This window comes from Streptomyces sp. NPDC007164, assembly GCF_040634135.1.
In the GTDB taxonomy this organism is placed as follows: Bacteria; Actinomycetota; Actinomycetes; order Streptomycetales; family Streptomycetaceae; genus Streptomyces; species Streptomyces sanglieri.
Window position 1 is genome coordinate 56,561 of sequence record NZ_JBEYFB010000019.1, and the last position, 57,032, is coordinate 113,592.

47 protein-coding genes and 1 pseudogene (2 of these 48 running past the window's edge) are annotated in these 57,032 nt (G+C 72.6%); 26 read left to right on the forward strand and 22 right to left on the reverse strand.

What is annotated here, in order from left to right:
* Window positions 1–229, forward strand: partial view of a phosphoglucomutase (alpha-D-glucose-1,6-bisphosphate-dependent) gene (gene pgm, locus ABZ622_RS23350; RefSeq protein WP_360546093.1) — the 3' portion only. Its footprint begins 1,412 nt before the window's first position; the window shows 229 of its 1,641 coding nt (coding positions 1,413–1,641); its start codon lies off the left edge, out of view; its stop codon occupies window positions 227–229.
* 64 nt (window positions 230–293) lie between these two features.
* Here pgm and ABZ622_RS23355 read toward each other — a convergent pair whose 3' ends face one another.
* Both ABZ622_RS23355 and ABZ622_RS23360 read right to left on the reverse strand, forming a co-directional pair.
* Complete coding sequence (locus ABZ622_RS23355) at window positions 294–1,979, reverse strand: PHP domain-containing protein (protein ID WP_360546095.1); 1,686 nt, start codon at window positions 1,977–1,979, stop codon at window positions 294–296.
* Window positions 1,980–2,167: 188 nt separating this feature from the next.
* Window positions 2,168–4,069 carry an alkyl sulfatase dimerization domain-containing protein gene (locus ABZ622_RS23360; RefSeq protein WP_360546097.1) on the reverse strand — a complete coding sequence of 634 codons (1,902 nt, stop codon included), beginning with the start codon at window positions 4,067–4,069 and terminating at the stop codon, window positions 2,168–2,170.
* Window positions 4,070–4,364: 295 nt separating this feature from the next.
* Between ABZ622_RS23360 and ABZ622_RS23365 the strand changes: the two genes are divergently transcribed.
* Window positions 4,365–5,684 carry a DUF2254 family protein gene (locus tag ABZ622_RS23365; RefSeq protein ID WP_360546099.1) on the forward strand — a complete coding sequence of 440 codons (1,320 nt, stop codon included), beginning with the start codon at window positions 4,365–4,367 and terminating at the stop codon, window positions 5,682–5,684.
* 45 nt (window positions 5,685–5,729) lie between these two features.
* On the opposite strand, the gene ABZ622_RS23370 is transcribed toward ABZ622_RS23365, so the two are convergent.
* Both ABZ622_RS23370 and ABZ622_RS23375 read right to left on the reverse strand, forming a co-directional pair.
* Window positions 5,730–7,040: an MFS transporter gene (locus ABZ622_RS23370; protein ID WP_360546101.1), complete on the reverse strand. Its 1,311-nt coding sequence runs from the start codon at window positions 7,038–7,040 to the stop codon at window positions 5,730–5,732.
* A complete protein-coding gene (locus ABZ622_RS23375; RefSeq protein WP_360546103.1) occupies window positions 7,037–7,645 on the reverse strand; it encodes a helix-turn-helix domain-containing protein in 609 nt (202 codons plus the stop codon). Before ABZ622_RS23375 ends, ABZ622_RS23370 begins: the two co-directional genes overlap by 4 nt.
* Window positions 7,646–7,861: 216 nt before the next feature.
* Between ABZ622_RS23375 and ABZ622_RS23380 the strand changes: the two genes are divergently transcribed.
* From ABZ622_RS23380 to ABZ622_RS23395, 4 genes are all read left to right on the forward strand, one after another.
* Complete coding sequence (locus ABZ622_RS23380; RefSeq protein ID WP_360546229.1) at window positions 7,862–9,901, forward strand: SpoIIE family protein phosphatase; 2,040 nt, start codon at window positions 7,862–7,864, stop codon at window positions 9,899–9,901.
* Window positions 9,902–10,013: 112 nt separating this feature from the next.
* Window positions 10,014–10,625 (forward strand): TetR/AcrR family transcriptional regulator, encoded by a 612-nt coding sequence (locus ABZ622_RS23385; RefSeq protein ID WP_360546105.1) that lies wholly within the window; start codon window positions 10,014–10,016, stop codon window positions 10,623–10,625.
* A 101-nt stretch (window positions 10,626–10,726) separates the two neighbouring features.
* Complete coding sequence (locus ABZ622_RS23390; RefSeq protein ID WP_360546107.1) at window positions 10,727–12,430, forward strand: acyl-CoA dehydrogenase family protein; 1,704 nt, start codon at window positions 10,727–10,729, stop codon at window positions 12,428–12,430.
* Window positions 12,431–12,564: 134 nt separating this feature from the next.
* Window positions 12,565–13,416 (forward strand): hypothetical protein, encoded by an 852-nt coding sequence (locus ABZ622_RS23395; protein WP_360546109.1) that lies wholly within the window; start codon window positions 12,565–12,567, stop codon window positions 13,414–13,416.
* On the opposite strand, the pseudogene ABZ622_RS23400 reads toward ABZ622_RS23395, so the two are convergent.
* The 9 genes and pseudogenes from ABZ622_RS23400 to ABZ622_RS23440 all read right to left on the reverse strand — a co-directional run bounded on the left by ABZ622_RS23400 (window position 13,413) and on the right by ABZ622_RS23440 (window position 22,150).
* Window positions 13,413–14,036: pseudogene (locus ABZ622_RS23400) on the reverse strand (DUF6629 family protein). The gene ABZ622_RS23395 and the pseudogene ABZ622_RS23400 overlap by 4 nt on opposite strands.
* A gap of 94 nt (window positions 14,037–14,130) precedes the next feature.
* On the reverse strand, window positions 14,131–14,823 hold the full coding sequence (locus ABZ622_RS23405; RefSeq protein WP_360546110.1) for an SRPBCC family protein: 693 nt from the start codon (window positions 14,821–14,823) through the stop codon (window positions 14,131–14,133).
* A 19-nt stretch (window positions 14,824–14,842) separates the two neighbouring features.
* The gene (locus ABZ622_RS23410) at window positions 14,843–15,991 is read right to left on the reverse strand and encodes an XdhC/CoxI family protein (RefSeq protein WP_360546112.1); all 1,149 of its coding nucleotides are present in this window, start codon (window positions 15,989–15,991) and stop codon (window positions 14,843–14,845) included.
* On the reverse strand, window positions 15,984–17,132 hold the full coding sequence (locus tag ABZ622_RS23415; protein WP_360546114.1) for a VWA domain-containing protein: 1,149 nt from the start codon (window positions 17,130–17,132) through the stop codon (window positions 15,984–15,986). Before ABZ622_RS23415 ends, ABZ622_RS23410 begins: the two co-directional genes overlap by 8 nt.
* A gap of 3 nt (window positions 17,133–17,135) precedes the next feature.
* Complete coding sequence (locus ABZ622_RS23420) at window positions 17,136–18,053, reverse strand: MoxR family ATPase (protein WP_360546116.1); 918 nt, start codon at window positions 18,051–18,053, stop codon at window positions 17,136–17,138.
* Window positions 18,054–18,056: 3 nt separating this feature from the next.
* Window positions 18,057–18,920 carry a xanthine dehydrogenase family protein subunit M gene (locus ABZ622_RS23425; protein ID WP_360546118.1) on the reverse strand — a complete coding sequence of 288 codons (864 nt, stop codon included), beginning with the start codon at window positions 18,918–18,920 and terminating at the stop codon, window positions 18,057–18,059.
* On the reverse strand, window positions 18,917–21,304 hold the full coding sequence (locus ABZ622_RS23430) for a xanthine dehydrogenase family protein molybdopterin-binding subunit (protein WP_360546120.1): 2,388 nt from the start codon (window positions 21,302–21,304) through the stop codon (window positions 18,917–18,919). The genes ABZ622_RS23425 and ABZ622_RS23430 overlap by 4 nt, the downstream gene beginning before the upstream one ends.
* Entirely contained in the window at window positions 21,301–21,834 is a 534-nt protein-coding gene (locus ABZ622_RS23435) for a (2Fe-2S)-binding protein (RefSeq protein ID WP_360546122.1), read from the reverse strand. The genes ABZ622_RS23430 and ABZ622_RS23435 overlap by 4 nt, the downstream gene beginning before the upstream one ends.
* A gap of 16 nt (window positions 21,835–21,850) precedes the next feature.
* A complete protein-coding gene (locus ABZ622_RS23440) occupies window positions 21,851–22,150 on the reverse strand; it encodes a DUF1876 domain-containing protein (RefSeq protein WP_360546124.1) in 300 nt (99 codons plus the stop codon).
* Between the two features lie 297 nt (window positions 22,151–22,447).
* Between ABZ622_RS23440 and ABZ622_RS23445 the strand changes: the two genes are divergently transcribed.
* The 3 genes from ABZ622_RS23445 (at window position 22,448) to ABZ622_RS23455 (ending at window position 26,408) form a co-directional block, all read left to right on the forward strand.
* Window positions 22,448–23,278 carry a PP2C family protein-serine/threonine phosphatase gene (locus tag ABZ622_RS23445; RefSeq protein ID WP_360546126.1) on the forward strand — a complete coding sequence of 277 codons (831 nt, stop codon included), beginning with the start codon at window positions 22,448–22,450 and terminating at the stop codon, window positions 23,276–23,278.
* A 178-nt stretch (window positions 23,279–23,456) separates the two neighbouring features.
* On the forward strand, window positions 23,457–24,452 hold the full coding sequence (locus ABZ622_RS23450) for an MASE1 domain-containing protein (protein ID WP_360546128.1): 996 nt from the start codon (window positions 23,457–23,459) through the stop codon (window positions 24,450–24,452).
* 408 nt (window positions 24,453–24,860) lie between these two features.
* A complete protein-coding gene (locus ABZ622_RS23455) occupies window positions 24,861–26,408 on the forward strand; it encodes an exopolysaccharide biosynthesis polyprenyl glycosylphosphotransferase (protein WP_360546231.1) in 1,548 nt (515 codons plus the stop codon).
* A 36-nt stretch (window positions 26,409–26,444) separates the two neighbouring features.
* On the opposite strand, the gene ABZ622_RS23460 is transcribed toward ABZ622_RS23455, so the two are convergent.
* On the reverse strand, window positions 26,445–27,455 hold the full coding sequence (locus tag ABZ622_RS23460; RefSeq protein ID WP_360546130.1) for a GDP-L-fucose synthase: 1,011 nt from the start codon (window positions 27,453–27,455) through the stop codon (window positions 26,445–26,447).
* Window positions 27,456–27,583: 128 nt separating this feature from the next.
* Between ABZ622_RS23460 and gmd the strand changes: the two genes are divergently transcribed.
* From gmd to ABZ622_RS23480, 4 genes are all read left to right on the forward strand, one after another.
* Window positions 27,584–28,597 carry a GDP-mannose 4,6-dehydratase gene (gene gmd, locus ABZ622_RS23465; protein WP_360546132.1) on the forward strand — a complete coding sequence of 338 codons (1,014 nt, stop codon included), beginning with the start codon at window positions 27,584–27,586 and terminating at the stop codon, window positions 28,595–28,597.
* Between the two features lie 70 nt (window positions 28,598–28,667).
* A complete protein-coding gene (locus ABZ622_RS23470) occupies window positions 28,668–30,929 on the forward strand; it encodes a LamG domain-containing protein (protein WP_360546134.1) in 2,262 nt (753 codons plus the stop codon).
* Window positions 30,926–31,618, forward strand: coding sequence for a hypothetical protein (locus ABZ622_RS23475; protein WP_360546136.1), 693 nt, complete (start codon window positions 30,926–30,928; stop codon window positions 31,616–31,618). Before ABZ622_RS23470 ends, ABZ622_RS23475 begins: the two co-directional genes overlap by 4 nt.
* Window positions 31,615–32,442 carry a glycosyltransferase family 2 protein gene (locus ABZ622_RS23480; protein ID WP_360546138.1) on the forward strand — a complete coding sequence of 276 codons (828 nt, stop codon included), beginning with the start codon at window positions 31,615–31,617 and terminating at the stop codon, window positions 32,440–32,442. The genes ABZ622_RS23475 and ABZ622_RS23480 overlap by 4 nt, the downstream gene beginning before the upstream one ends.
* Here ABZ622_RS23480 and ABZ622_RS23485 read toward each other — a convergent pair.
* Complete coding sequence (locus ABZ622_RS23485; RefSeq protein WP_360546140.1) at window positions 32,414–33,604, reverse strand: glycosyltransferase; 1,191 nt, start codon at window positions 33,602–33,604, stop codon at window positions 32,414–32,416. The genes ABZ622_RS23480 and ABZ622_RS23485 overlap by 29 nt on opposite strands.
* 106 nt (window positions 33,605–33,710) lie before the next feature.
* On the opposite strand from ABZ622_RS23485, the gene ABZ622_RS23490 reads away from it, so the two are divergent.
* On the forward strand, window positions 33,711–35,222 hold the full coding sequence (locus tag ABZ622_RS23490; RefSeq protein ID WP_360546142.1) for a hypothetical protein: 1,512 nt from the start codon (window positions 33,711–33,713) through the stop codon (window positions 35,220–35,222).
* Here ABZ622_RS23490 and ABZ622_RS23495 read toward each other — a convergent pair.
* The 3 genes from ABZ622_RS23495 to ABZ622_RS23505 are packed head-to-tail and all read right to left on the reverse strand — an operon-like array spanning window position 35,185 to window position 39,367.
* On the reverse strand, window positions 35,185–36,435 hold the full coding sequence (locus ABZ622_RS23495; protein ID WP_360546144.1) for a hypothetical protein: 1,251 nt from the start codon (window positions 36,433–36,435) through the stop codon (window positions 35,185–35,187). The genes ABZ622_RS23490 and ABZ622_RS23495 overlap by 38 nt on opposite strands.
* Window positions 36,432–38,105, reverse strand: coding sequence for a lipopolysaccharide biosynthesis protein (locus ABZ622_RS23500; RefSeq protein ID WP_360546146.1), 1,674 nt, complete (start codon window positions 38,103–38,105; stop codon window positions 36,432–36,434). Before ABZ622_RS23500 ends, ABZ622_RS23495 begins: the two co-directional genes overlap by 4 nt.
* Complete coding sequence (locus ABZ622_RS23505; RefSeq protein WP_360546148.1) at window positions 38,102–39,367, reverse strand: glycosyltransferase; 1,266 nt, start codon at window positions 39,365–39,367, stop codon at window positions 38,102–38,104. Before ABZ622_RS23505 ends, ABZ622_RS23500 begins: the two co-directional genes overlap by 4 nt.
* A gap of 221 nt (window positions 39,368–39,588) precedes the next feature.
* Between ABZ622_RS23505 and ABZ622_RS23510 the strand changes: the two genes are divergently transcribed.
* Window positions 39,589–40,029, forward strand: a complete 441-nt coding sequence (locus ABZ622_RS23510; protein WP_266692647.1) for an adenylyltransferase/cytidyltransferase family protein — start codon at window positions 39,589–39,591, stop codon at window positions 40,027–40,029.
* On the opposite strand, the gene ABZ622_RS23515 is transcribed toward ABZ622_RS23510, so the two are convergent.
* Entirely contained in the window at window positions 40,004–40,735 is a 732-nt protein-coding gene (locus tag ABZ622_RS23515; protein WP_360546150.1) for a CDP-alcohol phosphatidyltransferase family protein, read from the reverse strand. The two genes, ABZ622_RS23510 and ABZ622_RS23515, sit on opposite strands and share 26 nt — an antisense overlap.
* Window positions 40,736–40,876: 141 nt before the next feature.
* Entirely contained in the window at window positions 40,877–41,572 is a 696-nt protein-coding gene (locus tag ABZ622_RS23520) for an RNase H family protein (protein WP_360546152.1), read from the reverse strand.
* 130 nt (window positions 41,573–41,702) lie between these two features.
* Here ABZ622_RS23520 and ABZ622_RS23525 point away from each other — a divergent pair, with 130 nt between their 5' ends.
* The 11 genes from ABZ622_RS23525 (at window position 41,703) to ABZ622_RS23575 (ending at window position 56,253) form a co-directional block, all read left to right on the forward strand.
* A complete protein-coding gene (locus ABZ622_RS23525; protein ID WP_266692642.1) occupies window positions 41,703–41,894 on the forward strand; it encodes a DUF6381 family protein in 192 nt (63 codons plus the stop codon).
* Window positions 41,895–42,061: 167 nt separating this feature from the next.
* Window positions 42,062–43,021, forward strand: a complete 960-nt coding sequence (locus ABZ622_RS23530) for a PmoA family protein (RefSeq protein WP_360546154.1) — start codon at window positions 42,062–42,064, stop codon at window positions 43,019–43,021.
* Window positions 43,018–43,980, forward strand: a complete 963-nt coding sequence (locus tag ABZ622_RS23535) for a D-2-hydroxyacid dehydrogenase (RefSeq protein ID WP_360546156.1) — start codon at window positions 43,018–43,020, stop codon at window positions 43,978–43,980. The genes ABZ622_RS23530 and ABZ622_RS23535 overlap by 4 nt, the downstream gene beginning before the upstream one ends.
* A gap of 11 nt (window positions 43,981–43,991) precedes the next feature.
* A complete protein-coding gene (locus ABZ622_RS23540) occupies window positions 43,992–45,233 on the forward strand; it encodes a mandelate racemase/muconate lactonizing enzyme family protein (RefSeq protein WP_360546158.1) in 1,242 nt (413 codons plus the stop codon).
* Between the two features lie 91 nt (window positions 45,234–45,324).
* Window positions 45,325–46,395: a LacI family DNA-binding transcriptional regulator gene (locus ABZ622_RS23545; RefSeq protein WP_360546160.1), complete on the forward strand. Its 1,071-nt coding sequence runs from the start codon at window positions 45,325–45,327 to the stop codon at window positions 46,393–46,395.
* A gap of 182 nt (window positions 46,396–46,577) precedes the next feature.
* Window positions 46,578–47,753 carry a GntR family transcriptional regulator gene (locus ABZ622_RS23550; RefSeq protein WP_360546162.1) on the forward strand — a complete coding sequence of 392 codons (1,176 nt, stop codon included), beginning with the start codon at window positions 46,578–46,580 and terminating at the stop codon, window positions 47,751–47,753.
* Window positions 47,754–47,767: 14 nt separating this feature from the next.
* The gene (locus ABZ622_RS23555; protein ID WP_360546164.1) at window positions 47,768–49,402 is read left to right on the forward strand and encodes an FAD-dependent oxidoreductase; all 1,635 of its coding nucleotides are present in this window, start codon (window positions 47,768–47,770) and stop codon (window positions 49,400–49,402) included.
* Window positions 49,403–49,505: 103 nt separating this feature from the next.
* Window positions 49,506–50,609: a Gfo/Idh/MocA family oxidoreductase gene (locus ABZ622_RS23560; RefSeq protein ID WP_360546166.1), complete on the forward strand. Its 1,104-nt coding sequence runs from the start codon at window positions 49,506–49,508 to the stop codon at window positions 50,607–50,609.
* Window positions 50,606–51,331: a polysaccharide deacetylase family protein gene (locus ABZ622_RS23565; RefSeq protein WP_360546168.1), complete on the forward strand. Its 726-nt coding sequence runs from the start codon at window positions 50,606–50,608 to the stop codon at window positions 51,329–51,331. Before ABZ622_RS23560 ends, ABZ622_RS23565 begins: the two co-directional genes overlap by 4 nt.
* Before the next feature lie 46 nt (window positions 51,332–51,377).
* Window positions 51,378–54,389 carry a glycoside hydrolase family 38 C-terminal domain-containing protein gene (locus ABZ622_RS23570; protein ID WP_360546170.1) on the forward strand — a complete coding sequence of 1,004 codons (3,012 nt, stop codon included), beginning with the start codon at window positions 51,378–51,380 and terminating at the stop codon, window positions 54,387–54,389.
* 106 nt (window positions 54,390–54,495) lie between these two features.
* Entirely contained in the window at window positions 54,496–56,253 is a 1,758-nt protein-coding gene (locus ABZ622_RS23575; RefSeq protein ID WP_360546172.1) for a serine/threonine-protein kinase, read from the forward strand.
* A gap of 12 nt (window positions 56,254–56,265) precedes the next feature.
* Here the strand turns inward: ABZ622_RS23575 and ABZ622_RS23580 are convergent, their stop codons facing one another.
* Window positions 56,266–56,892 carry a hypothetical protein gene (locus ABZ622_RS23580; protein WP_360546174.1) on the reverse strand — a complete coding sequence of 209 codons (627 nt, stop codon included), beginning with the start codon at window positions 56,890–56,892 and terminating at the stop codon, window positions 56,266–56,268.
* Window positions 56,889–57,032, reverse strand: partial view of a hypothetical protein gene (locus ABZ622_RS23585; RefSeq protein ID WP_360546176.1) — the 3' end only. The gene runs 540 nt beyond the window's last position; 144 of the gene's 684 nt are visible here — the last part of the coding sequence; its start codon lies off the right edge, out of view; the stop codon is at window positions 56,889–56,891. The genes ABZ622_RS23580 and ABZ622_RS23585 overlap by 4 nt, the downstream gene beginning before the upstream one ends.

The window sequence follows — 57,032 nt, forward strand, 5'->3', positions numbered from 1 at the left end:
CGACACGCTGGCCGGTGAGCCGGTCACGGCCGTGCTGACCCGGGCGCCCGGCAACGGCGCGCCGATCGGCGGCATCAAGGTGACCACCGAGAACGCCTGGTTCGCGGCGCGCCCCTCGGGCACCGAGGACGTGTACAAGATCTACGCGGAGTCGTTCCTGGGCGCCGGCCATCTCGGCCGGGTGCAGGAGGAGGCCGAGGCCGTGGTCTCCGCGGCCCTGAAGGCCTGAGCACGGCCGCAGCCGCCCGGGGCCGGCCGTACGACCGGCCCCGGGCAGCTGTGCGCGGGCGGCTTCAGCGGACGACGTCCACGAAGACCGGGTTGGTGTAGAACCAGGTGTCGAGCCACGGGTTGCCCTGCCCCGGCTCGTGCGGCAGCGGTCCGTGCGGGTCGATCGCCGAGCCGAGGAAGCCCGCCCCGTGGCGCTTGCCGTCGCTGCCGCGCAGCCGCAGGTAGAACGGCTCGTCCGCGCGCCCGACCGGAATGCGCAGGGTGTACGTGCCCCGGCGGCCCGAGACGTCGGCGGTGTGGGCGAGCCGGGTGTCGGGGGCGTGCCAGTCGTCGCGGTCGGCGGCCGGACCGCGGACCGCGCCGCGGATGACGTCGACGTGCTCCAGGCGCGGCAGCACACCGTACGGGTTGCGGCGGGAGGCGGCGGTCACCGTGACGGTGAGGGTGAGCCGCTCGCCGCGCCTGGCGCGCAGCCGGCCGCCGAGCGTGGCGCTGTTGCCGTGCTCGCCGCGCACCTTGACGTCGATGCCGTCGATGAGATGACCGTGGTCGACCCAGACCCGGCCGGCCCGCAGCCCCTCCATCACGTTGCGGTAGCCGTACCGGGTGACGCCGACGTGGGTACGGCTGAACTGGCCGGGCCAGAAGTCGCCGCCGGGCTGCGGTTCGGTGGTGTTGTACGGGTCGGGGAGGTGACCGGTGTTGTCGAAGTCCCGGCCGGGCGGCCACTCGCCGTTGACCCAGGTGTCCTGGGCGACGCGGTGCACGTCGGAGTTGGAGGTGATCGTGAAGAGTTTGCCCTCGGCGAGCATCGCGTCCCACAGGCCGCCGACGGTCGCGGTCGCCCAGTCGAAGCCGCCGTAGGTGACGTACGCCTCGCGCGGGTAGCCGGGCCAGGAGTCGGCGGAGGGTGAATTCGTGTACTCGCCGCGGACGTTGGTGTCCGGGTGCCAGCCCGGGATCGCACCGGCCTGGGCACCGGGGGCGCCCTCCATGCCGATCATGATCCCGGGGGCGGCGTCGCGCCAGCCGCGCATCTCGTGCGGGGAGTCGATGCCCAGGCGCAGGGGGTGGTTGGCGAGGACGAGTACGTCGTCGACGTACCGGGTGCGGCGCTGTTCGGCCAGCCACTTGAGGGCCTTGACCGCGTGCGCCTCGTTGCGCGGGGTGTCGGGGTGCGTCGGGCCGCCGGCGGTGTAGCCGAGCAGCTTGCCGTCGAAGGCCTCCTCGAAGCGGGTGAGAAGGTCGACCTCGTGCCGTCCGGGCGGCGAGAAGACGGTGCAGTGCTCGGCGCCGGGGATGTACCACTCCAGCCCCTGGAAGATCAGCATGCGCTTGTTGTCGGCGCGGGCCTTGAGGATCTCCCGGTGCTCCTGCGCGGCACCGAACTCGGCGTGGCCGATGTTGCTGTGCTCGGTGAAGACCATCCAGTCCAGGCCGAACTTCTGTCCTGCCGAGGCGAGTTGGGAGAACGTGTACTTGGCGTCGTGGCTGTAGACCGAGTGATTGTGGTGGTCGCCGACCAGATAGACGAGATCGGGGGCGTGACCGTGCCCATGCCCGTGCCCGTGCCCGTGGGACCGTCCTCCCCGGCTGTCGGCCAGCGCGGGCAGCGGCAGCGAGGCGGCTGCGAAGGCCGCGCCGAACAGACCGGCGCGGCGCATCAGCCCCCGGCGGCTGAGGCCCTGGGGGTCGAGCGACTCCGCGGGAACCTGGGGGTCGGCCCATTCGGGCACGGGGTGGGACATGACGCGTCGTTCTCCTTCGTGCGGGCGGCGACGGTCCGGGGCCGGACCGTCGGGCCGCCGACTGAAGGATTTCCTGGTTCCGGAACCATTCGGTGAACCCGGGGCGAAGTGCGGGGGTCGCCGCTGTGGCACACCGGTGCCGTCCGCGCGAGATCTACGGGGTGACGGTGTTCACGGGGTGACGGTGTTCACGGGGTGACGATGGCGAAGCCGGGGTCGGGCTCGCCGAGGTGGCCGAGCAGTTCGTCCACCTTCGCGAGGTCGCCGTCGGCCTTCGCCCTCCCCTGCTCGACCAGACCGGAGACGGGCGTCTCGGCCAGGAGCAGGGCTCGCAGTGCGTCCTCGTCGAGCGTCACCTCGACGTCCGGCTCGCAGGCCGCGGGCCCGATGCCCGTCACATGGGTGAGCACACCGTTGCGCAGCCGCATGGTGACGGGTTCCCGGTCCCTCACGTTCCAGCGGACGCAGATGTCCGCGTCCCAGCTGCGGGGTCCGTCGACACGGATGGCGAGGGCGTCGAAGAGCTGGTCGAGCGTCAGGGCGCGCATGAGTTCGGGGGACGCGGTGGCGGTCGGGGTGCCGACCGGGCCGTGGCGCAGTTCCAGCGCCCCGGTGAGGTAGAAGTTGCGCCAGGTACCGTTCTCGCTGCCGTACCCGAGCTGCTCCAGGGCGTCGGCCTGGAGGTCGCGGGCCTCGGCGTTGTCCGGGTCGGCGAACACCACGTGGTTGACGACCTGGACCACCCAGCGGAAGTCGCCGGCGGCGAAGGACTCGCGCGCCCGGCGCAGCACCTCGTCGGCGCCGCCCATGAACTCGACGTACCTCGTGGCGCTCTCGACCGGCGGATGCTCCCACAGATGCGCGGGGTTCCCGTCGAACCAGCCCATGTACCGCTGGTAGACGGCCTTCGTGTTGTGGCTGACCGATCCGTAGTAGCCGTGGGTGTGCCAGGCCCGTTCCAGGGCGGGCGGCATCTCCATCGCCTCCGCGATCTCCAGCGGGGTGTCTCCCCGGTTGAGCATGCGCAGGGTCTGGTCGTGCAGATAGGCGTAGACGTCGCGCTGTTCGGTGAGGAACTCGACGGCGCGCTCGCGGCCCCACACGGGCCAGTGGTGCGAGGCGAAGGCGACGTCGGTGCTGTCGCCGAAGAGGCCGACGGCCTCCGTCAGGTACCGGGCCCACTCCCTCGGGTCGCGTACCTCTGCGCCGCGCAGCGTCAGGAGGTTGTGCAGGTTGTGGGTGGCGTTCTCCGCCATGCAGAGCGCCGAGTGGTCGGGGAAGTGGATGTTCAGCTCGGCGGGGGCCTCGGTTCCGGGTGTCATCTGGAAGACCATCCGGATGCCGTCCACCGTCTCCGTCTGCCCGGTGCGGGTGATGTCCAGCGTGGGCGGGATCAGTCCGACGGAGCCCGTGGAGGTCGTCTGTCCGAGTCCCGCGCCGATCTGGCCCCGTTCGACCTTCGGCAGCGCGGCACCGTACATGTAGGCGGCGCGGCGGGCCATCGCCGGGCCGGCGTAGACGTTCTCGCTGACGGCGTGCTCCAGGAACCCCCTGGGGGCGACGACCGGAACCCCGCCGCCGATGTCGGCGTCGGTCACCACGCCCCGTACGCCGCCGAAGTGGTCGACGTGGCTGTGGGTGTACAGGACGCCGGTCACCGGGCGGTCGCCCCGGTGCTCGCGGTACAGGGCGAGGGCGGCGGCAGCGGTCTCCGCCGAGATGAGGGGGTCGATCACCAGGACCTCCCGCTCCTCCTCCACCACCGTCATGTTGGACAGGTCGAAGCCGCGGATCTGGTAGATGCCCTCGACCACCTCGAACAGGCCGTGGCCGGCCGAGAGACGGCTCTGGCGCCACAGGCCGGGGTTGGCCGTGCCGGGGCAGTCCCCGGCGAGGAATCCGTAGGCTTCGAGGTCCCACACCGTGCGTCCCGCGGCGTCACGGACCACTGGCTCTCCGGCGGTCCCGATGAATCCCCGGCGGGCGTCGTCGAGGTCGCGGGTGTCGTCGAAGGGGAATCGCCGCAGGATCGCGGCGTTGCCCTCCGCTATTCGGCGGTGCGCGGGCTTGGAGTCTGTCTTCCGGGTCATCTTTTTCGGTCTCCCTCTCGCGCGGTCCCTCGGCCGAAGTGCGCGGACGCGTCCGGCCCACCCTCCAACGGCGGGCATCCGGGCACGATCGGGGCTGTTCCGAACGGGGGACGCGGGGGCGGCTCCGGGCCCGTTGCCGTACCGGGCCTCGTCGCCCGCGCGGAGCATCGCGGCTTGTGGGACCTGTGGCCGGGTTCCACGATGGCGGTCTCGGACGTGACGGCATCGGGGTCAGGAGAGGCATGAGCAGCGCCGCATCCCTGCCCGGCCCCTCGCACTCCCCGCACGTGCCACGATGACGCCGCCCGTCCGGGCCCGGGCACCCCGCCGCAGCAGGGGCTCCCACCGGGCCCGCAATCTGCGCAGTCGCGGCGCGGCCGTTCTGCTGGTCGTGCTCGGCGCCTTCCTCGGGTGGGCCGTACCCGGCTGGGAGCGGCATCTGCCGTCGACCGGGCTGGGGTTCGACGCGTCGACGGCACAGGCCACGCTCGCCGCCATCGCGGGCGGCATGATCACGCTCGCCGGTTTCATCGTCACGGCGATCACGATCGTGATCCAGACCGTCCAGTCGATGTCGCCCCGGCTGGTCTCGGCGCTGGGGCACTTCAGCCGGTACCTGGTGCTCTTCGGGCTGCTGATCGGCACCGCACTGTACGCGCTGGTGGCTCTCAGCCAGGTGCAGGACACCCTGGTCCCACGGGGAAGCGTCACCCTCGCCGTGGGGCTGGTGCTGGTCGATTCCGTAGTCGTACTCCGTCTCCTGGCCTCCCTGCGGCACGCGGTGACGGGCGGCGGCCTCTCGCGCGGGGTCGCCGAACGGCTGCACACCGTCATCGACCAGACGTATCCGCCGGGGCCCTCGGTGCCCGCGCCGCCCACCGTCGGCGATGCGCACCGCGGCGCTCTCGTACCCGTCGTCCACGCGGGCGGGCCGGCCGTCCTGCTCTGCGCCGACGAGCCGAAGCTCGTACGGCTCGCCGCCCGCCACGGCCTCCGGATCCGCTTCGTCCGTGCGATCGGGGACTTCGTGGGGGCCGGTGCCACGATCGCGCTCCTGGAGCCGGTGGGCGACCGGGGCGGCGTGGACGCCCGCCTGGCGACGCGCGTCGCCGCCTGTGTCCGGTACGGTCCCAGCCGCACCGTGGAGCAGGACGCCGCGTACGGGTTCCGGCTGCTGGCCGACATCGCGATCAGGGCTCTCTCGACGGCCGTGAACGACCCGACGACGGCGGTACAGGCCCTGGACCAGATCGAGGACGCACTGCTGCGGCTGTCGCGGCGCTCCTTGGGTGGTGCCTGGCTGCTCGACGACAGCGGCATTCCCCGGGTGGCGTACCCGGCGCCGGACTGGGCGGACTTCGTCTCCCTCGCCCTGGACGAGACGCTGCTGTACGGGTCGTCCAACCCGCAGGTCGTCCGGCGCCTGCGCTCGTTGCTGGACCGTGTGACCGCCGCCGCGCCGCAGTCGCGCAGGCCGGAACTCGCCCGGCGCACGGCGGCGTTGGAGCGTCTGTCCTCGACGGCACTCGCCGATCCGCTGCTGTCGGCGGTCGCGGACGTCGCCGACCATCAGGGGCTGGGCGGATCGGGCCCTCGGGGGGACTCCCCCGGCTGAGGCCGCAGCAGTGTCCGTGGTCCGCGCCGGGCCGCCGCGCACGTGTCATGGCGCCACCGGCCGGTTGCCGGCGTCCGCGACGTCGGCGTCGTCCGCGGCGTCGTCCGGGGCCAGGGAACGGATACGGGGTATCGGCGAGGGCAGCAGCCAGAGCAGCGACAGGGCCCCGCCGACGGCAGCGACGAGGAGCGTGGTCCGCAGGCCGACGAGAGTGGCGAGCAGTCCGCCGACGACGGCGCCGACGGGGCGTATGCCGTAGTTGATCGTGCTGTACGCACCGGCCACGCGGCTACGCATGCCGTCGGGAATCACCGCGGCCTGGAGCGAGTTGAGGTTGACGTCGAACAGCATGACGCCGAAACCCGAGAGGAACTGGGCCGCGGCCAGGGCTCCGGCGCGGAGCCAGAGCGGGCCGTCCGCGGCGGCGGCGATGGCGAGCGGCGCCGGGAACAGCACCGCGCCCAGGGAAATGCTGCGCCCCACGCCGAAGCGGAACGAGATCCTCGGGGCGAGCACGGCGCCGAGGAGGGCACCGGTCGCGCCGATCCCGAACGCGACGCCGATCACTCCGGCGGAGAGTCCGAGGCTCCGGCTGGCGTACAGCACGAACAGTCCGCTGCCCGCCACGAAGGTGAAGAAGTTGACGGTGGCCGCGCAGCCGAGCCCGGCCCGCAGCACCGGATGCCGGACGACGAAGGCCAGGCCGTCCCTGGCGCGCCGCAACAGCGAGGGCTCCGCGGTGGCGACGGCCGGCGGTTCGGCGACCGAGACCCTGCTGATCAGGACCGCCGACACCAGGAACGTCAGGGCGTCCACCACGATGGCCACGGGCGCGGTCAGCACCTGGACCAGTGGGCCGCCGATGGCCGGTCCCGCGACGAAGGACGCGGACCGGGCGGCGCTGAGCTTGCTGTTGGCATCGACGTAGGACGCGCGGGGCACCAGGCGCACGAAGAACGGTGGATAGGCGGTGTTGAACAGCACTCCTGCGGCGCCGGTGAGCAGCGCCACGACGTACAGCTGCCCCAGGGTCACCGCGTCCAGGAGCCAGGCCGCCGGGAGGCTGAGCAGCACCGCGGCCCGCACCAGGTCGGCGAGGATCATCAGACGGCGTTTGCGGGCCCGGTGGTCGACCCAGGCCCCCAGGACCATGGCGAGCAGGTTCGGGGTCCAGATGAGCGCGGTCAGCCACGCCACCTCGTTGGCCGTGGCGTGCAGGGCTCCGACGGCGATCAGGGGCAGGGCCAGTTCGGTGATCCGGTCGCCGAACTGCGAGACGGACTGACCGGCCCAGAAGCGGCAGAACCGCCGGTCCCGCCACAGCGATGTCCCGGTGCTCCGCGCCGGGCCGGTCACGGTGTCCGCCCGGTCTGCTCCTCGGCACCTTCCGGCAGGACGTAGCGCAGCAGCCGGACGCCGCGGGCCCCGGCGGGCCGCTCGGCCGCGTCGCGGGTGACGTAGGGCGCGAGAAGGCGCTCGATGCCGTCCTCAATGGCCGCGAGTTCGCCGGCGGAGACAACGACGCGGGTGTTGGCCAGCCCGGCCTGCGCGAGCCATGCCGGGTCGAGTCCGGGTTCGACATCGGCGGCCCATCGGCCGGGGAGGCCGGCGGAGCGCCGGAACATCTCCTGCGACAGCACCCGCGCGGCCGACCGGCCCTCCTCGTCGGCCGGGTCCTGCGGCGTCTCGAACCGGAAGCCGCTCGCCACCGCCTCCCACCGCCGTTGGCGGCGGTCCGGGCCCGGTTCGCTGTCGCGGACCAGACCGAAGCCCGCCAGGTGGCGCAGATGCCAACTGGTCACCGACGGAGTCGCTCCCACGTCGGGCGCGAGCTGCGTGGCGGTGGCGGGCCCGTGCCGCTGAAGGTGGTCGAGGATCGCCAGCCGCACCGGATGTGCCAGTGCCCGCATCGCCTGCGGGTCGGTGATCTCGATATCGCCCAGTCGGTTATTGGAATCCATGACGTGAGAGCTTCCTCTCATAATATGTGAGAGTCAACTCTCACGTCTGTCTCACGGTGGCCGGTGACGGTCCCCCGGTGGCGAAGTCCGCGGGGTGCGCCGACGCTTGTCCCTACCTGCCGATCCGGGCAGGCGGCGGAGCCTGATGGGGGTGAGTCCGTGTCGGACGCGTCGGACGCCGGTGCGCCGGTGCCCGCTTCGGCAGGGGCCGACGACATGGCGGCGGCGATCCTGCACAGCCTGTTCACCCAGTCCGCCGTGGGGCTGCACGTCCTGGACATGCAGTTGCGGGTGGTGCGGGCGAACGTCCTCTCCGACGCCGTTCCGGCCGAGTGCCTGGCAGGGCAGTACTTCACCGACGCGTACCGGGTGGAGCGGCCGCACGAGGCGGAGCGGGTGCTGCGCGCGGTGCTGGACAGCGGGGTGACCGTGCGGGACCTGGTGGTCCGCGGCCGGCTCGCGGACGGCCCCGGCCCCGATCGCAGCCTCAAGGTGTCCGTCCACCGGCTGGACGACCCGCGGGGGCGGACGCTCGGGCTGCTGGCCACGGTCGTCGACGTCGACGAGCAGGAGAAGGCGCGTACCCGGGCGGCCTGCCTGGCGGCGGTGCGTACCCGGGTGGGCAGGTCGCTCGATGTGGCGGCCACCTGCGAGGGGCTGGTGACGGCCGTGGTGCCGGTCTTCGCGGACCTGGCCGTCGTCGAGGTGGTGGACGAGGTGCTGCGGGGGTCGGATCCGCCGCCGGGGCCGTTGGGGCACGATGTACCGCTGCGCCGCGTGGCCCTGCGGGGCCGCGGTGCGGACGGCCACCGGGACGGTCTCGTGGGCGAGATGCGCCGGCTGCCCGCCCGTACGCCCTACGCACTGGCCGTGTCGGACCTCCGACCCCGCCTGGTACGGATCGGTGCCCGTACGCCCTGGCTCGGCACGGCCCCCCGGAGCGCGCGGCTGATCGAGGCGACCGGGGCCCACTCCATGATCGTGGCGCCGCTGAAACTGCACGGCGCGGTCCTCGGCCTGGTGAGCCTCTACCGGTGCCGGGATTCGGAGCCCTTCGAGGAGGACGATCTCCCGCTGACACTGACGGCCGCCGCCCATGTCGCCCTCAGCATCGACAACGCACGGCAGTACGAACGCGACCATGTGATCGCCTCCACGGTTCAGCGTCGGCTCCTGCCGCAGAGCGACCACGGCAACGTCGCCCTGGAGACCGCCCATGTCCTGCTGCCCGGACGCAACAGCGGCTCCTGGTTCGACACCATCGGCCTCTCCGGCGCCCGCACCGCGCTGGTGGTCGGCGCCGTCGAGGGTCCGGGACTCCAGACGGCCATCACCATGGGCCAGCTGCGGACCGCCCTGCACGCGCTGGCCGGTCTCGACCTGGCGCCCGACGAGGTGCTGGCCAGACTGGCCGACACCGCGGACCGCCTGGCCAGGGAGCGGGAGGCGTTGCCGCCCGCGGACCGGCTGCTCGGGCAGTCCCTCACGGCCACGTGCATGTACGCCGTCCACGACCCGTTCGCCGGCACCTGCACCATCGCCCGGGCGGGGAGCGCGACCGCGGGTCTCCTCGCCCCCGACGGCACCACGGTCCCGCTGGACGTGCCCGAGGGCCCCCGGCTCTTCTCCGTCGACAGCGCCCCCTTCGCCACCAGCACGTTCGCACTCGACGAAGGCAGCGTCCTGGCGTTCTTCTCCGGCACCCCCATGCCCGAGGGCCGGCGGCCGGCCGGTCCGCGCGAGGCCCTCGCCGACCCCGGCCGCAGCCTTCAGGACCTGTGCGACGACGTGGTCTACAACCTGCCGGCCGACGCGTACCCCGAGGGCGCGGCCCTGCTCCTCGCCCGCACCGGCGCCGTCCCGCCGGACCGGTTCTCGACCTGGGAGCTGCCCAGCGACCGGACCTCCCCCGGTGTCGCCCGCACGCTCGTGCGCGACCGGCTCGACAGCTGGCACCTCGACGAGGAGACGATCGAGGCGACCGAGCTCATCGTGAGCGAACTGGTCACCAACGCGGTCCGCCACGGCACCCCTCCGCTGCGGCTCCGGCTGATCCTGGACCGCACGCTCACCTGCGAAGTGCACGACGGCAGCCCGGTCTCGCCCCATCTGCGCCATGCCCGCACCGTCGACGAGGGCGGGCGCGGGCTGTTCATCGTCTCCCAGCTCGCCGCCCACTGGGGCACCCGGTACGGCACCGACGGCAAGACCCTGTGGACCGAACAGGAGATCGGGCCGGACACGGACGGCTCCTGACCGGCGCGGGGCGGCCCGGGCCCGGCGCCACCCGGTTGCACGCCGGGCCATTGCACCCGGAGACCAACAGTGGTTGGCTGAACAACAGAAGATATGAATCGGGGTTCAGATCATGGCCTACCGACCCACCGCCCGCACGGAGGCGACCCGCCTCGCCCACCGTGAGCGGCTGCTCGACGCGGCGCGGCAGCTGCTGGCGGAGGGCGGATACCCGGCGGCGAGCATCTCCGCGCTCGCCCGGCGGGCCGGTGTCGCCACCGGCAGCGTGTACAACCACTTCGCCTCCAAGCAGGAGTTGCTCGCCGCGGTCTTCCGGCATGTCGCGGGCCATGAGCTGAGCGCGGTACGGGGGGCCGTGCAGGCACGGAGCGGTTCCACCGAGCAGCTGCGCGCGCTCGTCGAGGTCTTCTCGTACCGCGCGCTGAGCAATCCCCGTACGGCCTGGGCGCTGCTGGCCGAACCGGTCGACCCGCTCGTCGAGGAGGAACGGCTCACCTACCGGCGCGGCTACCACCTGCTCTCCGAGACGGTCATCGTCTCGGGCATCTCGGCGGGCGAACTTCCCCAGCAGAACGCCCAGTTGTCGGCCGCCGCCGTGATCGGGGCGGTCGGCGAGGCGCTGCTCGGCCCGCTCTCGCCGGTCGGCGCGCGGACGGACCCGGAGCCCGTCGTGGAGAGCATCACCGCGCTGTGCCTCAGAGCGGTCGGGGCCCGGAGTTCCTGAACCCGGGCCGCCCGCCTGCCGTACCGATTCCCCCCGGCCCGCCTCCCCCCGCCGCCCCGGCCGGCCACCAGAACCCTCGACCCAGAACAGGATCACCCGCCATGACCGTCACCCAGCACCGGACCGATGTGCGGCCGGGGGCCCCCGCGCCGCACCCCACCCACGAGGTCACCAACCAGGCACCGCCCCGGGTGGACCTCGACGAGTACGGCACCAACCTGCCGCTCGCCGAGGCCGTCCGTACCTTCGGGGCGGCCTGGCACGAACCGGAGCTGCACGAGATCGGCACCCTGGTCGGCTCCGAGCGGTTCCAGCTCGACACGGAGCGTGCCCACACCTCGCCGCCGGTCCTGCGCACCCACGACCGGTACGGGAACCGCGTCGACGAGATCGACTTCCACCCCGCGTACCACGAGATCATCGGCGCGGCCGTGAGCCATGGCGCGCACACCGCGGGCTGGGCCGACCCGAAGCCCGGAGCGGCGGTGGCGCGGGCCGCGTCGTTCATGCTGTTCACCCAGATCGAACCCGGCCACGGCTGCCCGATGTCCATGTCGCATGCCGTGGTCCCGCTCCTCCAGCGCGATCCGGACGTGGGCCGGGACTGGCTGCCGGGCCTGCTCAGCCGCTCGTACGACCCCCGGCTGGTCGCCCCGGGCGAGAAGTCCGGGCTCACCTTCGGCATGGGGATGACGGAGAAGCAGGGCGGCTCCGACGTACGCGCCAACACCACTCGGGCCGTCCCACTGGCCTGCGACCCCGAGGGCCGGGCCCATCTGCTGACCGGCCACAAGTGGTTCTTCTCCGCCCCGCAGTCGGACGCCTTCCTGGTGCTGGCCCAGGCCGAGGCCGGGCTCACCTGCTTCCTCGTGCCACGGGTACTGGCCGACGGTACCCGCAACACGGTCCGGATCCAGCGGCTGAAGAACAAGCTCGGCAACAAGTCGAACGCCTCCTGCGAGGTGGAGTTCGACGGCACCTGGGCGGTACGGGTCGGCGAGCCCGGCCGCGGTGTCCCCACCATCATCGAGATGGTCGACCACACCCGGCTCGACTGTGTGCTCGGCACCACCGCCGGCATGCGCCAGTCGGTGTCGGAGGCGATCTGGCACGCCCGGCACCGCAGCGCCTTCGGTGCCCGGCTGACCGACCAGCCGGCCATGACGGCGGTCCTCGCCGACCTGGCGCTGGAGACGGAGGCCGCGACCTGGACCTCGCTGCGGCTGGCCCACGCGTACGAGAGCGGCGGCGGCGAGTCCGAGGAGATGTTCCGCCGGCTGGCCACCGCGGTGTCCAAGTACTGGATCTGCAAGCGCGGCCCGCACCACGCGTACGAGGCGCTGGAGTGCCTGGGCGGCAACGGCTACACCGAGGACTGGCCGCTCGCCCGGCGCTACCGCGAGCAGCCGGTGATGGCGGTGTGGGAGGGGTCCGGCAACGTCATCGCCCTCGACGTGCTGCGCGGCATCGGAAAGACACCGCGGTCGCTGGACGCCTTCTGGGCCGAGCTGGAGACCACGGCCGGCGCCAGCCCCGTACTGGACGCACACGTCCGCCGGGTGCGCCGGGAGCTCGCCGAGGACCTGCTCGACCCGGTCACGGCGCAGACCCGGGCCCGGGCGTCGGTCGAGGGCATGGCGCTGGCCCTGCAGGCCTCGCTGATGCTCCGTCACGCGCCTGCCGCGTCGGCCGAGGCGTTCGTGGCCGCCCGGCTCGGCGAGGACCGCGGCCACCAGTACGGCATCCTGCCGCGCGGCACCGACGCCGCTGCGATCGTGGAGCGGCACTTCGGCACCGGCGGCTGAGCCCTCGGGCGGGTGCGCCGGACGGGCGGGCCGGGGGCGTGTCGGGAAGGTCTCGTCCCACCCCCGGCGACTGCGGCTTCCGGCCGCCCGTCGTCGCCGGGCGTGGTCGGCACATCGCGCGTTAGGTTGGCCGCATGGAGTCGAGACCCCGCACCCTGTGGCTGCGTACCGAGCCCCTCCACGCCGTGGTCCACTTCGACGAGGAGTGCCGGGGCATCGGGAGATCGGTCGGTCTCAAGGGCTTCTGGATGGGGTACTTCGCCACCCGTACGGCCCCCATGGGGCGGATCCTTCCCGAGGCCGCCGCCGCGGTCCTCGGGGTCTTCGCACCGGGCATGGTGGCCCGCGCGCTGCCCGACGCGTGGCGCGTCGTCACCCCCGAAAGACTCACCGACCTGCGTGCCCGGCAGGCCGCGGGTGCGCTGCGCCGACTGGTCCCGGGGATCGACTCCCTCGCAGGCCGGCTCGTCCCGCCGCTCGCCGCGATGGTGGCGGACGCCGCCGCGCCGGCCCGCCCGCTGTTCGCCGCCAACCGAGCGCTGTGCGACCGCACCGACCCGGTGGAGAACCTGTGGCAACTCACCACCACGCTGCGGGAGTTCCGCGGTGACGCGCACATCGCCGCGCTCGCCGACCATGGTCTCGACGCGCCCGAGGCCCTGGTGCTCGCCGCGGCCACGGGCCGGGTCCCGCGCGAGGGCATCCGGCTCGACCGCGGCTGGAGCGAGGCGGAGTGGGCGGACGCCGGTGAACGGCTGCGCTCCCGGGGTCTGATCGACGCCGAGTGGACAGCCACACTGCGCGGCCGCCGGGAGCGGGAGCTCGTCGAGGACACCACCGACCGGCTGGCCGCCCGGCTGCTGCGCCCGCTCACCGAGCGCGCGGTGGACGAACTGCTCGCCGACCTGGAGCTGCCGACCCGGCAGGTGCTGGGGGCGAATCTGCTGCCGTTCCCCAACCCGACCGGGCTGCCCCGGCCGGTCTAGACGGACCCGGTCGCGGGGCCCGGACGGCTCCGGACCAGCAGGATCACCGAGCAGACCGCCGCGAAGGCACACCAGGTCGAAACGAACTCCAGCCGCCACAGCGCCACAGAGACGACGGCCCCGACTGCGGCCAGCGCCCCGAGCCATCTCAGCACCGGCTCACCGGACAGGAGCAGCGCGCCGACCGTGGCCAGGAGATATCCGGTGACGAGCAGTCCGGAGCGGGGCAGGTCCAGGACGTAGCCGAGGGTGTGGCCACGGATCTCGGCGGTCACCGGGCGGATCGCCAGGCTGTACGCGAGCGGCACGGCGGTCGCGACGGCGGCCGCGACGGGGATCAGCAGGCGGCGCCGGGCCCGCGGCGGGGCGGCGCACAGCACCCCCAGGGCGACCCACAACGGCAGCACCGGCAGGGCGATGACGGCTCAGGCGAGGGTGGCGGGGCCGGTTCCGCCGCCCGAGCGCCAGATCACGGACTCGATGATCTGGTGGGCGCCGAGCAGCAGCGGCAGCGCCGCCAACGGCAGGTCACGCGCCCGCCGCACCCGCGCGACACACGCCACCCCGATGGCGGCGATGCCCGTGCCGGCGACGAGGTCGGCGGTCGCACTCCAGCACATGGCGTCCCCCATGGACCCGGCGATACGGAACCGGCCGGACCCGGCGATACGGAATTGGTCACTTTTGTGGGCAACGCTACGGCCCCGGGGGCGGTCAGCCGCTGTGACACGTGCGGCACCGTCCGCCGCAGCGGCAGTGGCGACAGCCTCGCCGGGCGAGCAGCACGGCCGACACGGCGAGTGCGGCCACGGCGAGGACCCGTACGGCGCGCCGTGCCACCGGTCCGCCCGCCGCGCGCAGCAGATCGATCGGCTCGGCCCCGTCCGTCGGCGCGGTGTCCGCCACACGGTCCGACGCGTCGGCGGCGGCACCCGTCGCGGGCGCGGCGGAAGTGGCGGGTCCCGGCGCCGACAGCCGCTGTGCGAGGCAGTCGGCGAAGCGGCCGATGAGGCCGTCGCTCACCTCGCTCATGACGCCGCGGCCGAACTGGGCCGGCCGTCCGGTGACGGTGAGGTCGGTGGCCACGGAGACGGTCGTGGTGCCGTCGTGGCCGGTCAGGGTGCCGGTCACCGTCGCGCTCGCCGTGCCCTGGCCGCGTACTTCGTTTCCCCGGGCGGACAGGACCATGCGGTGGGCCGCGTCGTCCTTCTCCAGGAAGGTCGCCGTGCCCCGGTACGTCACGGTGATCGGTCCCACCCGCACCTTCACGGAACCCTTGACGGTGTCTCCGTCGAACTCCTCCACGGTCGCGCCCGGCAGGCAGTGCGAGACGCGTTCGATGTCGAGCAGGGCCCGCCATGCCTCGTCGACCGGGACGGGCACGGTGAATGAGTTCTGCAGCTGCATGGTCCGCTCCTCACATGGATCACACCGGTCTCACCGGTCTCGTGGAAGGCCCGGGACCGGCCTGGTCCGGGGCGTGGCGGTGGATCGCCCCCGCCGTGTCCGTGAGCGGGCTGCCCGTGCCGCCCCAGCGCAGGGCCACGATCTCCGCGGCGATGGAGACGGCCACCTCCTCGGGGGTGCGTGCCCCGAGGTCGAGGCCGATGGGCGAACGCAGCCGGGTCAGTTCACCGTCGCCCAGACCCGTCTCGCGGAGCCGGGACAGGCGGTCCTCGTGGGTCCGGCGGCTGCCCATGACGCCGATGTAGGCGGCCGGGGTGCGCAGCGCCACCTCCAGCAGCGGTACGTCGAACTTGGGGTCGTGGGTGAGTACGCACATCACGGTCCGCCCGTCGGTCTCCGTTTCGCGCAGATACCGGTGCGGCCAGTCGACGACGACCTCGGCCTCGGCGGGGAAGCGCCGGGCGTCGGCGAAGGCGGGGCGGGCGTCGCAGACGGTGACCCGGTATCCGAGGAACGCGCCGATCCGGGCCACCGCCGCCGCGAAGTCGATCGCGCCGAAGACCAGCATCCGGGGCGGCGGGGCGAACGACTGGAGGAAGACCGCGACGTCGTCCTCGCGCCGCTCGCCGTTCGGTCCGTAGTGCCGCAACCCCGTCGCCCCCTGGGCGAGTTCCCCGCGCGCGTCGGCGGTCACGGCGGCGTCCAGGCCGCTCGCGCCCAGCGATCCCGACACGGTGTCCGGCCGGACCGCGAGGGCGGCCCCGTGCGGTGCGGGTCCGTCGGTCACGGTGGCGACCACCACCGGGCGGCGCCCGGCGACCGACGCGGCGACCTCGCCGAAGGTGGGGTCGGACGCCGCCGTCACCGGGCGCACGAGGAGCGTGATCTCGCCGCCGCAGGTGAGTCCGACGGCGAAGGCGTCCTCGTCGCTGTAGCCGAAGGTCTCCAGCCGGGCCCGGCCGGTCTCCATGACTTCCTTGGCGAGTTCGAAGACCGCTCCCTCGACGCAGCCGCCGGAGACGCTGCCCACGACCTCGTCGTCCGGGCCCACGGCCATCGCCGCGCCGGGTCCGCGCGGTGCGCTGCGGCTCACCGCGACGACGGTGGCGAGCCCGAACGGCTCCCCCGCGGCGTACCAGCGCCCGAGCACCGGCAGGATCTCACGCATCGGACGCCACCCCCCGTACCACTGCGGCCAGTTGCTCCAGAGCCGCCAGGCTGTGTCCCTCGACGAACACGTCCACGTGCGGCAGCGCGGCCGCCATGCCCGCCGCGAGCGGTGCGTAACCCGGCCGCGCCTTGCGGGGGTTGGCCCACACCACGCGGTGCGCCAGCCGGTGCAGTCGGACCATCTGGGCGGCGAGCAACGCGGGGTCGGCGCGCTCCCAGCCGTCGGAGAGGACGACCACCACCGCTCCCCGGGCGCAGGAGCGCTGCCCCCAGCGGTCGAGGAAGGCGCGGAGCATCTCGCCGAGCCGGGTGCCGCCGCTGCGGTCGGGGACGGCGGCGGCGACCGCGGCCAGTGCGGTGTCCGGGTCCGGGTGCGCCATCTCGCGGGTCACTCGGGTCAGCCGGGTGCCGATGGTGAAGACCTCGGTGGGGGTACGGGCCGCCGGTCCGTGCGCCGCGGCGTGCGCGAAGCGCAGCAGGGCGTCCGCGTACGGGTCCATGGAACCGCTCACGTCCAGCAGCAGCACCGTCCGGCGCGGCTTGGTGACGGGGGCTCGGTGGCGCAGCCGGGCGGGCTCGCCGCCGTGCCGCAGCAGTTCGCGCACGGTGCGCCGGGGGTCCGTGCCGCCGCGTCGGGCGGGGCGCATCCTGGCGGTGCGCCGGGGTTCGCCACTCAGTGCGAACGCGGCCAGCAGGCGCCGTAGTTGTGCGCGTTCGGCGGCGGTCAGCCGGGCCATGTCGCGGTGGCGCAGGATCTCCGTCTCGCTGGCCGGGGCGGCCCGCGGCGGTGTCGGGTCCTCGCTCGTCCGGTCGGATCCGCGCAGCGGGCCGGCCCCGGTGTCCACCCACCGTGGCCGCGGCTGGGACAGGGGCGTGGCACGGGTCGCGGGGTACGGCCCCAGGACGTGGTCGAAGCAGCCGGCGAACACCCGGTCGTACCGTTCCAGGTCGTCCCGGCTGCCGCACAGGGTGAGCCGGCCCGCCCAGTACACATCGGCGCGCCGTGCGGGGTCGAGCAGGTCGAGGGCGCCCAGGAACAGTTGTGTGCGGTCGGGGCCGGTGGCCACACCGGCGGCGCGCAGTGCCCGGGAGAGTCCCACGGCCACGGCGGTCGCGTCGATGACGGGTGCGGTGGGCACGGGTCACGCTCCTTGCGCCGCGAGGACCGCGGACAGGTCGAGGGAGCGGGCGTGTTCGGCGTCCTCCCGGTATTTCAGCACCGAGCCCAGGGTGGCGAAGGCCAGTTCGGCGTCCAGTTCGGTGGCCCCGAGCGCGTCCAGGGCCTCGGCCCAGTCGATGGTCTCGGCCACGCCGGGCGGCTTGAGCAGGTGCTCGGTGCGCAGCCGCTGGACGACCGCGGTGACCTGTTCGGCGAGCCGGGCGGTCACCTGGGGCTGCCGTCTGCGGACGATCGCGAGCTCACGGTCGTAGCCGGGGTGGTCGAACCAGTGGTAGAGGCAGCGCCGTTTCAGCGCGTCGTGGACCTCTCTGGTCCGGTTGGAGGTCAGGACGACCACGGGCGGCGACTGGGCGCGCAGGGTGCCGAGTTCGGGGACCGTGACCGTGTACTCGGAGAGGAGTTCCAGCAGGAATGCCTCGAACTCGTCGTCCGCGCGGTCGACTTCGTCGATGAGCAGGACCGACGGCTGGGTCTCCACCGCACGCAGCAGCGGGCGCGCGATGAGGAAGCGTCTGCTGTACAGCTCGCTCTCCAGCCGGTCCGCCTCGGTGATCCCGGCGGCCTCGGCGGCCCGCAGATGGAGCAGCTGACGTGGGAAGTCCCAGTCGTACAGGGCCTGGGAGGCGTCGATGCCCTCGTAGCACTGGAGGCGGATCAGTGGCGCGTCGAGTACGTCGGCGAGGGCCGGGGCGAGTGCGGTCTTGCCCACGCCCGCGTCGCCCTCGCAGAAGAGCGGCCGGTGCAGCCGCAGGGCCAGGAAGCAGGCGATGGCGAGCCCTTCGTCGACGAGGTAGCCCGTTCGCTCCAGGCGGGCGCGCAGCCCGGCCGGTCCGTCCTCGGGCCCGTCCGTCGTGTCCGCCCCGGCCGCCGGTCCGGTCACCGCTCACTCCGTCCCGGCCGCGGCCAGTACCGCGCGCCGGGTCAGCACCCGGGCGAGGTGTGCGCGGTACTCGGGTGTCGCGGAGAGATCCGTGGCGGGGCGGGTGCCCTCCGCCGCCGCGTCGGCGGCGGAAGCCACCGCGGCCGGGACCGCCTCGGCCCCGGCGAGCGCCGCCTCGGTGGCGTTCGCGCGCAACGGTGTGGAGCCCATGTTGGTCAGGCCGATGCGGGCCTCGGCGATCCGGCCGTCGTCGCGCCGTACGAGCGCGGCGACGCCGACGATTGCCCAGCCCTGGGCGACCCGGCTGAACTTCTCGTAGTGGAATCCCCAGGTGTCGGTCCTCGGGACCCGGATCTCCGCCAGCACCTCGTCGTCCGCCAGGGCCGTCCGCAGGTAGTCGACGAAGAACTCACGGGCCGGGACGGTGCGCCTGCCCCGCGGGCCGACGGCCACCATCTCGCCGTCCAGGGCGAGCAGTACCGCCGGGAGGTCGCCGGCCGGGTCGGCGTGGGCGAGCGAGCCGCCGAGCGTGCCGCGGTGGCGTACTGCGGGGTCGGCGACGGTTTCGGTGGCGGCGGCCAGCAGCCCGGCGTGGCGGCGTACCAGGGGGTCGTGGATGACGTCGTGGTGGGTGGTCATGGCTCCGATGACGAGCGACCCGGTGGCGGGGTCCTCGCGGACGCCGCGCAGCTCCGGGATGCGGCCGAGGTCGACGAGGAGCTCGGGGAAGGCGAGGCGCAGGCGGAGGATGGGGATCAGGCTCTGTCCGCCCGCCAGGACCTTGGCGTCCTCACCGCCGTCGTGCAGGGTGCGTACCGCCTCGTCGAGGGTGTCGGGCCGTGCGTAGTCGAATGCGGCGGGAATCATGTCTTCGCCTCCCTCGCCCGTGCGTCCGTGACGGCCTGCCAGATGCGCTGCGGGGTGCACGGCATGGCCACGTCCCGTACGCCGAGCGGTCGCAGCGCGTCCACGACCGCGTTGACGACGGCCGGGGTGGAGGCGATGGTCCCGGCCTCGCCGACCCCCTTGACGCCGAGGGCGTTGGAGGTCGCCGGCGTCTCGGTGCGGTCGGTGACGAAGTCCGGCAGGTCCGGTGCCGCGGGAACGAGGTAGTCGGCCATCGTCCCGGAGACCAGATTGCCCTCGGTGTCGTACACCGCCTCCTCGTACAGCGCCTGTGCGATGCCCTGGGCGAGGCCGCCGTGGACCTGGCCCTGGACGATCATCGGGTTGATCACCTTCCCGATGTCGTCGACGCAGACGTAGCTGCGGATGCGGGCCCGCCCGGTCTCGGTGTCGACCTCGATCGCGCACAGGTGCGTGCCGTGCGGGTACGAGAAGTTGTCCGGGTCGACCAGGTGTCCGGCGTTGATCGTCGGTTCCATCCCGTCGGGCAGGTCGTGGGACGAGAACGTCGCGTGGGCCACGTCCTGGATGGTCTTCGCCGCCTCCGGCGATCCCCGCACCCAGAAGGTCCCGGCGGAGAACTCCAGGTCGGCCTCGTTCGCCTCCAGCAGGTGCGCGGCGACCCTGCGGGCCTTGGCCACCACCTTCAGCGCGGCGTGGTGGACGGCCAGTCCGCCGACCACCAGCGACCGTGAGCCGTAGGTGTCCATGCCCTGCGGGACCGCCCTGGTGTCGCCGTGCACGACCTCGATGTCGTCGAACGGCACCCCGAGCACGTCCGCGGCAATCTGGCTCCAGCAGGTGGCGTGGCCCTGTCCGTGCGGGCTGGTCCCGGTGGTGACCTCGACCTTTCCGGTGGGCAGCATGCGGATGGTGGCGGCCTCCCAGCCCCCGGCGGCGTACCGCAGGTCGCGCAGTACGCGGCTGGGCGCGAGGCCGCACATCTCGGTGAAGGTGGAGATGCCGATGCCGAGCCGCACCGGGTCGTGGCGGGCTTCGCGCTCGCGCTGTTCGGCGCGCAGGCCGTCGTAGCCGAAGAGGGCGAGTGCCCGGTCGGTGGCCGCTTCGTAGTTGCCGCTGTCGTAGGTGAGTCCGGCGATGGACGTGTACGGGAACTCCTCGTGGCGGATCCAGTTGCGGCGGCGCAACTCGACGGGGTCCAGGCCGAGTTCGGCGGCGAGTTCGTCCATGGTCCGCTCGATCGCGAAGGTCGCCTCGGGGCGGCCGGCCCCGCGGTAGGCATCGGTCGGCGTGCGGGTGGTGAAGACGCCGGTGCACCGGAAGGTGTACGCGTTCATCTTGTAGATCCCCGGGTACATGAACGCACCGAGCAGCGGAATGCCGGGCGTGATCAGCATCAGGTAGGCGCCCATGTCGGCGAGCAGGTCGACGCTCAGGCCGAGGATCTCGCCGTCCTTCGTCGCGGCGATCTCGATGTCCTGGATCTGGCCGCGGCCGTGGTGGGTGGCCAGGTAGCCCTCGGAGCGGGACTCGGTCCATTTGACGGGTCTGCCGAGCTTCCTGGCGAGGGCGAGGGCGACGGCCTCCTCGCCGTACACCTGGAGTTTGGAGCCGAAGCCGCCGCCGACGTCCGGGGCGATCACCCGCAGCCGCTGCTCGGGGATCCTGGTGACCATGGACAGGATGACCCGGGCGACGTGCGGGACCTGGGTGGCGGAGTACAGGGTGTACTCGTTGGACGCGGTGGGCGGGGTGGCGACCACCGACCGGGGTTCCATGGCGTTGGGGATGAGGCGCTGCTGGGTGTAGCGGCGGCGCAGTACGACGTCGGCGCGGGCCTTCTGGGCAGCGTAGTTCCCCGTGTCCAGGGGCCAGGTGTAGCAGCGGTTGGTGCCCTTCCCGGCGTGTACGAGGGGTGCGTCGTCGGCCAGCGCGGCTTCCAGGCCGAGCACGGGCGGCAGGGGCGTGTAGTCGACCTCCACGGCCTCCAGCGCGTCCGCGGCGGCGTACCGGCCGCGGGCGACGACCACGGCCACGGGCTCTCCGGCGTACCGCACCTCGTCGACGGCGACGGCCGGGTGGTCGGGCATGACGATGTCCTCGGTCACCGGCCAGACGCACGGCATGGGGCCCAGTTCGTCGGCGAGGTCACGGCCGGTGAGGGCGGCGATCACCCCGGGGCGTTCCAGCGCCGGCGCCACGTCGATGCGGTCGATCCGGGCGTGGGCCATGGGGCTGCGCAGGATCGCCAGGTGCAGCAGGCCGGGGGTGGTGATGTTGTCCGTCCAGGTGGTGCGGCCGGTGACGAGCCGTGCGTCCTCCTTGCGGGTGCGGGAGCGGCCCACCTCGGGGCGTGACGCGCCGGTGGTGGTCGGGGCGGTCATGTCCGTGCCTCCTGCCCGGCGGGGGCGGGCCGCGTGTCCGCGGGCCGGGGTGCGGGCGCCTTGCGGCGCCGCTCCTCGGCGGCCGCCGCCAGGACGGCGCGCACGATGTTCTGGTAGCCGGTGCAGCGGCAGAGGTTGCCCTCCAGCCCGCGGCGGATCTCCTCGGGCGTGGGGTCGGGGTTCTCCTTGAGCAGATCGCGGGCGGCCATGATCATGCCGGGGGTGCAGTAGCCGCACTGAAGTGCGTGCTGTTCGTGGAACGCGGTCTGCAGCGGTGTCCATTCGCCGTCGGTGGCAAGGCCCTGGACGGTCGTCACTTCGCCGCCGTCGGCCTGGACGGCCAGTACGGAGCAGCTCTTCACGCTGTCGCCGTCGAGTTCGACGGTGCATGCGCCGCAGTTGCTGGTGTCGCAGCCGACGGGGGTGCCGGTGAGGCCCAGGTGGTCCCTGAGATAGTGGACCAGCAGCAGCCGGGGCTCGACCTCGTCGTCGTACCGGGTGCCGTCCACGGTCGTCGAAATGCGGGTCATGGGTGCTCCCGGGGGCTCAGGCCGTGGTGTCGGTCCATGCGTAGGGCGGGGTCACGGGGCCGCTCGCGGGTCCGGCGCCCACGGTTTCCAGGTCCGCGTCGGCGGCCTTCATCAGCTGGGCGGCCACGTCCTTCATGGCCCGGCTCGCCGCGAGCTCGTCGCCGATGGCGGGTACGTCCACGTCCTGCGGGTTGCAGCGGGCGACCCCGTGTCCGGTGAGCCGTGCGGAGCCGGTGTCCAGCACCGCCTCCGCCCTGGTCGTCCCGTCGTCCTCGGTCAGCCCGAGGCGCAGTCTCCACTCCAGCGTGCGGGTCATCGCGCACCTCCTGCGACCGCGTCCGGTCGCGATGCGCCGCCTCGACGCGGTCCTGCCACCAGGATCCACCCGGCCGGGCGGGTTCGCCCGTTCCGGCTCGTCCTGCGGAGATCACACCGCCGAAAGCTCGTCCTGCGGAGATCACACTGCCGAAATAGGATGCAGGGTGTCCAATTCCATTGAAAGCGGGCGACGGCTGAACGTCGCACCGGGATCCGGCCCGTCGATACCCCGGACGGCCCAGCCGCGGCATGCCCCGGGTTGCGCCGCGCCGACGAACTCAGTGCGGAGCGGCCCATGAACCGGCGTCGTCCTCCCCGTTCGGCGAGTGCCGAGGAGTTGCTCACCACGCTGCAACAGCTCACCTCCCGGGCGCGCCGGGAGGTGGAGCTGCACCAGGCCCGGGTGGAGCTGGCCGAGGTGCTGCAACGCGAGATGCTCCCGGCGACGCTGCCCGCCCGTCCGGGGCTCCAGACCGCCGCCCGGTACACACCGGCCCGCAGCGGGCTGGACATCGGCGGTGACTGGTACGACGGTTTCGTGCTGCCGGACGGTGCGCTGGCCTTCGCCATCGGTGATGTGCAGGGGCACGACGTCGAGGCCGCCGCGTTCATGGGCCAGATCCGGATCGCCATGCGGGCGATAGCCGCCACCGCCGCGGACCCCGGCGAGGTAGTGGGCCGGACCAACGACCTGCTGGTCTCGGTGGGCTCCGGCCTCTTCGCGACCTGTACGTTCATCCGCCTCGACCCGGTGTCCCGGGAGCTGCAGAGCGCCCGGGCGGGGCATGTCGCGGCGGTGTGGGCCACGGCCGACGGGCGGTCCGGGGTGACCAGCGACGAGGGCGGGCTGCCCCTGGGGATCCAGGCGGGCGAGCACTATCCGGTCACCCGGCGGCGGCTGACCGCCCCGGGCGCGTTCGTCCTGGTCACGGACGGGGTGGTGGAGGGGCCCTCGTTCCCGATCGACCGCGGTCTGGACGCGGTGACCCGGCTGGTGCACGCCCGGGTCGGCGACGACGCCGGCGAACTGGCCGACGCGGTGCTGCGGGCGGCGGAGCAGACCGGGCACCAGGACGACGCCGCGGTGCTCGTGGTGCGGCACGGGACCGTACCCGGCCGGAACTGAGGGTGCGGCACGGGGCCGTACCCGGCCAGTACCGAGGGTGCGGACGGGAGCGTTCCGACCGCTGCCGGATCCGGGGCCACCGGCCCGGCCGGGTCCGCGGACCCGGCCGCGATCCGCCGGACAGCCCCTAGCGTGTCAAACAGCCGCCACCCGTCCGGGGCGGTGTCTGATGAGATGTGTGATCCGCAGCGAGAGAACCAGACGTGCGGCCGTGGCCGTACTACGTGTCCTGGCCGTCACCGCTGCCTACTACGCGGCCGGGGGGCTCGGCCTCATCCGGGAGGTGTCCGTCCACGGCGCGGTCGTCACACCGCTCTGGCCGCCGACGGGCATCGCGCTGGGGGCCCTGATCTACCTGGGCCTGAGCGCCTGGCCCGGGATCGCTCTGGGCTCCCTGCTCGTGGTCGCCACGCTCAGCGGCTCGGTCACGCCCTCCACCTTCGCCGTCGTGGCGGGGAACACCGCGGCCCCGGTCTGTTCGTACCTGATACTCCGCAGAGCGGGCTTCCGCAAGGAGCTGGACCGGCTGCGCGACGGGGTCATGCTGGTCTTCCTGGGCGCGCTGGCCGGCATGGTCATCAGCGCCACCGTGGGCGCGGGCATGCTGGTGGTGGACGGGAAGCTGCCCCTGAGCGGGTTCTGGCCGGTCTGGGCGGCGTGGTGGTCGGGGGACGCGATGGGGGTACTCGTGGTCACTCCCCTGCTGCTCGTGCTGCGCAGACTGCGGATGCCCCGGACCACCGACCGGTGGATCGAGGCGAGCGCGCTGCTGGTCGTCTCGGTCGTGGTCTCACTGGTGGCGACCCGGAGTTCACTGGCGATGATCTATCTGGTGTTCCCCCTGCTGATCTGGGCCGCCCTGCGTTTCCAGCTGGCGGGGAGCGCGCCCTGCGCACTGCTGGTGTCCGTACTGGCCGCGATCGCGGGAACGGAAGGGGTGGGTCCGTTCGAGGGCCAGACGATCCTTCATGTGATGGTCAACCTCGCCGTGCTCAACGGCTGTGTGGCGCTGACCGCGCTGTTGCTCGCGGCGCTCGTGACCGAACAGAGCAACATCCGGCACCGGATCGAGCGCGCCTGCGAGGAACTGGCCGAAGTGGTCGACCACCTGGCGCCGGGGAGGGCGGCGGCCGCCTGGCCGTCCCGGCCCGACGACGAACTCGACAGCCACTGAACACCTCGCGTCGCTCCGGCACCACCGATGACCCCGCTTCCACACCGAAACAATCCGGCCATCGGCCGTCACCACATGCACCCCCGCTCGTTTGTTGGCCGGGGAAGGTCTCCCGACAGCACACTGCCGCGGACGAACCTGGTGGACACACCGAGCAGTTGACCGGCGTACATGTCCGCACACAACCCGATTCAGGTGCATTCCAAATGCCAACACTTACTCACAGACCCAGTGATCCGGCACGGAACGGGACGAGATCCGAGTCAGTGCGCATGTCTGAACTTCACGAGAACTCCAGCGAAATGGCACGTCTGTGGATATCGTGCACCGAGCGAGGGCGCATCCGTCAGTCCATGAGATCGGCGGATGCGCCCCGTTTGTGACGATGCAACTGTGACTGGGGGGTTCATGGGGCATGTCGAGCTACCCGATTCGGACAGAACAGGACCCGTGGGACTGGCGGGGGCGCCACGTCCACGCACCGTCTCGAATCGGCCTCGCGGCAACGGACTCGAAGAATTGTGGCAGGCGCCGGCCTCACCGCGCGAGCGTTCCGGACCGGCCGCCGCGAAGAGCCGGGCCACCCGGTGCATACCCGTGGTCGCCGGTGTGGAGCTCCTCGGCCTCGGGGTTCCGGCCCTGCTCGTACTGCGCACCGGCGGACAGTCCCGGGCCGTGCTGGCCGCGGCCGTGGCCACACTGGCGTGGTCCGCGCTGCGGGCCGTGCGCGGCCGGTACGCGCAGCGGCCGCCGGGCGGACCGCCGGGGGTGCTGAGCACGGCCGGCGACTGGCTGCTGTTCATAGGCGCGCTCACCGTGCTGCACACCGCGACCGGCCATGCGCTCGACCCCGCGACGGCGGTCGTGGCACTGCTGCCCGGGCTGCCGGCCGGGATCGCGGCGCAGTCCCTGCGGCGGCTGCCGTGGCCGGGGCGCCGGACGCGGACGGTCCGGCGGGTGCTGGTGGTGGGCGAGGCTCCGGGCGTGGACCGCGCCGTCCGGTTGCTCGCGGCCCGCGCGGACCATCCGTACGCGGTCGTGGCCGCGGTCCCGGTGGGGACCGCGCCGCTGGAGTGCGGGGTGCCGGTGCCGGGCCGGCTGGCACCGGCACCGGCCGACGACGATGTGTCGACCGTGCTGGGCGGCGCCTTCGCCCAGGACGCGGACCTGGCGCTGGTGGTCCCCGGGCCCCAGCTCTCCGAGGAGCGGCTGCGCCGGCTCTCCTGGGGACTGCACGACGGCGGGCTCGCGCTGTCCGTCCTCCCGGGCCTCTCCGGCATCGCGGCCGGCCGGGTACGGGCCACCGCCGCGGCCGGGCTCACCCTGCTGCACATCGCGCCGCCGCTGCGCCGGGGGCCTCAGCCGGCCCTGAAGGCCGTCGTGGACCGGGTCGGCGCCGCCCTCGGCCTGCTGGTGCTGACACCCCTGCTGGTGCTGATCGGGGCGGCGGTACGGTTCGACTCCGACGGGCCGGTGTTCCACCGTCAGATCCGCCAGGGGCGGCACAACCGGCCATTCACGATGTGGAAGTTCCGCACCATGGTGGCCGACGCCGAGGCACACAAGGACCGGCTCCGCACCGCGAACGAGATCGACGGCCCGATGTTCAAGATGCGCCGCGATCCCCGGGTGACCGGAATCGGCCGCCTGCTGCGCCGAACGTCCCTGGACGAGCTCCCGCAGTTGCTCAACGTGCTCCGCGGCGACATGTCGCTGGTCGGCCCGCGCCCGCCGCTGCCGGAGGAGGTGTCCCGCTACGACGAGCGCGAGTTCCGGCGGCTGTCGGTCAAGCCGGGGCTGACCGGCCTGTGGCAGGTCAGCGGCCGCTCGGACCTGTCCTGGCAGGAGACGGTCTCGCTCGATCTGTGGTACGTCGACAACTGGTCGGTGGCCACGGACATGGGACTCATGGCCCGTACGCTGCGCGCCGTCACCGACGGCCGCGGGGCCTACTGAGAGCGGCGACCGGCAATGCGAGTGGCACGACGTCCCTTACGTACCAACGGTGTTCGGCCGAATTCGGAGCTGCGCGGGCTGCCGGTCCAGCCACCACGCGTAGGTCTGGGCGATCCCGTCACGCAGCGCGATCCGCGGTGCGAAACCCAGCGAGGCGAGCCGGGAGATGTCGAGCAGTTTGCGCGGGGTGCCGTCGGGCTTCGTGATGTCCCATTCGACGACACCCTGAAAGTCCGTCACATCCTGTACCGTGGCCGCCAGTTCACGGATCGTCAGATCGACTCCGCAACCGATGTTGACCGGCTCGTCGCCGTCATAACGCTCCAGCAGCAGAAGGCACGCGTCGGCCAGGTCGTCCACGTGCAGGAACTCCCGGCGGGGGCTGCCGGAGCCCCAGAGTGTGACCGTGGGCGAACCGTCCCGGCGCGCCTCGTGGAAGCGCCGGATCAGCGCGGGCAGCACGTGCGAGGACTCCAGGTCGAAGTTGTCGCCCGGACCGTAGAGGTTGGTGGGCATGGCGCTGATGTACGAGGCTCCGTACTGCCGGCGGTAGGAGCGGGTCTGCACGATCCCGGCGATCTTGGCCAGTGCGTACGCCTCATTGGTCGGCTCCAACGGGCCGGTGAGCAGGGCGCTTTCGGGGATCGGCTGCGGGGCGCGCCTGGGGTAGATGCAGGACGAGCCGAGGAAGAGCAGCCGCTCGACCCCGGCCGCGTGCGCCCCGGCGACGACGCTCAGCTGGATGCGCAGATTGTCCTCGATGAACTGCACCGGATACGTGTTGTTGGCCATGATCCCGCCGACCTTGGCGGCGGCCAGCACCACCGCGTCCGGACGGGCCTCGCGGAGGAACGCCTCGGTCCGGGCGGTGTCGCGCAGATCGAGCCGGTCGCGGTCGCGGGTGATCACCTCGTGCCCCTCGGCGGTGAGGCGGCGCGCCACCGCCGAGCCGACCAGGCCGCGGTGGCCCGCGACGAACACACGGGCACCGGATCGCAGGAGGCAACGGACGGATTCCTGAGCCGGGCCGGGGAGATCAGTCGTCATGGCCCGGATTCTGCCAGCACCCGCAGCCTGCGGTGATGTTTTGCCGCAGAACGCTCAATCCCGGTATTTCGGCGGGAAATATTCGGTGCGGAACAACAGCCGCTGAGGCGACCAGAGAAGGGGGAGTCGTGGCGAAGACCGCGCTCATCACCGGTGTGACCGGACAGGACGGCTCGTACCTGTCCGAGCTGCTGCTCGACAAGGGGTACACGGTCCATGGCCTGATACGCCGCTCGTCGAGCTTCAACACCGAGCGCATAGACCACATCTACCAGGGACCGGAGGAGGAGAACCGCTCGTTCGTCCTGCACCACGCCGATCTCGCCGACGGTGTCGCGCTGGTGAATCTGCTGCGTGACATCCGGCCGGACGAGGTCTACAACCTGGGTGCGCAGTCGCACGTCCGCGTCTCGTTCGACGCACCGCTGTACACCGGTGACATCACCGGACTCGGCACCATCCGGCTGCTGGAGGCGGTCCGCGCGAGCGGGATCGACACCCGGGTCTATCAGGCGTCCTCGTCCGAGATGTTCGGCGCCACCCCGCCGCCGCAGAACGAGGACACCCCGTTCCATCCGCGGAGCCCGTACAGCGTCGCCAAGGTCTACTCGTACTGGTCCACGGTCAACTACCGTGAGGCGTACGGCATGTTCGCGGTCAACGGGATCCTCTTCAACCACGAGTCCCCGCGCCGCGGCGAGACCTTCGTGACCCGGAAGATCACTCGCGGGGTGGCCAGGATCAAGGCGGGCCTGCAGACCCACCTCCACCTGGGCAACCTCGATGCCGTACGCGACTGGGGATACGCCCCCGAGTACGTCGAGGCGATGTGGCGGATGCTCCAGTGCGACGTCCCGGACGACTACGTGGTGGCCACCGGCGAGGGCGTCAGTGTGCGGCAGTTCCTGGATTACGCCTTCGCGCACGCGGGTCTGGACTGGCGCGAGCACGTCCGGCACGACGCCAAGTACGAAAGACCCAGCGAGGTCGATGCCCTGATCGGGGACGCCACCAAGGCCGAGGAACAGCTCGGCTGGAAACCGGTCGTGCGGTCGCGGGAGCTCGCCAGGATCATGGTCGAGGCGGACATCCGCCAGCTGTCCGACCAACTCGCCGGAGCCGCCGTGCGGGTGGACCGATGAGACAGCCCGGCACCGGTACAACAGCCACCGCGGCGATCCGGCCGCGGCCCGTTCTCACCTTCGGAGCTGAATGATGTACGCAACCACGGGCCGCGTACCCGGCCGCGGCCGGGTACGCGCCGCTGCCGCCGCGCTCTGCCTGCTCGCCGGAGCACTGTCCGCAGCCGCCGCGTCCGGGGGCTCCCCGGCCACGGCCCTGACCCCGCCGGTCTCCCTGACCGCGGACGACCTCACCACCTGGCAGACCAACGGCATCGTCTGGTCGATGGCCGCGTCGGCCGCCGGTGTCGTCTACACCGGCGGCACCTTCTCCACCGTCCGGCCGCCGGACGCGGCACCCGGCACCTCGGAACGGCCCGCGGTGAACTTCGCCGCCTTCGATGCCGCGACCGGCGCGCCGACCGGTTGCAGCCTGTCGTTCACACTCTCGTCCGGCACGGCGACGGTACGGGCGCTGGCGCTCTCGCCGGACCAGAAGACCCTTTACGTCGGCGGGCGGTTCGGGTCGGTGAGCGGTGTCGGGGTGAGCAACATCGCCGCGATCGACACCGCGAGCTGCACGCCGCGCAAGGACTTCAAGGTCTCCGTCTCGGCGACGGTGCGGGCCCTCGCCGTGACCACGGACACCGTGTATCTGGGCGGGGACTTCAACACGGTGGCCGGGCAGACCAGGAACAAGTTCGCCGCGGTCACCACGGGCGCCGCGCTGAAGCCGTGGAAGGCGAACGCGGACGAGATCGGCCGGGCCGTCGAGGTGACGCCCGACCGCAAGCACGTACTGCTCGGCGGCAACTTCTTCAAGGTGAACGGCACCACGTCGCACGCACTGGCGGTGGTGGACGCCACGACCGGGGCGGTGACCAAGAGCTATCCGGCCGGGTTCATTCCCAACACCTCCACGGTGCAGGACCTGACCACGGACGCCACCGGCTTCTACACCGCCAACGAGGGCACCGGAGGCGGTGTCTTCGACGGCCGGATCGCACTGGACCTGAGCGACTTCGAGCAGCGCTGGCGGGACACCTGCCTCGGCGCCACCCAGGCCGTCCTGGTGCACGACGGCGTGCTGTACAGCGGGAGCCACGCCCATGACTGCGCCACGATGGGCGAGTTCCCCAACCAGCCGCGCAAGCATCTGCTGGCCCAGTCCGTGGACGACCCGAAGCTGCTGCCCTGGTTCCCGGACACCAACGACGGGATCGGGGAGCCGGTCGGGCCCCGGGTGATGGCGCAGACCGACAAGGGCGGCCACCACTACCTGTGGGTCGGCGGCGAGTTCACCACCGTCAACGGCTCCGCGCAGCAGGGCCTGACCAGGTTCGCCGACGGTCCCGACACCGGGGCCCCGTGGGTGCCCAACGTCACCCTGTCCACGATCGCCCCGGGGAAGGTGGTGGTCGACTGGCAGACCAGCTTCGACACCGACGACGGGGAACTCACCTACCGGATCTACAAGGACGGCGCGAGCACCCCGGTGCACACCACGACCGGCTACTCGCTGTTCTGGGACCGGCCGCAGCTGAGCTGGACCGACACGGACGTGGCGCCGGGCGAGACCCACTCGTACCGGATCAGTGCGAGCGACGGCACCAACACCAGTGCCAAGTCGGCCGCCGTGTCCGCCACCGTGGCGTCGGCGGCGCCGAAGTACCCCGCCAAGGTGCTCGCGGACGGCGCTTCGCTCTACTGGCGTTACGACGAGGCCGCCTCGACCCTCGCGGGCGACAGCAGCGGCGGGCGGGACAACGGATTCGTGCGCAACTCCCCCACCCGGCGGGTGACCCCGGCCGCGGTCGCGGGCCCCTCGACCGCGATCGGCCTCAACGGTTCGACGCAGTACGTGTACAGCAACAAGCGCCATCCGCAGCCGGCCAGGTTCTCGGTGGAGACCTGGATCAGGACGACGAGCACCAAGGGCGGGAAGATCGTCGGCTTCGGCAGTCTGACCATGCAGAACAGCACTCAGTACGACAAGCATGTGTACATGCGTGACGACGGCCGGCTGGTCTTCGGGGTGAAGAGCGGCAGTGCCCGGACCGTCACCACACCCGCCGCGTACAACAACGGCGCCTGGCACCACGTCGTCGCCACCCAGGGCCCCGGTGGCATGGCGCTGTACGTCGACGGGCAGCTCCGCGCCTCCAGCACCCTGTACACCGGCAACGAGAAGTACGACGGCTACTGGCGGGTGGGCGGGGACAACCTGAACGGCTGGCCGTCCAGGCCTACGAGCGACTTCTTCGCCGGGCAGATCGACGAGACCGCCGTCTACCCGACCGCACTGAGCAGCGCGCAGATCAGTGCCCACTACGCGCTGAGGACAGCCGGATGAGGCATCCGTTCCGGGCCGGTGCCGCCGTCGTCGTAGTGACGGCGGTGCTGGCCGCCTGCGGCTCGTCCGCCGAGGGGCGGGGCGGCGCCGACGGCGCCGGACCGGCGGCCACCCGGGCCCCGCTCGCCGCCCCGTCGGCGGGGACCGGCACGGGCGCCGCCGACGGCCCCGCGACGCCGCACACGAGTGCGCCGCCGAAGCTGCCCAGCGATGAACTCACCCCGGCCACCGGCTCGTTCAGCAGGAAGCAGAAGGAATATCTGGTCGACCGGGTGCCCAGGGGCATGGACCCGGCAGCCGTGCTGCAGACCGGTCAGGAGACCTGCGACAGGCTGCGGTTCCTGGTGAAGGCCGACCGGGACGTCGCGGTCGGTGCGATCGTGACGGGTGAGATCGCCGATGCGAAACCCGCTGTCGAGCACCTCTGCACCAGGCACCGGGACCTGCTGCGGGAGGCCGAGCGGGGCTACCCGGACGGCACGTACAGGAACGAACAGATCCGGCCGGGCCGCTACCGCGACGTCTCCCCCACCGGAAGCTGCGCCTGGCGGATCACCGGGGCGGACGGCGGCACCCTGGTCTCCGGCTCCGCCGCCGGGAAGCGGACCTCGATCACCGTGCCTCGGCAGGCCCGTGTCTTCACCTCCACAGGCTGCTACGCCTGGCTGCCCGAAGGAGACCTCGGATGAGCAAGCTGCCGATAGCCGTGGCGATCCCCACGAAGAACGAGGGGCTCAACATCGCCGAGGCGGTGACATCGGTACTCGGCCATTTCGAGGCGGTCGTCGTCGTCGATTCGCACAGCACCGACGAGACGGCGAAGATCGCCGAGGAGTGCGGGGCCGAGGTGATCACGTACACCTGGGACGGTGGTCATCCGCGCAAGAAGCAATGGTGTCTGGACCATGTCCGCACGGACCTGGACTGGATCCTGCTGCTCGACGGCGACGAGCGGATCGGTCCCGGGCTGCTGGCCGAACTGCGGCAGATCTTCGCCGACCCGGCCGCGCCGAAGCCCGCGGCGTACGACGTTCCGCTCGGCTACTGGTTCTCCGGGAAGCGGCTGCGGCACGGCTACACCATCCGCAAGCGCTCGCTGACCGACCGCACCCGCTGCCGGTATCCGGAGGTGGGCGATCTGGACGCGCCGGGCATCGGCGAGGTCGAGGGCCACTACCAGCCGGTCGCCGACTCGGTCGGTTCGCTGCGCAATCCGATCGAGCACCAGGATCTCGACCCGGTCACCGCCTGGTTCGAGCGGCACAACCGCTACTCGGACTGGGAGGCGTGGCTGGAGCACCACCCCGAGGTCAAGGAACAGGTGCGCAGGGTGAAATCGCGCCAGGGTCAGCTGTTCCACAAGGCGCCGTTCAAGCCACTGGTGTCGTTCGCGTACATGTATCTGTACCGGCGGGGGTTCCTCGACGGGCGGGCGGGGTTCGACTTCGCACTGGCGATGAGCTTCTACCGCTGGCAGATCACCCTCAAGTCCCGTGAGGGGAAGACCGTTTGACCCGCTTGCCGCTCCGGCGGACCACGTCCTCGTAGGTCCGCCGGAGCGTCGCGGTCACTGCCTCGATGGTGAAGTCCTCGTTGACGAGGTCCCAGGCCGCCCTGCCGGTACGGGTGTTGGTCTCCGGTTCGAGGAGTTCCAGGACGGCGGTGGCGACCTTGAGGGCGTTCTTCGCGTCCTCGCCGACCCGGCTGTCGATCACCCGGCCCGCGCCCGCGCGCGCCACGTCGGGGCCGAGTCCGCAGGTACGGGTGACGACCACGGGCGTGCCGACCGACATCGCTTCGAGGACGGACACACCGAGGGGTTCCTCGATCGACGGCAGTACGTACACATCGGCCCGCCGTCCGGCCGCCAGGACCTCCTCGTGACCGAGCGGCCCCACATGGTCGAGCGATGCCGTCACCCCCAGAGCGCGGGCGAGTTCGAGGGTGGCGGGGAGCGCGCCGGTGTCGGGGCCGGCCAGCACGAAGCGGGCGTCCGGGTGCCGGGCCAGGACCGCGGGCATCGCCGCGACGAAGTCCTCCGGGCGCTTGCGCTCCTGGATCCGGGCGAGAAAGAGAACCGTCGGCGGCCGCCCCGGCTCGCGGGCGGGCTTGAGCTCCTGCGGGCGCACCCCGTTGACCAGCCGTACGGTGCGGGCCGGCGGGACCGGTGCGGCGACGGCGTTCACATCGAGGCGTTCCGTCTCGGTGAGGTGCAGCAGGGCATCGGCCCCGCGCAGCACCCTGCGCACCCCGAGCAGATCGGTGAGCCGGGCGACCCGGTTCTCGGTGGGGTCCACCATGCCGTGCGTCTGGACGACCAGCGGGGTGCGGGAGGCCAGGGCGAGCAGCGCGGCGGGCAGTGTCACCAGGTCGCGCATCAGATGGACATGGACGATGTCGGCGCCGCGCATCATGCGGTGTGCGGTGAGCAGGAGCGCCCCGGAGGTGATGCCGCTGACCTCGAACGCGGGAAGCAGATGGCGGGCCGGGAAGAGATGGGCCGGCACCCCCTCGATCCCGCGCGGGAGCGGGCCCTCGAAACCGTCTCCGAGTGCCATGATCCTGGCGTCGTCACCAACGGCCCGCTGGACCTTCGACAGGTTGAGCGCCACCCTGGTCGGGCCGCCGAACGCGTGGTCCGGGGTGTGCAGTGTGACGATGTGCAGGATCTTCACCGGGGTTCCCCTCCACCACGTCCGACGCCTCACAGACTAGTCATCCAAACCCCCCAAGTGGGTTGATTCGTTAGAGTGTTCACAGGTCCACGGAAACGGGGAGCACATGACGTCCGTGCACGAGGCGGCGCCGTCCGCACCCGTACCGGAACACGGCCTGCGGGAGCCGGGCCCCGCACAGGCGGAGCCCAGGTCGTGGACCATGCTCTCGCGCGCGCTGGCCGTGCCCCTCATCCTGGCCCTGGCCTGTTTCCTGCCCGCGGTGATCGCCGCTCAGCCGGGCACCGGGGTCCGCGACACCGCGTACTGGCTCCAGCTCGTGCTGACCTGTTATGCCGGGATCCGGCTCGCGACCATGATCCTTTCCACCCGGCGGCGTCTGTTGCAGGGCATCTTCTGGATGTTCGTGTACATCGCGATGGGGGTGGCGCCGTTCGCCCAGGCCGTCATCGGGCAGACGCCCACCCCGGTGGTCGGGCCACGGTCGGATCTGGTGACGGCCGTCGCGCTGATCCTGGTGGGCTGTGCCGCGTTCGACCTGGGGGCCCTGCTGGCGTCCCGGCGGCCGCTGCGGCGGCGGGCCGCCGTGCGCTCCGGGGGGCGCCCGGCCGTGGCGCACCGGAGGCGGCTCGGGCTGCTGGTGCTGCTGGCCTTCCTGGCGAGCGGCTACTACATCCTGAAGGTCGGCGGGCCCGCGGTCTTCTTCACCAGCCGTCAGGAGATCAGTGTCTCGGTCGCGGGGAGCGGGGTGGGGTCGGACGGATCCAACGTGGGGTCGGCCTTCCTCAAGGGCTTCGGCACGGTACCCGCGCTGCTCGCGCTGCTCTTCTTCACCCGTCGGCTGGTGACCTCGCGCGCGGCCCGGCGCTCCCCGTCGACGGTGCTGGCCTGGGCCGGTCTCCTCGTCCTCAATGTGATCGTCAACAACCCGTTCTCCAACGCCCGTTACTGGTTCCTGACGGTGCTGGTCGCACTGCTGTTCACCGCGTTCCCGAGCAGTGCGGCGATGTACCGCTCGGTGCTGGCCATGGGGGTGGTCGGGGCGCTGGTGCTCTTCCCGTACGCGGACCGGTTCCGGTACGACAGTGCGGGGTACCGGCCGGTGGACTCCTCATCGGTGTTCGAGCCGCTGGCCACCAAGGACTACGACCAGACGGTGATGTTCGCCAACACCATCACCTGGGTCGACACCCGCGGCCACACCTACGGGCGTCAACTGGCGGGCACCGCCCTCTTCTTCGTGCCCCGGTCGGTGTGGAGCGGCAAGCCGGAGGACACCGGGGTGCGCGTCGGCCAGTGGATGGGGATGAACATGACCAACCTGTCGGCGCCGTTGTGGACCGAGCTCTGGGTCGACTTCGGCGCGCCGGGCATGGTCGGTGCTTTCGCGCTGATCGGGTATGCCGCCGCCCGTACCGACCGGCGGTACGCGCGGGCGGTCTCCAGGGACGGTCCGGGGCCCGGCGGCATCCTGGCCGTCACCGCGCCGCTGGTCGCCGGGTACACCTTCATTCTGCTGCGCGGGCCGCTGTTGCAGTCCGCCGGCAAACCGGCCGTCGCGGCGCTCTGCCTGCTGCTGGTCACGAGCTTCCGTCGGGACGTGCGGCGCCCGCGCTGACGGGCGCCGGCACCGCGTCGGCGCGGGACCCGAGCCGGGCCACCCTGGTCCAGGTGGCGACGGCCTTGCATCCGGATCCCAGGCACAGGCCCCAGGCCGCGCCCGGCACTCCGCCCAGCGCGTAGCCGCCGGCCAGGAAGGCGACGGCGGCGAGCGAGAAGACCACCTGGATGGCGAGCGTGGTGCGCGGGTCGAGCATCCGCAGGGCCAGCAGCCCGCAGGTGCCGACGGCCATCGCCGCGTACTGGCTGCCGGTCGCCGGGAGCAGGGCGGCGGCCGTGGGCCAGGTGTCGCCCAGCAGCCGGCGTCCGGCCGGGTCGGGCAGCAGGGACAGGACGACGGCCCAGGCGGCGGCGACGGCCGCCAGGACGGCCGCGAGCACGGCGGCGGCCCGCACCCTGCGCCGTTCGTCGGCGAGCCTGCCCAGCAGCGGCGGGCCGAAGCCGGTGGCCGAGGTGAACAGCACGTTCAACGGCCCGAAGAGGGTGGTCGCGCCGCGCAGCGCGCCGACCACCAGCGGGTTGCCGACCGCGCCGAGTCCGAGGACGGAGAGCTGGCCGGTGGCGTTGCCCACCGCGAACTCCACGACGAAGCGCCGCCCGAGATGGCCGCGCCGCAGCAGGACCTTCAGCCGCAGCGGTGTCCCGGCCGCCCTCCGGTGCAGCAGGGCGGCCGAGAGCAGCAGGGCCGGCAGCGCGGCGAGCCCCCACACCAGGACGAGCCGGGCCGCCGGGACGCCGTGCGGCTGGAGGGCCAGCGCGCCCAGCACACCGGCCAGTCGGAGCACGTCGCCCGCCAGCGCCAGCTGCGGCAGGTGCAGGGTGGAAAAGGCGTAACGCATGGTGTCCTGGCCCAGCACCACCGGCAGGACGAGTCCCAGCGCCATCAGGGCCTGCGCGGTGGCGCCCGGCAGCAGCAGGCAGACACCGGCCAGTGGCGCGCCGAGCGCCGCCGACGCGAGCAGTGTGAAGACCACCGCCGACCGGCAGGCGCCGCGCACCTCCTCGCCCCCGCCGCGCCGCAGCACGAGCGGCTGCCCGGTGTAGGCGCCGGACACCCCCAGCAGCACCGTGAAGACGAGGTAGACCGCCGAGAAGCGGGCGAAGTCGGCCACGGTGGAGAGCCGGGCGGCCGTCACCAGCACCAGGATGTTGGTGAGCGCGGCCACCCCCTGGTCCGCGACCGAGCAGAGGATCGCGGTGCGTGCCCTCATCTGTGTCCGGCGGTGGAGTCGAAGGCGCGCAGCCCCAGCGTCTCGGCGGGGTCACCGGTCTGTTCCGGCCCGTTGCCCGCTTCGTCCCGGTGCGGCCGGCCGCCGCCCGGGCGGCGCTTGGCGGCCTTCCTGCGGGCCCGGCGCTCGTGGCGGCTCAGGCCGGGGTGCAGCAGGGCGCCGAGCACGGAGCCGCCCGCCGCGCCGATGATCTCCCGGATCCGCTCCAGGTCGCTGCGGTGCGCCTCGCGCGGGTCGCAGACCACCACGACGCCCTCGACCCGGTCGATCAGCGCGACGGCGTCGGCGTACGACAGCACGGGCGGGGCCAGCACGATGACGACGGCGTCGGGCCGGTCGCCCTCGGCGACGATCCGGCCGACGGGTGCCGACGTCAGGGCGCGCGGCACGTTCTCCGTGCGCCGGCCCGCTATCAGGGTGAAGGCGCCCGAACCGGGCACGTCCACGTTCATCTGGCTGTCCGAGGGCCAGGCGCGCCGGCCCCGGGTCGCCCAGCGCGGCCGGGTAATCTGCGCCGCCGGACCCAGGTCCCTGGCCAGGGCGGGGGTACGCAGATCGGCCTCGACCAGGATCACGTCGCGGCCCATCTCGGCGAAGGCCGCAGCCAGATTGGCCGCGGCGGCGGCCGCCTCGGCTCCGTCCCCGCGCGGGGCAGTGACCAGGAGTCTGCGGCGTTCGGCGAACGACGGATCGTAGGCGAGCCGGAAGGCCACCGCGCGGTACTCCTCGGCGAGCCTGCTCCCGCTCCGTCCGATGGCCAGCAGCGAGCCGCCGTACGCACGCTCCCTGGGCAGGGTGCCCAGCAGTGGCGCGCCGAGCGAGCGGACCAGCTCCCGGGTCGAGCGCACGGCCGGGTCGAAGACCAGACGCACCCAGGACAGCAGCAGTCCCAGTGCGAGACCGACGACGCCGCCGAGCCCCAGCAGCAGTGGCAGTCCGGCTCCGGTGGGCTCGCTCGGGGCGGCGGGCTTCTTCGTCAGGTATCCGGGGGTGGTGTCCAGTGCCCGCAACTCGGAGATCTTCCGGTTGAGTTCGGAGATCGCGACCACGAGGTTGGCCCGTGCGCTGGTCACGTCGTTGCCGCCGCCGGTCTGCGCCGCGAGTTGGTCGCGCTGTTCGGTGAGCGGCGCGAGCTGGGCGCGGTAGCCGTCCACCATGTTGGCGATGCTGTTCTCGGTGCGCTGGCGGCGAATCTCCAGATAGGCGTCGGCGAGCGCCTGGGCCCGCGCCTTCGCCAGTGCGGGGGTCCGGCCGGTGTAGGAGAAGCGGAGCACGAGGGTGTTGGGCGGGTTGGTGACCTGGAGGCCGGAGAGCAGCGGCCCGACCGCCACCCGGTCGCCCCTTCCGGCCAGGGTGGTGACGGCCAGGGTGCCCACGGTGTCGCTGACGGCGGTCTGCCGTTCGGAACCGATGTTGATGCCCTTGTCGGCGGAGGCGCCGGCGGCGAAGGGGTCCGAGGCGGCGGAGCGCACGACGACCTCGCCCGTCGATGTGTAGTTCTCCTCGCCGCTCAGCGCGAGCCAGCCGCCGCCGATGAGCCCGGCGACCACGCCGGAGGCGAGCAGGGCCCGGTAGCGCAGGAGCTGGCGGAACTGGTCCCTCAGCAGCGCGGGTTCGTCCTGGTCCTCCAGGGTGCGGATCGGCTGGTTCATCGACGTGGTCTCCCTCTGTCGTCCGCGAGGACCTCGGTGAGCAGGGCGTCGAAGCGGGCCAGGCCCGCCTCACGGCTCAGGTGACGTGCGACGTACTGCGGCCCCCTGGCGCCGAGCGCGTCCGCCCCCGCCGGTGCCTCGACGAGCTTCCGTACGGCCGAGAGCAGCGCCGCGGGGTCCTCCGGGGCGACGAGGAGCCCGGCGCCGGACCGCTGGACCTCCTGGGCGGTGCCGCCCCCGTCGGCGACCGAGGCCACCACGGGCCGGCCCGAGACGAAGTAGGAGGTGAGTTTGGACGGGACGCTCATGTCGAGCACGGAGGCCCGCTGTGTCACCGCGAGTACGTCGGCGGCGGCGAGGACGTCCGTGAACTCGTCCGCGTCGGCCGGGGGCAGGATGTCGAGGTTGCGCAGGCCCGCGGCGCGCGCCAGCAGCGCCTCGCGCTGATTGCCGTCCCCCATGAGCACCACGCGTATCCCGGGCGCCAGCCGGGCCGCGTCGACGAGGACCTCCAGACCCTGTTTGAGCCCCATGTTCCCGGAGTGCAGGACCACCGGGGTGCCCTCGCTCCAGCCGAGCCGTGCCCGGGTGACGGCCCGGTCGGCGGAAGAGGCCCGTACATGCGACCAGTTGGGCACCGTACGGATGCGGCCCGGGTCCACTCCGTAGGCGGTGACGCGGGGCACGAAGGTCTCGTGGATGACGCCGACGAGGGCCGCGGAGCGCAGCGCGTACCGCTCGGCGGCGGAGGCGACGGCCGCGGCACGGTCCCCGCCCCGGATGCCGCTCTGCGCGGCGGCGGCGCCCATCAGGTCCTGCACGACGGGTATGTACGGGACCCCGTGGCGGCCGGCCAGCCGGGCACCGATGACACCCCCGGCGAGACTGGGCATCTGGGAGACCACCGCGTCCGGCGGCCGGGCGGCGGGCGGCGACAGCAGACCATGACCCAGCACCGTAGCCTCGAACGCCGCTCTGCGCAGGGCGGTCTGACGGGACGGCACATAGTGTCTTCGCCGGTGCACGGTGACCCCGGCCCGCTTCTCGGCCACCCGCCACACCCCCCGGTACTCCGCGTCGGTCCGCCAGGACGGGTAGTGCGGCATCCCGGTCAGTACGTGGGTCTCCGCCCCGGCCTGTGCCCAGTGCTCGGCGAGCTGCGCGGCGTACGGGCCGATGCCCGTCAGCTCGGGTGCGTAGTTCGTCGAGACGACCAGCAGGGTACGTCCCTCGAACAGCTTGTGACGATCGGCATCGGACATGGACGCCCGCCTTCCCCCGGAAAATTCCGTGTTCCCCCGGATTCCCCCCGGGGGAACAGCCCCAAAAGCGAGCTTATCCGTTCACGTGATGCGCAAGTGGTCTTCACAGTAAGGTCGTTGCTCCATCAACACCGATACCGATATCCCACCGCACCGGATGCGATGTCCGGAAAACTGCTGCGGGACACGGACATCACGTTCACCGTGGGGGGAGAGAACGGATGGTGCACAGGGTCGGCTACGCACCCGGGGTCTACGACCTCTTCCATGTGGGGCACCTCAACATCCTGCGGCACGCCCGCAGTCAGTGCGACTACCTAGTCGCCGGAGTCGTCTCGGACGAGATGGCCGCACTCGCCAAGGGCCATCGGCCGGTGATCCCGCTGCCCGAGCGGCTGGAGATCGTGCGCAGCGTGCGGTACGTGGACGCGGCGTTCGTCGAGACGGTGCCCGACAAGGTCGAGACCTGGCAGCAGGTGAGGTTCGACGTGATCTTCAAGGGGGACGACTGGCGGGACACGGAGAAGGGGAAACGGCTGGAACGCGACTTCGCCGAGGTCGGCGTGGAGGTCGTCTACTTCCCGTACACCGTGCACACGTCCAGCACCCAGCTGCGGCGGGCGCTGGACACGCTCGTCAGTCCGCAGTCCGGAGCGCTCTGAGCTCCCTGAACCACTTGGCGAGGAACGCCACCAGGAACAGCGCGTGCACGGCGGCGAGCGCCGCATAGGCGATGCGGAACGCGGTGCGGTCGCCGAGAAGCAGAAAGACCAGGCAGAACACTCCGTAGTCGGCGGGCAGCAGTGCCACGGCCCGCAGCCGCGAGGCCGGGGCGGCGGTGCCGGTGCCCGCGGCGGGCCGGGCGGCCGCCTTCCCGAGCTGTTCGCGCAGCAGTCCCGCGCAGAACGTCAGCACCGCCGTGAACAGGAAGCCCAACGGCAGCAGCAGCCAGCCCTCGCCGGGCAGTCCGGAGAACCGCTGGAAGGAGATCAGCACGGCGGTGTGGACGAGGATCATCTTGGCGCAGTCCACGACATGGTCCAGCCACTCGCCGTCCGGGCCTCCCCCGCCGGTGAGCCTGGCCAGCTGGCCGTCGGCCGAGTCGAGGGCGAAGCCGATGACGAGACCCGCGTACACCGCGACCGCCAGCCCGGAGGACGGCCGGACGAGCGCCACCGAGCCGATCGCCGCGAAGGTGAACGCGGCGCTGATCAAAGTGACTTGATTGGGAGTCAGCCGGATCCGGTACGCGCCGGCCGCGAGGACCCGGCCGGCCGGACGGTTCACGTACCGCGAGTAGAGCGACACCCCCTTGGCCGTCTTCTGCGCGCCGCGCAGCTCACGCAGGACCGTGCCCGTGTTCCCCATCCGCCCCCCAGCGTCCAGCCGTCGCGAGCGGCGGCGCAACGGTGCCGGCCTCGGCACAGCGGTGCGCGGACGCCGCCGTCAGAGCCGCATCATGGCACGCGGGCCCGGTCCTTCGCGGCCCCGCGGGGCCTTTCGTCCGGATCAGGCGGAGGCGGTGCGGCACTCCGGGTGGCCCCAGCCGTTGGGGTTCTTGGCGATCATGTCCTGTGCCGCGTAGGGCTTTCCGCAGTGGCAGCGGCCGGCGAACCTGGCCTTGATGGTGCTCCCGGAACGGGCGGGGCGTGCCGCGCCCGTCGTCTTCTTCGCCGTCTCGCCGCCGCGCCGCCCCTCGGTCGCCCGGGCGGGGGCCGGGGTGGGCAGCTGTGCGGAACCGTGCGCGGTTCCGGCCGGCCGCTGTGCCACCGCGGCCTCGCTGGCCGCCTGGTCGGCGAGCGCGTTGAGCGGGTCGCCGTCCACCTGGTGGGCCGGGACGTAGGTGAAGCGCACGGTCCGGCCGGTCAGCCGGTCGTCGATGGCGGTCACCAGGTCCCGGTTGGCTACGGGCTTGCCGGCCGAGGTCTTCCAGCCGTTACGCTTCCATCCCGGCAGCCACTTGGTCACCGCGTTCATCGCGTACTGCGAGTCCATCCGTACCTCGATCGGCACAGCGGGGTCGGTCGACCCCAACAGCTCCAGCAGCGCGGTGAGTTCGGCGATGTTGTTGGTCGCGGTGCCCAGCGGTCCCGCTTCCCAGCGCTCGGGCCGGCCCTGCGCGTCGGCGACGACCCATGCCCAGGCCGCAGGTCCCGGATTGCCCTTGGACGCCCCGTCACACGCGGCGATGATGCTCTCGTTCATGTCCTCGATCATGCCAGCGTCGCGGCACCCCTCCGTAACCGTGACTCCGAGTGACGATTCGAGGTGCGGTGGCCCGGCGGCGCTGGTTCTCTGATGGAGCCCGCTCTTCCCAACCGCACAAGGAGCGATGATGAGCGTTGCACGTGAATCCGGTGACCGTGCGCAGCAGCTGCGTGACAAGGCCCGGCACATGACCGAGGCCGCCGAGCGCACCACCGACCCTGAGCAGCGCCAGCGGCTCCAGGAGAAGGCCCGGAAGCTCCAGGAGCAGTGCGAGCAACAGGGCGACATGGGCGGCGGAAGCATCCGCCCGCCCAAGTAGCACCTGCCTCACGCCAACGGCCGACGTCTTGCCGCTCTTCCATGAGTGGGCGGCAAGCCGTCGGCCGCCGTGTTGCCGCCGGTGTCCCTCCGGGTTGTTGACGTTCTTCCGGCACAGGCCCTAGGTTGCGGTAAGCGCTTTCCAGCCGCACTCAGGAGTCTCGGGACATGAGCAGTCCACTGCGCATCACGCACGCCCACGGTGACCGGATCACGGTCACGGAGGAGCACGGCGGCGTCGATCTGATCAGCTACGTCTACCGACCGGAAGCGGCCTGGGAAGCCCCCAAGCCGTACATCCACCCCATGCGCACACTGGCCGATAACGTTGTCACCGACTACCGGCCCAGTGATCACCGCTGGCACAAGGGCCTCCAGATGACGGCCTCCCACCTCTCCGGGCAGAACCTGTGGGGCGGCAACACCTACGTGCACGGCCAGGACTACGTGCCGCTGCCCGAGCGGGTCGGGTCGATGGCGCACATCGGATTCGACGAGGTGTCGGCCGAGGCCGGGCGCGCGGTCGTCGCGGAGCGGCTGAGCTGGCGCCACAACGACGGTACGCACTGGGCCGACGAGCTGCGCCGGGTCGAGCTGCACGACGTCGAGCACACCGGATCCAGCTCCGGTGCCACCGGCGGGCCCGGTGGCAGCTGGACACTGACCTGGTCCAGCGCGATCACCAACCGGCGTACCGAGCCGCTGCTCTTCGGCAGCCCGACGACCCACGGCCGGGAGGCGGCCGGCTACACGGGCCTCTTCTGGCGCGGACCGCGCGCCTTCCGCGGCGGCCGGATCCTGGGCCCGGACGGAGAGGGCCCGGGGCTGATGGGGACGCAGGCACCCTGGCTGGCGTACAGCGGCGAACACGACGGCGCCGACGGGCACGCCACGCTGATCTTCCAGCACGCCCCGGAGAACGATCACACGGGAGCGGGCGGCACCCACCCGGCGCACTGGTTCGTCCGCGACGAGCCCTTCGCGGCCGTCGCCCCCTCCTTCGCCTTCCACGAGGAACTGGAGCTCGCCCCGGGCGACACCCTGTCCCGCCGCTACCGGGTCACCGTCGCGGACGGTGCCTGGGACCGGGAGCGGATCGCCGACCACCTGGCGGCGCACCCGTGGTGAACGTGGACACCGACGGCCCCGGCCTGTACGTGGAGCTGCCGCTCGACGATTCCGGCCGGGCCCGGCTGCGCGGTCTCGGGGCCGGGCCCGTGTGGTTCGCCGAGCCGGGAACCGCCGCCGCGGCGGACGCCCGGGCGCTCGCGGGGGCCGGCATCGCGCTCGGCAATCCTCGGGCGGCCTGGGTGGCCGAAGCACCCCGGCTCCGGTGGCTGCAGCTCGCCTCGGTCGGGATCGACGGCTATCTCGGCCTGGACTGGCCGGTCCTCGGCCGTCGGCTGACCGTCACCAACCTGGGTGACCTCTTCGCGGGACCGGTGGCCGAGTCGTGTCTGGCGGGCGTCCTGGCGCTGCACCGCGGCATCGACGAGCTCGCCGTGCTGCGTTCCCGCGGCACCTGGGCGAAGTCCGCCGTCCGGCCGCGCCTTCGGCTGCTGTCCGGGTCGCGGGTCCTGGTGCTGGGCCGGGGGTCCATCGCCCGGCGGTTCGCCGAGCTGCTCGGGCCGTTCGGCTGCCGGGTGTCGCACTTCGCGCGCGGCTCGGGCGACATCCGCACACCGGCCGAACTCGACGAACGACTGCCCGGCTTCGACGTGGTGGTGGGGCTGCTGCCCGGCACGCCCGCGACGGACGGACTGCTCGACGCGCGCCGGCTCGCGCTGCTGCGGCCGGGGGCCGTTCTGGTGAACGCCGGCCGGGGTTCGCTGGTGGACGAGGAGGCGCTGGTCTCCGAGCTGTCCTCCGGGCGGCTCGGCGGTGCGGTGCTGGACGTGACGGGGCAGGAGCCGCTGCCCGCCGGGCATCCCCTGTGGTCCTGCCCGAACGTCGTCCTCACCCAGCACACCGCGGGTGGCTCCACGGACGAGAGCGCACGGGTCGTCGACCTGTTCGCCGACAACCTGCTCCGGCTCGGGGCCGGTGAACCGCTGCGCAACCCCGTGCGGTGGACCAGAGGATTCTGAGGACGCGAGACATGCCCGAATCTGCTTCCGCGCACCCCGGTGCGCTCGTCGATGACGCAGTGCGCATCGCGGCGCTCCGGCCGGTGCTGCTCAGCGCGCCGTACGCCGATCCGGAGAATCTGGAGGTACGCGTGGCGCTGCCCACGGGGTGGCGCACGACGGGGCTGGTCGAGGTGACCCTGGACGACGGGACGACCGGTCTCGGCGAAGGCTATCTCGCCGTCTTCGCCCCGCAGGTCTTCGTCTCCACGGTCGAACTGCTCGCCCCCTACCTGGTCGGACGTCCGGCCGGGGACCTGGCTGAGCGCTACCGGGACATGGTGCACATCACGGGGTACTGGAGCCTTCAGGGAGCGGCCCGCCATGTCGTCTCCGCCGTGGAGGCGGCCCTGGTCGACGCCCTCGGGAAACGGGCCGGTGTGCCGGCGTACGAGCTGCTGGGCGGCCGTCGTACGGACCGGATCCGGCTCTACGCCAGCGGGGGCGACTCGACCTCTCCGGCGGCGATGAGGGCCGAGATCGCGGCTGTCGCCGCCCTCGGGATCGACACCTTCAAGATCAGGGCGCGGGGCCACGAGGCGGACAAGGCGATCTGGACGCTTGAGCAGGCGGCCCGGCACGGGGTGGGGATCGCCGTCGACATGGCGCAGAACCTTCATGACCCCGGCCAGTCGGCGGCGGACGCGCTGGCGTTCCTCGACGCGGTGCGGGCCGGCACACGGCAGCCGGTGCGTTTTCTGGAGGAGCCGCTGGGCCCCGCCCGTACACATGAGTACCCCGCGCTGCGGCGGGCGGCCGGTTGCCCGGTGGCGGGCGGGGAGACCGTCACCACCGCGCGGGAGCTGCTGGAACGCATGGCCGCGGGTTGCTACGACATGGTGCAGCCGGACGCCACGGTCGTCGGTGGGCCGGTGCAGACGCTGGCCGTCTTCGCGGGTGCCGCGGAACACGGCGTCGACCCGGTCGTGCACTGCTGGGGCAGTGCGGTGTGCCAGGCGGCCAACTACCACGCCGCGTTCGCCGGTGGCGGCCGGCTGGCCGAGTGGCCGATGCCCGCATACCCCCTGCGGTCCGAGCTCCTGGTCGAGCCCTTCCGCATCGAGGCGGGCCATCTGCTCGCTCCGCAGGCGCCCGGGCTCGGCGTCCGGCTCACCCCGCAGACCGAGCGGCGGTACGCCTTCCGCGGTGATGCCGTCTACCGCTGCCTGGCCACACTGCCACCGGCCGCGCCGGGCCGGTGGAGCGCCGGCTGACCGGGCGACCGGGGCGAAAGCGCCGGCGGTGGGGCCGGATCCTCTTGCATACACAATGGGAAAACGCTTTCAGTGCGGCTATCGTAGCCCTATGCAGAGCCAGGTCAATCGACGTTCCGCCCGCCCCCGCCCGTCGTCCGCCGTGACGCTCCAGCAGGTCGCGCAGGACGCCGGGGTCTCTCTCGCCACGGCTTCGCGCGTCCTCAGCGACAGCGACCGCAACGTGACCCAGGAGCTCCAGGAGCGGGTCCTGGAGGCGGCCGCCCGGCTCCGCTACGTGTCCAACGCGCCCGCCCGCGCTCTGGTGCAGTCCACCACATCCATCGTCGGCCTGGTCGTGCACGATGTGAACGACGCGTACTACTCCGCCATCGCGGCCGGCGTCATGGAGGTCGCCCGCGACCACAAGCTCCTGGTGATGCTGGCGGGCACCTTCCACGAGCCCGGACTCCAGGCGGAGTACGTGGCCCGGCTGCGGGCACAGCGGGCCCGCGCCGTGGTCCTCGCCGGATCGGGCTTCACCGACGCGAACCCCGCGCTCGCCCAGGAGTTGGAGGCCTTCGCGGCACAGGGCGGCCGGGTGACCGCGATCGCGCACCAGGGCCTTCCGGTGGACACGATCGCGCCGGGCAACCGCGAGGGCGGCCGGGCGGTCGCCGAGCACCTCGCCGCGCTGGGGCACACCGAGATCGGCGTCATCTGCGGACCGCTGGCGCTTTTCTCCGTACAGGAACGGCTGCACGGCTTCCTGGAACGGGCCGCCGAGCTCGGCGTCGTCGTGCAGGAGCACCACCGCGTCGAGGCCGACTTCACCCGGGAGGGCGGCCGGGCCGCGGCGGTGCGGCTGTTCCGCAGGTCGCCGGGGATCACCGCGCTGTTCGCGCTCAACGACGCCATGGCGCTGGGGGCGCTCGCCGCGCTCCGTGACGACCTCGGCAGGGGCGTTCCCTCCGAAGTCTCCGTCGTCGGCTTCGACGACCTGCCCGTGGCCGGCGACGTCACACCCGCGCTGACCACCGTGCGGCTGCCGCTGGAGGAGATCGGCCGCCGGGCGCTGCTGCTGGCCCTCGGCGACGCGACGGCCTCGCCGCGCACGCTCGCCGTTCCTTCACGCCTGGTGGTGCGGGCCAGCACGGCTCCGCCGCCCCGGGTGACCGGCTGAGTTCCTGCCCGGCCACGGAGCCGTCGGGAACGGCAGGTTGACGCATTAAAGAAGCGGATCCCCGGCTTGATGCACCAAGTTGCCGAGCTTTTCCCTGCAACCCTCTTGAAATAATGCATTAACCCCCACCACACTGAGGTCAACGCCGATTGACGCGTCAAATCCGAGAGGGTGGTGGCTGGATGGGTACGTCCGGGCCCAAGTACCAGCGCATCAAGGACGAGTTGCGGGCCGAGGTGGCTCGTGACGAGTTCGAGGCCGGTGCTCCGTTCATCACTCAGAACCAGCTCCGCGAGCGCTTCCAGGTCAGCTCCACCACCGCCGTCCGGGCGCTCAACGACCTTGTCGCCGAAGGGCTGCTGGTGCGGCGACGCGGCCAGGGGACCTTTGTCGCCGACCCCGGTGACCGGGCGGCAGCGGAGCCCTCACCGGCACACCGGTCCGGAGTGATCGCCTGCGTCATCAGCGGCCAGGGGCCCTACCAGTCGGAGGTACTGCGCGGCATCGAGTCCGGCTGTTCGGAGCGCGGGATGCGGCTGTTCTTCTCCGACTCCGCCGTCCACATGACCGAGACCGGGCACGCCGCGCACGACGCCTCGCTGGCCCGCCAGGACCAGGCGCTGCGCCAGGCCGTCGAGGACCGGGTCGACGGCATCATCCTCTACCCCGTCCAGGGCGCGCCCGATCCCGATGTCCTCGCCGAGATCCGGCGCCTGCGGATCCCCATGGTGCTGGTCGACCGGTATTTCCCCGGCCTCGCCATCGACGCGGTCACCGCCGACAACTACGACGTCGGCTACCGGCTCACCGAACATCTGCTGGCCGACGGCCACGAGCGGATAGCGACGCTCTGGGGCGAGACGCAGTGCACCAGCGTCCACGACCGGATGACCGGGCACAAGCAGGCGCTGCGCGCCCATGACCAGCCGCTGCTCCCCCAGTTGACCGCGCTGCGCTCGTACACGGCGCTGTCCGAGGACGAGCGCAAGCAGTTGCTGACCGACCTGCTCGGCTCGCCCGAGCCGCCGACCGCCCTGCTGTGTGCCCACGGTTTCGCCGTCGCCACCGCCGCCGCCGATCTGGCCTCGCTCGGCATTGCCGTGCCCGACGAGATCGTGCTGGCCGGGATGGACGACGCCGGACCCTACGACCTGCTGCCGCTCACCAGCTTCGCCGCCCGGCTCCCCGCCCGGGAGATCGGCCTGCGGGCGGTCGAGCAACTGGTCACCCGGATCGCGGAGCGCACGGCGGGCGAGGACCCGTACCGCAGCGCCGAGCAGATCGTGCTCCCCGTCCGGATCAGGACGCGCGAGTCCGTGCCGGTCCGGCTCCGTACCGTCGCCGCCCGCCGGCCCTGAGGGAGGAGACTCCTGTGTTCGCCGCCCCCACCCCCCGTACCCGCGAACTCGGGACCGATGTCCTGGTGGTCGGTGCCGGTCTCGGTGGTCTCGCCGCCGCGCTGACCGCCGCCCGGTTCGGACACCGCGTCGTGCTCACCGAGGCGACCGACTGGCCCGGTGGCCTGTTCACCGCGCAGGCCGTGCCACTCGCCGACGGCCACCGCATCGAACTGGACCCCGTCTCCCCCGGCTACCGCGATCTGCGCGAGCGGATACGCGACTTCTACCGGCGCAACTACCCGCTGTGTCCCGAGCCGTTCGCCGATCCGCTGCTCGACCCCGGCCTCAGCACCACCGGCCATCTCAGCCACGAGCCGCGCGCCGCGCTCGCCGTCGTCCAGGAGCTGCTCACCCCGCACCTCGCCACCGGCAGGCTCACCCTGCTGCTCGGCCACCGCCCGGTCGCCGCCCAGGCGGACGGGGACCGGGTCACCTCGGTGACCCTGGCTGCGGCGGACGGCGAGCCGGTGACGGTCAGCGCCCCCTACGTCGTCGACGCCACGGACCTGGGCGAGCTGCTCGGCCTCGCGGGCGTCGAGCATGTCACCGGCGCCGAGTCCCGCGAGGAGACCGGCGAGCCGCACGCGCCCGCCGTCGCCGATCCGCTGGACCAGCAGCCGGTCTCCTGGGTCTTCGCCCTGGACCACCGCCCCGGCGAGGACCACACGGTGGACCGCCCGGCGGGCTACGACCGGTGGTCCGAGGCCTTCTCCTGGGACACCGCGGAGCCGGGCGGCGGACCGGTCCGCTCCGTGCCGCTGTTCCTGCACGAGCCGGACGACGTCCCGCCCTGGGCCGCGCCGCCCAACGACCGCTGGCACCAGCTGCGGGCGCTGGCCCGGAGCCGGTATCTGCCCGGCACGTTCGACAGCGACATCACCCTGGTCGACTGGGAGCAGACCGCCTACGGCCGGCTCCCGCTGACCGGTGCCGACGACGAGGTGCGGGTCCGGGCCGAGCAGGAGGCGCGCGAGCAGGCCATGTCGTTCCTGTACTGGATGCAGACCCGCGCGCCCCGGCACGACGGCGGTCACGGCTACCCCGAGCTGCGGCTCAGGCCCGATGTCACGGGCACCGGAGACGGGTTCGCCAAGGCCCCGCACGTACGTGAATCGCGGCGCATCCGGGCGGAGTTCACCGTCCTTGAGCACCATCTGACCGCCGAGGCGCGGGCCGGGGCGCCGGGCGCCGAGACGTTCACGGACAGTGTGGGCACCCTGCGCTCCCGGATCACCCTGCACCCCAAGGCGGGTGGCGGCGCCGGACTGGACCTGGAGTGCCTGCCGTTCCAGCTGCCGCTGGGTGCGCTGCTGCCGGAGCGGGTGGAAAATCTGCTCCCGGCCGGAAGGAATATCGGCGCCACCCATCTCAGCGCGCCCGCGCTCGGCGGGCACGCGGGCCAGTGGAGCATCGGTGAGGCCGTCGGCGCACTGGTCTCCTACTGCCTGGAGCACCGGCTGCCGCCGCGTGCGGTCCGCGCGGGCGAGCACCGGCTCGCCTCCTTCCAGGACCGGCTGAGCAGTTCGCTCGGCCTCGCCCTCGACTGGCCGGACCGGCTCCGCACCGGACCCGTGACCAGTGCCGGGGCGCTCTACGCCACGCTCTGACCCCCGCTGCCCTTCCTTCGGGAAGGGCACTTTCCCGACCCGCTGGAAAACGCTTACCAATCCCGGCGGCTCACGCCCTCAGCCTGGACGGCCCTCTGTGACTGTGACTCCTTACCGTGTACTGCTCGTCGGCGCGGGCAACATCGCCCGCGCCGTCCATATGCCGGCGTTCCTCGAACTTCCCTCGGACTTCACGGTGGTGGGTGCCGTGGACGCCGATCCCGCGGCCGCCCGCTCCTTCGCCGCCGACTTCGCGCTCCCCCACCACTCCACCGATCTCGCCGCCTCGCTGGGCGAGGTCCGTCCCGATCTCGTCGTCATCGCCTCGCCGCCGGTGGCCCACCGGGAACAGGTCGTCGCCGCCCTGACCGCCGGGGCCTGGGTCTGGTGCGAGAAGCCGCCGGCGCTGAGCCTGGCGGAGTACGACGCCATGACCGCCGCCGAGGGCGAGCAGGGCCCGTACGCCCCGATCGTCTTCCAGCACCGGTTCGGGTCGGGGGCCGAGCACGCCAAGGCGCTCATCGCCTCCGGGGAGCTGGGGGCGCCGCTGGTCGCGCACTGCCAGACCACCTGGTACCGCGACGACGCCTACTACGCGGTCCCCTGGCGCGGGAAGTGGGCGACCGAGGGCGCGGGGCCCGCCATGGGGCTCGGCATCCACCAGATCGACCTGTTGCTGGAACTGCTGGGTGACTGGGCGGAGATCCGGGCCATGGCGGGGAGGCTGGCCCGTGACGTCGAGACCGACGACGTCACCACCGCCACCGTGCGCTTCGCCTCCGGCGCACTGGCCACCGTGGTCAACAGCGCGCTCTCGCCGCGCCAGCTGAGCCATCTGCGGATCGACCTGCGGGACGCCACCATCGAGCTGAACCATCTGTACGGGTACGGCAACGGCGACTGGACCTACACCCCGGCGCCCGGTGTCGAACCCGGCCGGGCGGCCGGCTGGGCGGCCCCCGCCGAGGACGTCCCCAGCTCGCACGGCGCCCAGCTCCGTTCGCTCCTGGCCGACATGCGGGCGGGGCGGCGGCCGCGGGCGAGCGCCGGGGACGGCCGCCGCTCCCTGGAGCTGATCACCTCGATGTACAAGGCCGCGCTCACCGGTCGCCCCGTCCTGGCCGGTGAGATCGGACCGGGCGACCCGTTCTACACGGCGCTGCACGGCTCGGTTCCCGGCTGGGCCCCGCAGGAGTCCGGGCGATGAACGACCGCCCGGACGGCGGCGTGGACCGCGCCCTGCTGCTCACCTTCGACGACCGGCACGTGCGCGAGTGGGCCGCGGCCGCGCCGCTGTTCACGTCGTACGGCGCACGGGTCACCTTCTTCATCTGCGAGCCCGACCGGCTGGACCGGGACGAGGTGCGGCTGCTGCGCCGGCTCGCGGACGACGGCCACACCATCGGCTGCCACGGCCTGCGGCACGAGCGCGCCCCGGAGTTCGTCGCCGCGCACGGCGCGGGCGCCTATCTCGACCGGGAGGTGGTGCCCGCCCTCGACGCGCTGCGCCGCCTCGGCTTTCCGGCCCGCAGCTTCGCCTACCCGTGCAGTGCCCGTGACGAGGACACCGACCGGCTGCTGCTCACGCTCTTCGACCGGCTGCGCGGCGGGGTGCCTGTCGGCCGTCGCGCCGATCCCGCCCTCGCGGACGAACTCCACGTCCCGGCCGGTGACGTCCCCGCCCGGCGGGTCCTGCCGGGGTGCTCGGTGGACTCCGGGCGCGGGAGCGTCGCGTACGGGGACGATCTCAGCGGTGTCGGGGCGGCACTGCGCCGCAGCGCCGAGCACGGCGGCGTGACCACGCTCTACGCCCACTGCGTCGCCGACGCCCATGAGGCCAACCACGTGACCCCGGCCCGGCTGGAGAAGCTCCTGGCCACGGCCGACGGCATGTCACTGCCCTGCGTGGGCTTCGACGACCTCCCGTGAACCACTTCCGCGTCGCACCCATTTCATCCAGAGGGGCCCTTCACTCATGCATGACGACCGCACACTGACCGAGGAACGGCTCGACCGCGCCCTGCGCGAGCGCATCCGCCCCGCCGTCCACCCCCGCACCGTGGCCCTGGAGTTCGAGGTCTGGCATGCCCCCGGCGAACCGGTGCCGTTCACCGAGGCGGTGGCCGCCCCGTACAAGCCGGGTGCCCTCGGCGACGACTGGGGGCCGGCCTGGGGCACCAGCTGGTTCCGGGTGACCGGCCGGGTTCCGCAGGGCTGGGCCGGTGAGACCGTCGAGGCGGTGATCGACCTCGGTTTCGCCAAGGACCGGCCCGGGTTCTCCGCGGAGGCGCTGGCCCACCGGCCGGACGGCGGCGTGGTCAAGGCGCTCAACCCGCGCAACACCTGGCTGCGGGTCGGCGACCCTGTCGCGGGCGGCGAGGAGTTCACGTACTACCTGGAGGCCGCCGCCAATCCGGAGATCCTGGACGGGGTCAGCCCGCTGGGCGACCGGGAGACCGCGGGCAGCGAGCCGCTGTACCGCGTCGAGCGGATGGACCTCGCGGTCTTCGACCGGCAGGTGTGGGAGCTGGTCCAGGACCTGGAGGTGCTCGACCAGCTGATGCGGCAGCTGCCGCTCGGCTCCGCGCGCCGCTGGGAGATCCTGCGCGCCGTGGAACGCTGCCTGGACGCCCTGGACCTGGACGCCGTGGGGGCGAGCGCGACCGCCGCCCGGGAGCGGCTGCGGGACGTCCTCGACTCCCCCGCGAACGCCTCCGCGCACCGGCTGTCGGCGGTGGGCCACGCGCACATCGACTCGGCCTGGCTGTGGCCGCTGCGGGAGACGGTGCGCAAGGTGGCCCGCACCACCTCCAACGTGGTGGCGCTGATGGACGACCGGCCGGAGTTCGTCTTCGCGATGTCGCAGGCCCAGCAGCTGGACTGGCTGCGCGAGCACCAGCCCGCGCTGTACGCCCGGGTGAAGGAGAAGGCCGCCACCGGCCAGTTCGTGCCGGTGGGCGGGATGTGGGTGGAGTCGGACACCAACATGCCCGGGTCGGAGGCGCTGGCCCGGCAGTTCGTCTACGGCAAGCGGTTCTTCCTGGAGGAGTTCGGGGTCGAGACCGAGGAGGTGTGGCTGCCCGACTCGTTCGGCTACTCGGCGGCACTGCCGCAGCTGGTGAAGCTCTCCGGCTCGCGCTGGTTCCTCACCCAGAAGATCTCCTGGAACACGACGAACCCGTTCCCGCACCACTCGTTCCTGTGGGAGGGGCTGGACGGCACCCGGGTGTTCACGCACTTCCCGCCGGTGGACACCTATGTGGCCGAGCTGTCCGGCGAGGAGCTCGCGCACGCCGAGGAGAACTTCCGGGACAAGGGCCACGCCACCCGTTCGCTGGTGCCGTTCGGCTGGGGCGACGGCGGTGGCGGCCCCACCCGCGAGATGCTGGCGCGCGCCGAGCGGCTCGCGGACCTGGAGGGCTCCCCCCGGGTGACGATCGAGACGCCCTCGGACTTCTTCGCGGCCGCCGAGGCGGAGTACGAGCGGCCGCCGGTGTGGCTGGGCGAGCTCTATCTGGAGCTGCACCGCGGTACGTACACCTCGCAGGCACGGACCAAGCAGGGCAACCGGCGCAGCGAGCATCTGCTGCGGGAGGCCGAGCTGTGGGCGGCGACCGCCGCCGTGCGGGCCGGATTCCCGTATCCGCAGGAGGAGTTGGACCGGATCTGGAAAAGCGTGCTGCTGCACCAGTTCCACGACATCCTGCCGGGTTCGTCGATCGCCTGGGTGCACCGTGAGGCCGAGGCCACCTACGCGCGGATCGCCGAGGAGCTCGAAGCGGTGATCGGGGCGGCGCAGCGGGCGCTGGCCGGCGCCTCGGAGGGCGGTGGCACGGTGGTGTTCAACTCCGCTCCGCACGGCCGGGCGGGCGTGGTGGCGGGGGGCGCGGCGCTCGCGCCGAAGCGGCCGGAACAGCCGGTGGAGGTCGAGGAGTACGACGGCGGCTTCCGGCTGGACAACGGGGTGCTGCGGGTGACCGTGGACGCGCGGGGGCTGGTGGTCTCCGTCGTCGACCTGGCGACCGGGCGGGAGACCGTCGCGCCGGGGGGCGCGGCGAATCTGCTCCAGGTCCACCCGGATCTGCCCAACCGCTGGGACGCCTGGGACGTCGACGCCTTCTACCGCAACACGGTGACCGATCTGACCGGGGCGGACGTGGTGCGCCGCAGCGGTGACGGCGTGGAGGTGGTGCGCAGCTTCGGCTCGTCCCGGGTCACCCAGCTGCTGACGCTGCGGCCCGGTGCCCGGCGCCTGGACATCGACACCGAGGTCGACTGGCACGAGCAGGAGAAGTTCCTGAAGGCGGCGTTCCCGATCGATGTGCGCGCCGATCACTCCACGGCGGAGACCCAGTTCGGGCACGTGCAGCGGCCGACGCACACCAACACCAGCTGGGAGGCGGCCAAGTTCGAGATCTGCGCCCACCGTTTCCTGCACGTCGGCGAGCCGGGCTGGGGCGCGGCGCTGATCAACGACTCGACGTACGGGCACGATGTGACCCGTACGGTCCGCGAGGACGGTTCGACCACGACCACGGTGCGGCTCTCGCTGCTGCGGGCGCCCCGCTATCCCGACCCGGCGACCGACCAGGGCGTGCACCGGCTGCGGTACGCGCTGCTGCCGGGGGCGACGATCGGTGACGCGGTCCGGGAGGGCTGGTCCTTCAGCCTGCCCGAGCGCCGGGTGGCGGGGAGCGCGGAGGTGGCCCCGCTGGTCTCGGTGGACGAGGACGCGGTGGTCGTGACGGCGGTGAAGCTCGCCGACGACGGAAGTGGGGACGTGGTGGTCCGGCTGCACGAGGCGCACGGCGGGCGGGTCTCGGCGCGGCTGACAGCGGGCTTCGCGCTGGCCGGGGCGAGCGTGACGGACCTGCTGGAGCGTCCGCTCGCCGACGAGCGGGCCGAGGTGGACGGCGATGCGGTCCTGCTGGGGCTGCGGCCCTTCCAGATCGTGACGCTCAGGCTCACACCGGGCAACGAGGGGTGAGAGAGGCGGTCGGGCGGCTTCCCGCCCGGTCGGAGGCCGCCCGACCGCCTCTGCGGGATACGGGGTGGGTGCGCGCCGCCGCGAACCCGCCCCGTACTCTTTTTCCATGAACGCTGGGGGTCCTGTGCGCCGTGTGATCGACGACCGTTTCGAGCTGGTGAACCGGCTCGGCAGTGGCGGGATGGGCATGGTGTGGCGGGCCCACGACCTGGCGCTGCACCGCGATGTGGCGCTCAAGGAGGTGCGGCCCCCGGACCCGGCGCTCAGCGAGAACGATCCGGAGTCGGCCAGGCTGCTGCGTGAGCGTGTGCTGCGCGAGGCGCGGGCGCTGGCCCGGCTCGACCACCCGGGCGTCGTCACGGTCCACCACATCGTGGACGGCGGTGACGGGACGTACCCGTGGATCGTGATGGAGCTGGTGCCCGGCGCCTCGCTCGCGGAGCGGCTGGCCGAGGGGACGCTCGGTCCGGTCGAGGCCGCGGAGCTGGGCCGGGGGGTGCTGTCCGCGCTGCGGGCCGCCCATGCCGCCGGAATCCTGCACCGCGACGTCAAGCCCGCCAATGTGCTGCTGCGGGCCGACGGGAGCCCGGTGCTCACCGACTTCGGCATCGCGGCGATCCGCGAGTCCACCAGTCTGACGGCGACCGGTTCCATCATCGGCTCCCCCGACTACATGGCGCCCGAGCGCATCCGCGGTGAGGAGGGCGATCCCTCGTCGGACCTGTGGTCGCTCGGCATGATGTTGTACGTCGCCGTGGAGGGCCGGCATCCCCTGCGCAAGGCCACCACGCTGGCGACACTGGCGGCCGTGCTGGACGAGGAGATCCCGCCGCCCCGGCAGGCCGGTCCGCTGACCCCGGTGCTGAACGCGCTGCTGACCCGGGACACGGCCGTCCGGCCCGGTACCGAGGAACTGGACCGGATGCTGGCGGCGGTCGTCGCGCCGGCGGGCGAGCCTGCCGGCGCCGCGCGGCCGCGCCCCGCGGCTCCGCAGGATGCCGTGCCGCCGGGTCCGCAGGCGCCCACCCGGCAGGACGCGGTGCCGCCCGGCTTCGGTGGCCCCGGCCCCACCACGGTCCTGCCCACCGCCCCTGTCCGGCGCCCGGCTCCCGCGAGCGGAACGGGCGCCACTCCCCCGCGTCCGGCGCCCGCGACGCTGGGGACCCAGGAGATCCGTCGCCGGCTCCGGCGGGGCCGTGTCTTCACGGTCACCACCGCTCTCGTGGGGACCGCCCTGACCGGGGCGCTGGTGTGGTCGCTGGTGCCCGACGCGGACGCGGAGGCTTCCGGCACGAAGCCTCCCGGCCCCGTGTCGGTCACTCCCGACACCTCGTCGTCCACCTCGGGCCGGCCCTCCGGCGGCGCGTCGCCCGACGGGGCCGACCGGGCGCGGGGCTCGTCGCGGGTGGATCAGGAGAACCTGCTGACACCTGCCGGGGCACGGTCCGTCGTCGCGGCGCTCAAGCCGGTGATGGGCACCACCGAGGTCACGTCGTTCACACTGTTCGACGTACACGCGAGCGTCGAGGCCCCGGTCGCGAAGAACAAGGCCCTGTACGACGTCTACACCTACCGGAGCGGCAAGGCCGCCCGTGAGCGCGCGGGCGGCACGCTCCCGTCGGACACCAAGTCCGTGGACCTGGAGAAGGTCGACTGGGACGCCCTGCCGGGGCTGATACGCCGGGCCGACAAGGAGCTCGGTGTCTCCGAGCCCACCACCCACTACGTGGACATCGACCCGGCCTCCCCGTTCGACAACTACCAGCCGACCCTCAGCGTGTATGTCTCGGACGAGTACGGCGGCGCCTACCTGCGGGCCGACATCCACGGCAAGGTGCTCAAGAAGTACCCCCGCAACGGCTGAACCCGGCGCGGGTCAGCCGAGCGCCCGGACCAGCACCAGCAGCACGGCCGCGAGGCCTACGCCCATCAGCAGCGTCCAGAGACCGGACGGGATCCCGGTGGCCGGCTCCTTGACCACGGCCGGCGGGGCGGCGGCGTTCGCCCGGGCCAGCCACTCGCGCGGCGGGTCGGCGGCGACGACGACCCGCCAGGGCTGCTCGGGGTCGTACTCGACAACGGCCCTGGACTTGTGCAGCAGCCCCTGGAGGTCGAGGGGGTGACAGACCCGCATCCGGTACGCGGGGAGCCCGTCGGGCATCACGGTCAGGTCGAAGGCGAACACGGAGTTGACCGACCGTCCGTCGCGGACCGGCCGGCCGGTCTTCTTGTCGACGGTCCGCACCCCGTTGACCACGGCGGGCGCGAAGGCGCGCGGCCCGCCGGAGCGCGGCTGCATTGCCGAGCCCGTCCCCAGCGGATCGGCCATGTCGCCGAGGAGCGTCAGGATCACGGCCGTCACGGGGGCGCCGGTCAGCAGCAGCCAGCGGGGGCCGTCCAGGGCCCCGTGGACCATCGCGGCGACGGCGAGTCCGATCAGGAGGACGGCCGCCAGCCTGAGCGAGGAGAAGAGCATGCGCAGGGACGATACGGGTCGGTTCATGTGAGGCGCAGCAGCTTTCGGTGGGGAACCGCGACCCGGGTGAGAGCGGGGTCGCCGGGGCGGTCGGCGTCGTACACGGCGAGGACGTCGCGTCTGAGGGCGACGCGGTCCACTACGGCCGGGACCTCGTGGCGCACCCC

Bases quoted from the DNA above. Each gene is read 5' to 3' on its own strand.
- ABZ622_RS23470 (WP_360546134.1), top strand. From the start codon at position 28,668: ATGATGTACGCAACCACGGGCCGCGTACCCGGCCGCGGCCGGGTACGC.
- ABZ622_RS23460 (WP_360546130.1), bottom strand. From the start codon at position 27,455: ATGACGACTGATCTCCCCGGCCCGGCTCAGGAATCCGTCCGTTGCCTC.
- ABZ622_RS23455 (WP_360546231.1), top strand. From the start codon at position 24,861: ATGGGGCATGTCGAGCTACCCGATTCGGACAGAACAGGACCCGTGGGA.
- ABZ622_RS23390 (WP_360546107.1), top strand. From the start codon at position 10,727: ATGACCGTCACCCAGCACCGGACCGATGTGCGGCCGGGGGCCCCCGCG.
- ABZ622_RS23360 (WP_360546097.1), bottom strand. From the start codon at position 4,069: ATGACCCGGAAGACAGACTCCAAGCCCGCGCACCGCCGAATAGCGGAG.
- ABZ622_RS23395 (WP_360546109.1), top strand. From the start codon at position 12,565: ATGGAGTCGAGACCCCGCACCCTGTGGCTGCGTACCGAGCCCCTCCAC.
- ABZ622_RS23575 (WP_360546172.1), top strand. From the start codon at position 54,496: ATGAACGCTGGGGGTCCTGTGCGCCGTGTGATCGACGACCGTTTCGAG.
- ABZ622_RS23440 (WP_360546124.1), bottom strand. From the start codon at position 22,150: ATGACCCGCACGCTGGAGTGGAGACTGCGCCTCGGGCTGACCGAGGAC.
- ABZ622_RS23505 (WP_360546148.1), bottom strand. From the start codon at position 39,367: ATGTCCGATGCCGATCGTCACAAGCTGTTCGAGGGACGTACCCTGCTG.
- ABZ622_RS23540 (WP_360546158.1), top strand. From the start codon at position 43,992: ATGCCCGAATCTGCTTCCGCGCACCCCGGTGCGCTCGTCGATGACGCA.
- ABZ622_RS23405 (WP_360546110.1), bottom strand. From the start codon at position 14,823: ATGCAGCTGCAGAACTCATTCACCGTGCCCGTCCCGGTCGACGAGGCA.
- ABZ622_RS23435 (WP_360546122.1), bottom strand. From the start codon at position 21,834: ATGACCCGCATTTCGACGACCGTGGACGGCACCCGGTACGACGACGAG.
- ABZ622_RS23385 (WP_360546105.1), top strand. From the start codon at position 10,014: ATGGCCTACCGACCCACCGCCCGCACGGAGGCGACCCGCCTCGCCCAC.
- ABZ622_RS23380 (WP_360546229.1), top strand. From the start codon at position 7,862: ATGGCGGCGGCGATCCTGCACAGCCTGTTCACCCAGTCCGCCGTGGGG.
- ABZ622_RS23525 (WP_266692642.1), top strand. From the start codon at position 41,703: ATGAGCGTTGCACGTGAATCCGGTGACCGTGCGCAGCAGCTGCGTGAC.
- ABZ622_RS23365 (WP_360546099.1), top strand. From the start codon at position 4,365: ATGACGCCGCCCGTCCGGGCCCGGGCACCCCGCCGCAGCAGGGGCTCC.
- ABZ622_RS23500 (WP_360546146.1), bottom strand. From the start codon at position 38,105: ATGAACCAGCCGATCCGCACCCTGGAGGACCAGGACGAACCCGCGCTG.
- ABZ622_RS23580 (WP_360546174.1), bottom strand. From the start codon at position 56,892: ATGAACCGACCCGTATCGTCCCTGCGCATGCTCTTCTCCTCGCTCAGG.
- ABZ622_RS23375 (WP_360546103.1), bottom strand. From the start codon at position 7,645: ATGGATTCCAATAACCGACTGGGCGATATCGAGATCACCGACCCGCAG.
- ABZ622_RS23520 (WP_360546152.1), bottom strand. From the start codon at position 41,572: ATGAACGAGAGCATCATCGCCGCGTGTGACGGGGCGTCCAAGGGCAAT.
- ABZ622_RS23480 (WP_360546138.1), top strand. From the start codon at position 31,615: ATGAGCAAGCTGCCGATAGCCGTGGCGATCCCCACGAAGAACGAGGGG.
- ABZ622_RS23490 (WP_360546142.1), top strand. From the start codon at position 33,711: ATGACGTCCGTGCACGAGGCGGCGCCGTCCGCACCCGTACCGGAACAC.
- ABZ622_RS23510 (WP_266692647.1), top strand. From the start codon at position 39,589: ATGGTGCACAGGGTCGGCTACGCACCCGGGGTCTACGACCTCTTCCAT.
- ABZ622_RS23545 (WP_360546160.1), top strand. From the start codon at position 45,325: ATGCAGAGCCAGGTCAATCGACGTTCCGCCCGCCCCCGCCCGTCGTCC.
- ABZ622_RS23515 (WP_360546150.1), bottom strand. From the start codon at position 40,735: ATGGGGAACACGGGCACGGTCCTGCGTGAGCTGCGCGGCGCGCAGAAG.
- ABZ622_RS23530 (WP_360546154.1), top strand. From the start codon at position 42,062: ATGAGCAGTCCACTGCGCATCACGCACGCCCACGGTGACCGGATCACG.
- ABZ622_RS23495 (WP_360546144.1), bottom strand. From the start codon at position 36,435: ATGAGGGCACGCACCGCGATCCTCTGCTCGGTCGCGGACCAGGGGGTG.
- ABZ622_RS23550 (WP_360546162.1), top strand. From the start codon at position 46,578: ATGGGTACGTCCGGGCCCAAGTACCAGCGCATCAAGGACGAGTTGCGG.
- ABZ622_RS23355 (WP_360546095.1), bottom strand. From the start codon at position 1,979: ATGTCCCACCCCGTGCCCGAATGGGCCGACCCCCAGGTTCCCGCGGAG.
- ABZ622_RS23570 (WP_360546170.1), top strand. From the start codon at position 51,378: ATGCATGACGACCGCACACTGACCGAGGAACGGCTCGACCGCGCCCTG.
- ABZ622_RS23425 (WP_360546118.1), bottom strand. From the start codon at position 18,920: ATGATTCCCGCCGCATTCGACTACGCACGGCCCGACACCCTCGACGAG.
- ABZ622_RS23430 (WP_360546120.1), bottom strand. From the start codon at position 21,304: ATGACCGCCCCGACCACCACCGGCGCGTCACGCCCCGAGGTGGGCCGC.
- ABZ622_RS23445 (WP_360546126.1), top strand. From the start codon at position 22,448: ATGAACCGGCGTCGTCCTCCCCGTTCGGCGAGTGCCGAGGAGTTGCTC.
- ABZ622_RS23565 (WP_360546168.1), top strand. From the start codon at position 50,606: ATGAACGACCGCCCGGACGGCGGCGTGGACCGCGCCCTGCTGCTCACC.
- ABZ622_RS23475 (WP_360546136.1), top strand. From the start codon at position 30,926: ATGAGGCATCCGTTCCGGGCCGGTGCCGCCGTCGTCGTAGTGACGGCG.
- ABZ622_RS23410 (WP_360546112.1), bottom strand. From the start codon at position 15,991: ATGCGTGAGATCCTGCCGGTGCTCGGGCGCTGGTACGCCGCGGGGGAG.